This is a genomic window from Sphingobium scionense (assembly GCF_014197035.1).
GTDB lineage: Bacteria > Pseudomonadota > Alphaproteobacteria > Sphingomonadales > Sphingomonadaceae > Sphingobium > Sphingobium scionense.
This window is the reverse complement of sequence record NZ_JACIEU010000009.1, coordinates 168,243-223,430: the sequence shown is the minus strand read 5'-3', so window position 1 is coordinate 223,430 and position 55,188 is coordinate 168,243. Positions and strand designations below refer to the sequence as shown.

The 55,188-nt window shown below is 64.8% G+C and carries 57 protein-coding genes (2 of these 57 running past the window's edge); 20 read left to right on the top strand and 37 right to left on the bottom strand.

Going from position 1 to position 55,188, the window contains the following annotated elements; genetic code table 11:
• The 12 genes from GGQ90_RS12850 to GGQ90_RS12795 form a co-directional block, all read right to left on the bottom strand.
• Positions 1-420: the 5' portion of a GNAT family N-acetyltransferase gene (locus GGQ90_RS12850; RefSeq protein WP_188082486.1), read on the bottom strand. 96 nt of this gene lie to the left of the window's left edge; only the first 420 of its 516 coding nucleotides appear in the window; the start codon lies at positions 418-420; its stop codon lies beyond the left edge, outside the window.
• Between the two features lie 68 nt (positions 421-488).
• On the bottom strand, positions 489-3,185 hold the full coding sequence (locus GGQ90_RS12845; RefSeq protein ID WP_188082485.1) for a TonB-dependent receptor domain-containing protein: 2,697 nt from the start codon (positions 3,183-3,185) through the stop codon (positions 489-491).
• 327 nt (positions 3,186-3,512) lie between these two features.
• Entirely contained in the window at positions 3,513-3,881 is a 369-nt protein-coding gene (gene rplS, locus GGQ90_RS12840) for a 50S ribosomal protein L19 (protein ID WP_188082484.1), read from the bottom strand.
• Positions 3,882-3,886: 5 nt separating this feature from the next.
• Positions 3,887-4,624: a tRNA (guanosine(37)-N1)-methyltransferase TrmD gene (trmD, locus tag GGQ90_RS12835; protein ID WP_188082483.1), complete on the bottom strand. Its 738-nt coding sequence runs from the start codon at positions 4,622-4,624 to the stop codon at positions 3,887-3,889.
• On the bottom strand, positions 4,621-4,893 hold the full coding sequence (locus GGQ90_RS12830) for a hypothetical protein (RefSeq protein ID WP_188082482.1): 273 nt from the start codon (positions 4,891-4,893) through the stop codon (positions 4,621-4,623). The genes trmD and GGQ90_RS12830 overlap by 4 nt, the downstream gene beginning before the upstream one ends.
• A 54-nt stretch (positions 4,894-4,947) precedes the next feature.
• Entirely contained in the window at positions 4,948-6,459 is a 1,512-nt protein-coding gene (locus GGQ90_RS12825; RefSeq protein ID WP_188082481.1) for a serine hydrolase domain-containing protein, read from the bottom strand.
• Positions 6,456-6,854 (bottom strand): type II toxin-antitoxin system VapC family toxin, encoded by a 399-nt coding sequence (locus GGQ90_RS12820; protein ID WP_188082480.1) that lies wholly within the window; start codon positions 6,852-6,854, stop codon positions 6,456-6,458. Before GGQ90_RS12820 ends, GGQ90_RS12825 begins: the two co-directional genes overlap by 4 nt.
• Complete coding sequence (locus tag GGQ90_RS12815; protein WP_188082479.1) at positions 6,851-7,117, bottom strand: antitoxin; 267 nt, start codon at positions 7,115-7,117, stop codon at positions 6,851-6,853. Before GGQ90_RS12815 ends, GGQ90_RS12820 begins: the two co-directional genes overlap by 4 nt.
• Before the next feature lie 31 nt (positions 7,118-7,148).
• Complete coding sequence (rimM, locus tag GGQ90_RS12810; RefSeq protein WP_188082478.1) at positions 7,149-7,643, bottom strand: ribosome maturation factor RimM; 495 nt, start codon at positions 7,641-7,643, stop codon at positions 7,149-7,151.
• 5 nt (positions 7,644-7,648) lie between these two features.
• Entirely contained in the window at positions 7,649-8,098 is a 450-nt protein-coding gene (gene rpsP, locus GGQ90_RS12805) for a 30S ribosomal protein S16 (RefSeq protein ID WP_188082477.1), read from the bottom strand.
• A gap of 41 nt (positions 8,099-8,139) precedes the next feature.
• Complete coding sequence (ffh, locus tag GGQ90_RS12800; protein ID WP_188082512.1) at positions 8,140-9,630, bottom strand: signal recognition particle protein; 1,491 nt, start codon at positions 9,628-9,630, stop codon at positions 8,140-8,142.
• A 193-nt stretch (positions 9,631-9,823) separates the two neighbouring features.
• Positions 9,824-10,546 (bottom strand): hypothetical protein, encoded by a 723-nt coding sequence (locus tag GGQ90_RS12795; RefSeq protein ID WP_188082476.1) that lies wholly within the window; start codon positions 10,544-10,546, stop codon positions 9,824-9,826.
• Between the two features lie 149 nt (positions 10,547-10,695).
• Between GGQ90_RS12795 and GGQ90_RS12790 the strand changes: the two genes are divergently transcribed.
• A complete protein-coding gene (locus GGQ90_RS12790; protein WP_188082475.1) occupies positions 10,696-12,093 on the top strand; it encodes an amino acid permease in 1,398 nt (465 codons plus the stop codon).
• Positions 12,094-12,174: 81 nt separating this feature from the next.
• On the opposite strand, the gene GGQ90_RS12785 is transcribed toward GGQ90_RS12790, so the two are convergent.
• Genes GGQ90_RS12785 through GGQ90_RS12775 form a run of 3 tightly spaced genes read right to left on the bottom strand, consistent with a single transcriptional unit; the run spans position 12,175 to position 16,370 of the window.
• A complete protein-coding gene (locus tag GGQ90_RS12785; protein ID WP_188082474.1) occupies positions 12,175-13,701 on the bottom strand; it encodes a DHA2 family efflux MFS transporter permease subunit in 1,527 nt (508 codons plus the stop codon).
• 25 nt (positions 13,702-13,726) lie between these two features.
• Entirely contained in the window at positions 13,727-14,863 is a 1,137-nt protein-coding gene (locus GGQ90_RS12780) for an EmrA/EmrK family multidrug efflux transporter periplasmic adaptor subunit (protein ID WP_188082473.1), read from the bottom strand.
• Positions 14,856-16,370, bottom strand: a complete 1,515-nt coding sequence (locus tag GGQ90_RS12775; RefSeq protein WP_188082472.1) for an efflux transporter outer membrane subunit — start codon at positions 16,368-16,370, stop codon at positions 14,856-14,858. Before GGQ90_RS12775 ends, GGQ90_RS12780 begins: the two co-directional genes overlap by 8 nt.
• A gap of 90 nt (positions 16,371-16,460) precedes the next feature.
• On the opposite strand from GGQ90_RS12775, the gene GGQ90_RS12770 reads away from it, so the two are divergent.
• Complete coding sequence (locus GGQ90_RS12770) at positions 16,461-17,114, top strand: TetR/AcrR family transcriptional regulator (RefSeq protein ID WP_188082471.1); 654 nt, start codon at positions 16,461-16,463, stop codon at positions 17,112-17,114.
• 52 nt (positions 17,115-17,166) lie between these two features.
• Complete coding sequence (locus GGQ90_RS12765) at positions 17,167-17,790, top strand: response regulator transcription factor (protein ID WP_188082470.1); 624 nt, start codon at positions 17,167-17,169, stop codon at positions 17,788-17,790.
• Here GGQ90_RS12765 and GGQ90_RS12760 read toward each other — a convergent pair.
• From GGQ90_RS12760 to argH, 4 genes are read right to left on the bottom strand one after another with little or no spacing between them, the layout of a single operon-like run.
• Positions 17,771-18,529, bottom strand: coding sequence for a siroheme synthase (locus GGQ90_RS12760; protein ID WP_188082469.1), 759 nt, complete (start codon positions 18,527-18,529; stop codon positions 17,771-17,773). The genes GGQ90_RS12765 and GGQ90_RS12760 overlap by 20 nt on opposite strands.
• Positions 18,529-19,794 (bottom strand): diaminopimelate decarboxylase, encoded by a 1,266-nt coding sequence (gene lysA, locus GGQ90_RS12755; RefSeq protein ID WP_188082468.1) that lies wholly within the window; start codon positions 19,792-19,794, stop codon positions 18,529-18,531. Before lysA ends, GGQ90_RS12760 begins: the two co-directional genes overlap by 1 nt.
• Before the next feature lie 28 nt (positions 19,795-19,822).
• Positions 19,823-20,086: a hypothetical protein gene (locus GGQ90_RS12750; protein ID WP_188082467.1), complete on the bottom strand. Its 264-nt coding sequence runs from the start codon at positions 20,084-20,086 to the stop codon at positions 19,823-19,825.
• A 5-nt stretch (positions 20,087-20,091) separates the two neighbouring features.
• Positions 20,092-21,459: an argininosuccinate lyase gene (gene argH / locus GGQ90_RS12745; protein WP_037517474.1), complete on the bottom strand. Its 1,368-nt coding sequence runs from the start codon at positions 21,457-21,459 to the stop codon at positions 20,092-20,094.
• Positions 21,460-21,502: 43 nt separating this feature from the next.
• On the opposite strand from argH, the gene GGQ90_RS12740 reads away from it, so the two are divergent.
• From GGQ90_RS12740 to GGQ90_RS12720, 5 genes are all read left to right on the top strand, one after another.
• Complete coding sequence (locus GGQ90_RS12740; protein WP_188082511.1) at positions 21,503-22,105, top strand: TlpA family protein disulfide reductase; 603 nt, start codon at positions 21,503-21,505, stop codon at positions 22,103-22,105.
• Positions 22,106-22,354: 249 nt separating this feature from the next.
• On the top strand, positions 22,355-24,970 hold the full coding sequence (locus tag GGQ90_RS12735; RefSeq protein ID WP_188082466.1) for a TonB-dependent receptor plug domain-containing protein: 2,616 nt from the start codon (positions 22,355-22,357) through the stop codon (positions 24,968-24,970).
• 73 nt (positions 24,971-25,043) lie between these two features.
• Positions 25,044-26,180 carry an aminotransferase class I/II-fold pyridoxal phosphate-dependent enzyme gene (locus GGQ90_RS12730; RefSeq protein ID WP_188082465.1) on the top strand — a complete coding sequence of 379 codons (1,137 nt, stop codon included), beginning with the start codon at positions 25,044-25,046 and terminating at the stop codon, positions 26,178-26,180.
• A complete protein-coding gene (locus GGQ90_RS12725) occupies positions 26,177-27,436 on the top strand; it encodes an aminotransferase class V-fold PLP-dependent enzyme (protein WP_188082464.1) in 1,260 nt (419 codons plus the stop codon). The genes GGQ90_RS12730 and GGQ90_RS12725 overlap by 4 nt, the downstream gene beginning before the upstream one ends.
• A 19-nt stretch (positions 27,437-27,455) precedes the next feature.
• On the top strand, positions 27,456-27,893 hold the full coding sequence (locus tag GGQ90_RS12720; RefSeq protein ID WP_223178241.1) for a RidA family protein: 438 nt from the start codon (positions 27,456-27,458) through the stop codon (positions 27,891-27,893).
• Between the two features lie 29 nt (positions 27,894-27,922).
• Here the strand turns inward: GGQ90_RS12720 and queA are convergent, their stop codons facing one another.
• From queA to GGQ90_RS12695, 5 genes are all read right to left on the bottom strand, one after another.
• The gene (gene queA / locus GGQ90_RS12715; protein WP_188082462.1) at positions 27,923-28,957 is read right to left on the bottom strand and encodes a tRNA preQ1(34) S-adenosylmethionine ribosyltransferase-isomerase QueA; all 1,035 of its coding nucleotides are present in this window, start codon (positions 28,955-28,957) and stop codon (positions 27,923-27,925) included.
• Positions 28,958-28,982: 25 nt separating this feature from the next.
• Positions 28,983-29,756 carry a peptidylprolyl isomerase gene (locus tag GGQ90_RS12710; RefSeq protein WP_188082461.1) on the bottom strand — a complete coding sequence of 258 codons (774 nt, stop codon included), beginning with the start codon at positions 29,754-29,756 and terminating at the stop codon, positions 28,983-28,985.
• A gap of 120 nt (positions 29,757-29,876) precedes the next feature.
• On the bottom strand, positions 29,877-30,389 hold the full coding sequence (coaD, locus tag GGQ90_RS12705) for a pantetheine-phosphate adenylyltransferase (protein WP_188082460.1): 513 nt from the start codon (positions 30,387-30,389) through the stop codon (positions 29,877-29,879).
• Between the two features lie 3 nt (positions 30,390-30,392).
• A complete protein-coding gene (locus GGQ90_RS12700; RefSeq protein ID WP_188082459.1) occupies positions 30,393-31,298 on the bottom strand; it encodes a polyprenyl synthetase family protein in 906 nt (301 codons plus the stop codon).
• Positions 31,299-31,306: 8 nt separating this feature from the next.
• Positions 31,307-31,564 carry an exodeoxyribonuclease VII small subunit gene (locus GGQ90_RS12695; protein ID WP_188082458.1) on the bottom strand — a complete coding sequence of 86 codons (258 nt, stop codon included), beginning with the start codon at positions 31,562-31,564 and terminating at the stop codon, positions 31,307-31,309.
• A gap of 168 nt (positions 31,565-31,732) precedes the next feature.
• On the opposite strand from GGQ90_RS12695, the gene GGQ90_RS12690 reads away from it, so the two are divergent.
• The 5 genes from GGQ90_RS12690 (at position 31,733) to GGQ90_RS12670 (ending at position 37,235) form a co-directional block, all read left to right on the top strand.
• Positions 31,733-32,116 carry a hypothetical protein gene (locus tag GGQ90_RS12690; RefSeq protein ID WP_188082457.1) on the top strand — a complete coding sequence of 128 codons (384 nt, stop codon included), beginning with the start codon at positions 31,733-31,735 and terminating at the stop codon, positions 32,114-32,116.
• A gap of 178 nt (positions 32,117-32,294) precedes the next feature.
• Positions 32,295-32,630 (top strand): glycine zipper 2TM domain-containing protein, encoded by a 336-nt coding sequence (locus tag GGQ90_RS12685; RefSeq protein ID WP_188082456.1) that lies wholly within the window; start codon positions 32,295-32,297, stop codon positions 32,628-32,630.
• A gap of 79 nt (positions 32,631-32,709) precedes the next feature.
• Positions 32,710-34,887: a phosphoribosylformylglycinamidine synthase subunit PurL gene (purL, locus tag GGQ90_RS12680; RefSeq protein ID WP_188082455.1), complete on the top strand. Its 2,178-nt coding sequence runs from the start codon at positions 32,710-32,712 to the stop codon at positions 34,885-34,887.
• 90 nt (positions 34,888-34,977) lie between these two features.
• Positions 34,978-35,451: a hypothetical protein gene (locus GGQ90_RS12675; protein ID WP_188082454.1), complete on the top strand. Its 474-nt coding sequence runs from the start codon at positions 34,978-34,980 to the stop codon at positions 35,449-35,451.
• Positions 35,452-35,564: 113 nt separating this feature from the next.
• The gene (locus tag GGQ90_RS12670) at positions 35,565-37,235 is read left to right on the top strand and encodes a glycoside hydrolase family 43 protein (protein WP_188082453.1); all 1,671 of its coding nucleotides are present in this window, start codon (positions 35,565-35,567) and stop codon (positions 37,233-37,235) included.
• On the opposite strand, the gene GGQ90_RS12665 is transcribed toward GGQ90_RS12670, so the two are convergent.
• Positions 37,193-37,966 carry a methyltransferase domain-containing protein gene (locus GGQ90_RS12665; protein ID WP_188082452.1) on the bottom strand — a complete coding sequence of 258 codons (774 nt, stop codon included), beginning with the start codon at positions 37,964-37,966 and terminating at the stop codon, positions 37,193-37,195. The genes GGQ90_RS12670 and GGQ90_RS12665 overlap by 43 nt on opposite strands.
• Positions 37,967-38,024: 58 nt before the next feature.
• On the opposite strand from GGQ90_RS12665, the gene GGQ90_RS12660 reads away from it, so the two are divergent.
• From GGQ90_RS12660 to bfr, 3 genes are all read left to right on the top strand, one after another.
• Positions 38,025-39,269: a DUF418 domain-containing protein gene (locus tag GGQ90_RS12660; protein WP_188082510.1), complete on the top strand. Its 1,245-nt coding sequence runs from the start codon at positions 38,025-38,027 to the stop codon at positions 39,267-39,269.
• A 54-nt stretch (positions 39,270-39,323) separates the two neighbouring features.
• Positions 39,324-39,494: a (2Fe-2S)-binding protein gene (locus GGQ90_RS12655; RefSeq protein WP_188082451.1), complete on the top strand. Its 171-nt coding sequence runs from the start codon at positions 39,324-39,326 to the stop codon at positions 39,492-39,494.
• 160 nt (positions 39,495-39,654) lie between these two features.
• Positions 39,655-40,134: a bacterioferritin gene (gene bfr, locus GGQ90_RS12650; RefSeq protein ID WP_004211204.1), complete on the top strand. Its 480-nt coding sequence runs from the start codon at positions 39,655-39,657 to the stop codon at positions 40,132-40,134.
• Positions 40,135-40,264: 130 nt separating this feature from the next.
• Here the strand turns inward: bfr and GGQ90_RS12645 are convergent, their stop codons facing one another.
• Complete coding sequence (locus GGQ90_RS12645) at positions 40,265-40,672, bottom strand: (deoxy)nucleoside triphosphate pyrophosphohydrolase (RefSeq protein WP_188082450.1); 408 nt, start codon at positions 40,670-40,672, stop codon at positions 40,265-40,267.
• 82 nt (positions 40,673-40,754) lie between these two features.
• On the opposite strand from GGQ90_RS12645, the gene GGQ90_RS12640 reads away from it, so the two are divergent.
• Positions 40,755-40,940: a Flp family type IVb pilin gene (locus GGQ90_RS12640; protein ID WP_188082449.1), complete on the top strand. Its 186-nt coding sequence runs from the start codon at positions 40,755-40,757 to the stop codon at positions 40,938-40,940.
• 135 nt (positions 40,941-41,075) lie between these two features.
• Positions 41,076-41,237, top strand: a complete 162-nt coding sequence (locus GGQ90_RS12635) for a Flp family type IVb pilin (RefSeq protein ID WP_004211201.1) — start codon at positions 41,076-41,078, stop codon at positions 41,235-41,237.
• 76 nt (positions 41,238-41,313) lie between these two features.
• Here GGQ90_RS12635 and GGQ90_RS12630 read toward each other — a convergent pair whose 3' ends face one another.
• The 5 genes from GGQ90_RS12630 to GGQ90_RS12610 all read right to left on the bottom strand — a co-directional run bounded on the left by GGQ90_RS12630 (position 41,314) and on the right by GGQ90_RS12610 (position 46,796).
• On the bottom strand, positions 41,314-42,792 hold the full coding sequence (locus tag GGQ90_RS12630) for a M48 family metalloprotease (protein ID WP_188082448.1): 1,479 nt from the start codon (positions 42,790-42,792) through the stop codon (positions 41,314-41,316).
• Positions 42,793-42,875: 83 nt separating this feature from the next.
• On the bottom strand, positions 42,876-43,820 hold the full coding sequence (locus GGQ90_RS12625; protein WP_188082447.1) for an acetyl-CoA carboxylase carboxyltransferase subunit alpha: 945 nt from the start codon (positions 43,818-43,820) through the stop codon (positions 42,876-42,878).
• Between the two features lie 11 nt (positions 43,821-43,831).
• Entirely contained in the window at positions 43,832-44,761 is a 930-nt protein-coding gene (locus GGQ90_RS12620) for a tyrosine recombinase (RefSeq protein ID WP_188082446.1), read from the bottom strand.
• A 14-nt stretch (positions 44,762-44,775) separates the two neighbouring features.
• Positions 44,776-46,605, bottom strand: coding sequence for a hypothetical protein (locus GGQ90_RS12615; protein ID WP_188082445.1), 1,830 nt, complete (start codon positions 46,603-46,605; stop codon positions 44,776-44,778).
• Between the two features lie 5 nt (positions 46,606-46,610).
• A complete protein-coding gene (locus GGQ90_RS12610; protein WP_188082444.1) occupies positions 46,611-46,796 on the bottom strand; it encodes a hypothetical protein in 186 nt (61 codons plus the stop codon).
• A gap of 93 nt (positions 46,797-46,889) precedes the next feature.
• Between GGQ90_RS12610 and GGQ90_RS12605 the strand changes: the two genes are divergently transcribed.
• Positions 46,890-47,438, top strand: coding sequence for a shikimate kinase (locus tag GGQ90_RS12605; RefSeq protein ID WP_188082443.1), 549 nt, complete (start codon positions 46,890-46,892; stop codon positions 47,436-47,438).
• Positions 47,429-48,538, top strand: coding sequence for a 3-dehydroquinate synthase (gene aroB / locus GGQ90_RS12600; protein WP_188082442.1), 1,110 nt, complete (start codon positions 47,429-47,431; stop codon positions 48,536-48,538). Before GGQ90_RS12605 ends, aroB begins: the two co-directional genes overlap by 10 nt.
• A gap of 374 nt (positions 48,539-48,912) precedes the next feature.
• Here aroB and rpmE read toward each other — a convergent pair whose 3' ends face one another.
• The 6 genes from rpmE to GGQ90_RS12570 all read right to left on the bottom strand — a co-directional run.
• The gene (gene rpmE, locus GGQ90_RS12595) at positions 48,913-49,137 is read right to left on the bottom strand and encodes a 50S ribosomal protein L31 (RefSeq protein WP_188082441.1); all 225 of its coding nucleotides are present in this window, start codon (positions 49,135-49,137) and stop codon (positions 48,913-48,915) included.
• 112 nt (positions 49,138-49,249) lie between these two features.
• Complete coding sequence (fabZ, locus tag GGQ90_RS12590) at positions 49,250-49,729, bottom strand: 3-hydroxyacyl-ACP dehydratase FabZ (RefSeq protein ID WP_004211185.1); 480 nt, start codon at positions 49,727-49,729, stop codon at positions 49,250-49,252.
• A 4-nt stretch (positions 49,730-49,733) separates the two neighbouring features.
• Entirely contained in the window at positions 49,734-50,390 is a 657-nt protein-coding gene (locus tag GGQ90_RS12585) for an OmpH family outer membrane protein (protein ID WP_188082440.1), read from the bottom strand.
• Complete coding sequence (bamA, locus tag GGQ90_RS12580) at positions 50,390-53,026, bottom strand: outer membrane protein assembly factor BamA (protein ID WP_188082439.1); 2,637 nt, start codon at positions 53,024-53,026, stop codon at positions 50,390-50,392. The genes GGQ90_RS12585 and bamA overlap by 1 nt, the downstream gene beginning before the upstream one ends.
• A gap of 88 nt (positions 53,027-53,114) precedes the next feature.
• Positions 53,115-54,248, bottom strand: coding sequence for an RIP metalloprotease RseP (gene rseP, locus GGQ90_RS12575; protein WP_188082438.1), 1,134 nt, complete (start codon positions 54,246-54,248; stop codon positions 53,115-53,117).
• On the bottom strand, positions 54,245-55,188 hold the 3' portion of the coding sequence (locus tag GGQ90_RS12570) for a 1-deoxy-D-xylulose-5-phosphate reductoisomerase (protein ID WP_188082437.1). Its footprint extends 214 nt past the window's final position; 944 of the gene's 1,158 nt are visible here — the last part of the coding sequence; its start codon lies beyond the right edge, outside the window; it ends in the stop codon at positions 54,245-54,247. Before GGQ90_RS12570 ends, rseP begins: the two co-directional genes overlap by 4 nt.

The window sequence follows — 55,188 nt, the reverse complement described above, 5'->3', positions numbered from 1 at the left end:
CATCGTCGCCGACAATTCCAGCGCGGCAAAGCCCTCCTGCCGGGCAGCGGCCTCGCACAGCGCCAGGATGGTCGTGCCGACCCCTTTGCGGACATGATCGGGATGGGTGTACATCGCCCGCACCTTCGCCGCCTCGTTCGCGGGATCAAGCATGCGGTCATCGCGGCCCGCCGTGTGATCACCACCATAGGCGGTCGCCCGGCGGCTCCATCCGCCGCATCCGGCGATCGCGCCGTCCGCCTCCACCACGAAATAGGTCCGGTCACCGATCAGCCGCCGGTCCAGCCCCATGAAGCCATGGCTGGCCCGTACCTGCGCCGCGGTCAGATAGGCCGATTGCAGTTGTTCGATGGCCAGCGTCATCAGGGCGGACAAAGCGGGTTCGTCGGCGGCGGTCGCCAGGCGGTTGGTCAAGGACATGATCCCTCCTGCAACGAAATCGGCCGGCCCCGCAAGGGACCGGCCGATCGGATCATGATGATGCGGGATCAGAACTTGAATCCGACCTTCGCATACCAGAAGCCACCGTTGAAGCCGAAGGGCGATACGTCGGGATAGATGTCACCGGTGAAGCGACCACCCGTCGACGCATAGACCGGCCCCAGCCCGCCGGCGCGATTGTCATATTTGTCGGGATAGTTGCTGAACAGGTTCTGCGCGCCGGCACTCAGCGTGAAATTGTCGTTGAGCTGATAGCTGACTTCCAGATCGAACACGAACTCGCTGCCAAAGCTCTGATTGACATAGCTTTCGCCGTTCGCACCGGTGCCGTCGTCATAAACCTTGTACTTGCCATACCAGTTTGCCCGGCCGAGCACCGACAGCGCACCGCTGGTCCAGTTCTCGGTCAGGATCACGCGCGTCTTGGGCAGCGTATTCTGCAACTGCATGATGCGCGTATCGCTGATGATCGGCGATCCGGTATCGGGGTCCAGCCCGACGCGGATGACCTTCGTCTTGTTGTAGTTGAAGGCCAGCGTGGTGTTGAACGTCCCCATGCTGTCGGTCGAGAAACGATAGCTGCCGACCACGTCGACACCCTGGGTCCGGGTATCGAAGGCATTGGTCAGGAACTGCACCTCGTTGACGGTGGCATAGTTGGCCAGACCCAGCGCCTGCAATTCGGGACGCTGCGCATCGGTGATGACCCGCGAGCCGGTAGTACCGATACGGTCCTTCACCTTGATGTTGTAATAGTCGATCGTCAGCGACGCACCGGGGGCCGGCGTGAACACGGCGCCACCCGAAAAGCTGACGGATTCTTCCGGGCTGAGCGGCACCGCCCCCAGATATTGCGCGACCGGGCTTGCGACCGGCAACGTCATGAACTCGATCGCGTTGGGATTGCCCGGATTGAAGGTGGTCGCGATGCTGCTGGTGTTGGTCTGGCCCGGCGTCGGCGCACGGAAGCCGGTCGACAACGTGCCGCGAACCGCGAACACATCCGGCACGATGGCGTAGCGGGCAGACACCTTGCCGGTGGTCGAATTGCCGAAATCGGACAGATGCTCGTAGCGGCCGGCAAAACCCAGCGAGAAGGCTTCGGTGATGTCGCCTTCCACGTCGATATAGAGGCCCTTGGAATTGCGGCTGCTCTCGCCCGCGATCGCCGGACCATAGCCGGGAAAGCCATTGGCGCCGACCGGCAGTGCGACCGAAAGCTGGCTGCCGTCCGCATTCAGCACCGGCGTGCCATCCTGATGGAAGACCAGGTTCCCGGTATAGGGCCCGATCGCATAGGACGCGGCGTCGCCCAGACCCAGTTCATAGGATTCCCGGAAATACTGCCCGCCAAAGGCGATCGTGATCGGGCTCGCCAGCCCGACTTCCCAGGGATAGCTGAAGTCCGCATTGAACAGCGTTTCGCGCTGCTCCAGCTTGCCGAGGTAGAATTCGGTCGGCGAGGTGATGCCCAGCGACGGGTTCATCGTACCGTTCATCGTATATTTCAGCGTAGACTGGCCATAGCTGCCCGACAGGTCGTAGTTCAGGCCAAAGCCGAGCGTGCCCTTGTAGCCGACGGTGCCCGAAATATCGTCGATCTTGCCAAAGAAGATCGGCGTGAATCCGCCCGAATAGACGCAGCTCCAGTTCTGAACCAGCGGATCGGAACAGTTCGACACCTGCGTATAGTCGCGCGTCGTTGGATCATAGCCATTGGGGGCATAGACATTGCCGCCTGCCGCACCGGTCTGGATGCCAGGCGTCGTATTGTCGAAGTCGGTGAAATAGTCGTTGAAGATGCCGTTCAGGCCGAAATTGGCCGAATTGACCGACTGGCGATAGTTGAAGCTTTCTTCCTGGAAACTGTGGCCGTAATTGCCAAAATAATAGATGCTGCTGCTATCGCCCAGGTCGAACCCGCCATTCACGAAGAAGCGATAGGATTCCATCTTCGGATTGCCATAGCGCTGTGCAAGCTCAGGCACGCCGATATCCGGTTGCTCCTGCGACAGTTCCAGTGCGCCGGGCCGGGTGACGCCACGGCTGGTCTTGCCGGCGTTCACATATTCGCCGCTGATGTTGATGAAGCCATTGTCGCCCAGCTTGAAACCGCCGTTCAGCGCGACCTGATAATCCTCGCCATCGCCCCGATAATATTGGCCATAGCGGGCATAGCCCGAAATGCCGTCGGTATCGTCACGCAGCGCCATGTTGATGACGCCCGCGATCGCGTCGGAACCATATTGGGCCGAAGCGCCGTCGCGCAACACTTCGACGCTGCGCACCGCAATCGCCGGAATCTGCGCAAGGTCGGCCGAATGGGCGCCAGCGGACTGGGCGTTCGCGCCGATCTGGACCAGCGCGGAACGGTGCATGCGCTTGCCGTTCACCATCACCAGCGTCTGGTCGGGTGCCAGCCCGCGCAGGTTCGGCGGCCGGACGAAGGAGGAGCCATCACCGATGGCATAGCGCGCTACCGAGAAGGACGGGACCAGATTCTGGATCACCTGATTCATGTCCGCGACGCCCTGCTTCTGCAGTTCCTCGCCGGAATAGACATCGATCGGCGTCGGCGATTCAGCGACGGTACGGTCGGTACGACGCGTGCCGGTGACGATGATGGTCTGGCCGGGCGTTTCCGCTGCGGCCGCCTGGGGCGCAACATCCTGCGCAAGAACAGGCATGGAATAGGACAGTGCAATGGCAATCGCACTGCATGAAAACAGACCCTGATACTTCATCAAAAAGCCCCCTATTTCTTTTTTTAGAGACCTTTCGACACCCCCCTCTTCTTGTTGCCGGATGAGATCAGAATGGGCGCGACTATCCGTTCCTGAAATCATCGATTTCAGTGCGTTTCACTCAGTAACATCTGGAAATATAAGGCTGGCATAATTGCATCGACTGCGAAATGGCCCTTTGGACGACCGCAAAGATTTGTTCGCAAGCGCAATAACTCGTGCCGTAAAACAATATGTCAAATCATTGTAACACAAAGAAAAAGGCGGCAACCCCGGGGGGCACCGCCTGTTTCATTTTTACAACTGTCAACAACAGTTTTTGAAGGATTAACCTTCGGTACGCGGATCGCGACGTTCGGCGATGCGCGCGCGCTTGCCGGTGCGGCCGCGCAGATAATAGAGCTTCGCACGACGCACGACGCCACGACGGACGACGGTGATCGAATCGAGGTTGGGCGAATAGAGCGGGAATACGCGCTCCACGCCTTCGCCGAACGAAATCTTGCGAACGGTGAAGTTGCTGCCCATGCCCTTGTTGGAACGGGCAATGCAAACGCCTTCATAGTTCTGAACGCGGCTGCGCTCGCCTTCGATGACCTTCACGCCGACGCGCAGGGTGTCACCGGGACGGAAATCGGGGATTTCCTTGGCCAGGGCGGCAATGTTCTCGGCCTCGATCTGCTGGATCAAGTTCATGTAACTTAGTCCTTATTTTCGCGTTGCGCACCAGAGGGCGACTGGTCCCGAACGCCGATATGACGTTCCCAAAGGTCCGGCCGCCTTAGCCGTGTATCTGTCTCCGCCTGTTGTTTCCGCCAGGCAGCGATCTTCGCATGATCCCCCGATCGCAACACTTCGGGAATCCTGCGCCCCTCCCATTCAACCGGTCGGGTATAATGCGGATATTCAAGAAGCCCCGTTTCAAAGGATTCCTCGATACCGCTGGAAGCGGCGCCCATTACACCGGGAAGCAGGCGGATGCAAGCATCCAGCAGCATCAGCGCGCCCATCTCCCCGCCGGACAGGATGATGTCCCCCATCGAAATCTGCTCGATCGGCCGGGCCTCGAAAATCCGCTCGTCAAAGCCTTCGAACCGCCCGCACAACAGCGTCACGCCGGGACCATTCGCCAGTGCCCTGATCCGCGCCTGGGTGATCGGCTTGCCCCGCGGCGTCATCGCCAGGATCGGCAGGTCGGGTCGCTGCTCCAGCGCATGGTCGACGCCGCGCGCCAAGATGTCGGGCTTCAGCACCATGCCCGCGCCGCCGCCGGCCGGCGTATCGTCGACGGTGCGATGCTTGTCGGTCGCAAAGCTGCGCATCTGGATCGGATCGCACGACCATTTCCCCTCGGCCAGCGCGCGCCCGGCGAGCGATACGCCCAGCGGCCCCGGAAACATCTCGGGATAGAGGGTCAGGATCTGGGCCGCAAAGCTCATCGCCGACGCGCCCGCAACCGGGCGGCGGACAGGCCGCCAATCAGGCAGAGCGCGCCGCAGCCCATCATCACGAAGCCGATCATCCGCAGCATGTCCGCTAAGGGACGTTCCGGATGCAGCATGCCCGGCAGCAGTACCAGCAGCGGCAGAGGGCAAACCAGCCCGATCGCCACCAGCGCCTTCACCCAGAGCGGCCAGCCAAGGCCGAACAGCCGCCAGCCTCCGGCCAGCATCATCAGCAGATAGATTGCGGTCAAAATTTGCGCCATGGCTGCGCGCCTAGAGCATTTTCGCCGCAGGGGGAACTGTCGATCGCGCGCGCCTCAGGGCGCCTTGACTTCCAGTTTCAGTTCCTGGATTTCCGCGTCTGCGGTCGGTGCTAGCAACAGGCTGCCCGCCACCCGCCCCTTCTCGCAGGCCCAGGTGAACTTGCCCGACAGATTGCCGGTCGCGCTCACCGGCGCATCGACCGCGCAGCTACCGACCTCTCCCTTCAACGCCGCCAGGCGCTTGCCCCAATGTGCAGCATCAACATCCATCAGGAAATTCATAGCCAGATTGTCGCGGGCGGCCAGCACATCGCCCGACGCATAGATGCGCCCTGCCGCGGCATAGCCCTGCGCCAGCAACGGACCGACCGGCACCTCCCGCGCGATCAGCGCGCCCGCCTTCTGCAACAGCATCGCCGCATCCCAGGCGGCACCCGCCCCGCCATTATAGGTGCGATTGGTGAAGACGAAAATGCCGACACCATAATCCGGCATCAGCATCACATGACTGCCATAGCCGGGATAGCCTCCGCCATGGGACAGTGTCAGCCCCAGGTCGCAATCCTGCGCGATCCGCATCGCAAAGCCATAGGCCGCCGCCTGCCGACAGGCGGTCGCCCCGCTCTTGCCGTTGCGCTGGGCGACGCTCATGAAATTGCTGCCTTCCGCCAGCATCCGCACAGACGCCCGACCGACCGGGCCGCTCTCCGCCGCGTCGCGCGGCGGCCAGGCCGACAGCAGGAAGGATAGCCAGCGGGCATAGTCATTGGCGCTGGTCTGCAATCCACCCATCGCGCCAAAGGCGCCATCGGCCATGTCGGGCTCGCGCTTCCAGCGCCCGTCCTCCCAGCGATAGCCGAGCGCCCGTCGCGCAGTCGGCCATTCGCTCACCTGATAGCCGCTCGATGCCATGCCCAGCGGCGTCAACAGGCTCTGCTCGACATAGCGGCGATAGGGCATGCCCGAGACATTGGCGATGATCCGCCCCAGCAGCGCATAGCCGAAGTTGGAATATTCATAATGGGTCGCCGGCGCGCTGCTCATCGGCACGCCCTGCTCCAGCATCCGGGTGAAGTCCGCGTCGAGCAGCGGCGTCTGCCGGTCGCCCCAGGGGTTATCATCGACAAAACCAGCACTGTGGGTCAGCAAATCGCGGATGCGGATGCGTGGACTATCCTTGGTCGCATAGCTCCAGCCGCGCATTTCCGGCACATAAGTCTCGGCCAGATCATCAAGCGACAGCTTGCCCTCTTCCCGCAGCTTCAGGATCGACAGCGCCGTGAACGCCTTCGTCATGGACGCGATGCGGAACAGGGTGTCCGCTGTCACCGACCGCTTCTGCACCAGATCCTGCGCGCCAAAGCCCTTCACATGGACCAGCCTGCCATCGGCGACGATACCATAGACCAGGCCCGGCGCATGGCTGTCGACCTGGAAATCGGCGAAGAGACGGTCAATCTCGGGGATGGCCGCGTCGATCTTCCTGGCATCGGCAGCCACAGCCGGCTCAGACAGGATGGACAGAAATCCCAACAGGGCCACCATGCGCACGGCCATGGTTATCATGCGGTCCAATCCTCCACTGCCAGGCCAGGAATATCGGCGAAATCCTTTTCGTTGCACGTCACCAGCACCATGGCCGACGCCATCGCTTGCGCCCCGATCAATCGATCGAAACCGCGACGGCGCACCCCCACCATGCGCACCATCTCGGCATAGGTGCGCGCGGCCGCATCATCGAACGGCAAGACATTCAGCAGGGCAAGAAATGTATCGACGCGCCGCAGGTCGCCGACCGGATCGCGCGAGCCGCGATTGCCGACCCACAATTCGGCAGCGGTGACGGCGGAAACCGACAGGCGATCGAACTCGGCCGCCATCCGTTCCGCCAGCCGGGCACTCCGTCCGAGCAGGAAATCAATGCAAACATTGGTGTCGAGCAGATAGGCAACCTGCGTCATGTTGCAGCCGGTGCTGACCCGATCCAATCGCGATCACCCTGGTCGATGTCCCCACGTCCCTCCGCCATGAAGCCGGCCGACATGCTGCCGAACAGGGACAAAAGGATGTCGCGCTGCTGATCCTGCTTCCAGAAGGAAAAACTGCCATTGGCATGCGGTATCATGACGACCTCTTCGCCGTCGTTCAGACCCAGGCTTTTAGGCAGCCGCAAGGCCAGGCTGTTTCCCGACTTGAAGACCTTGGCCCGATATTCTTCGCCCATGAAGAAGCTCCGTATATACGGGGCGTATATACTATTCGGCGAAAGCCGCGTCAATCACGGCGCCGTCCTCGCTCAGCACCACCACATGCATCGGCGCCATGAAGCGCTTGCCGGGCTTGCCCTCGATCGACGGGCGCTGCACCTCGATGATGTCGCCGGCGCCGAAATTCTCGACCGCGACGATCTCGCCCAGCGTCTCGCCGGTGCTGCTGGTGCAGGGAAGGCCGACCAGGTCGGCATGATAATATTCGCCCTCCGGCAAAAGCGGCAGGGCGGAACGCGGAACGGTCAGTGCCGTGCCCCGCATAGCTTCGGCCGCGCCGCGATCGCCGATCTCGGCAAAGCGGGCCACTGCGCCATTGGGTCCGGGGCGTACCGACTTCAACGTCAGTACGCGCCCGGCCGCATCGAAGCTCTTGTAGCTTTTCAGGGCCTCGGCCCCTTCGCCAAACAGCTTCAGACGGACTTCGCCCGCCACGCCATGGGCACCGATGATCGCGGCCAGGGTGACGGGCTTGTCGGTCAAGAGGATCAGCCCTCAGCCTGTTCGGCAGCAGCTTCCTCGGCGGGAGCGGCTTCTTCAGCAGGCGCTTCGACAGGAGCCTTGGCAGCTTCTTCGGCAGCGATGCGGGCTTCTTCAGCTTCGGCAGCCTTGGCGGCGCGATCTTCAGCGCGATCCTTGGCCTTCTGGCCCGGCTCTGCCTTCTTCGGGTTGTTGCGCACAGCGCGTTCCTTCACGCCAGCGGCGTCCAGGAAGCGGGCAACGCGGTCGGTCGCCTGGGCGCCGGCGGCAACCCAGTGCTTCGCACGCTCGACGTCGATGATGACGCGCTTTTCGTCGCCCTTGGGCAGGACGGGGTTGTAGCTGCCGATGCGCTCGATGAACTTGCCGTCACGCGGGGCGCGGCTGTCGGCCACGACGATGCGGTAATAGGGGCGCTTCTTGGAGCCGCCGCGCGACAGACGGATGGAGGTTGCCATGGAACTAGACCTTTCTATTCAAACCAAATTACGGAAATTGCTTATTTCTTCATGAAATTCTGAAAGCCGGGCGGAAGCTTGGGCATGTTGCCGCCCAGGCCACCAAGGCCACCCAGACCCGACAGGTCGGGCGGACCGCCCTGCCCATCCGCGCCGCCCGGACCACCCAGGCCGCCCAATCCACCCATGCCACCGCCGGTGAACATCTTGGCCAGCCCCTTGAGGCCTCCCATCTTGCGGATCTTCTTCATCGCCGATTCCATTTCCTGATGCATTTTCAGGAGACGGTTGACGTCCTGCACGGTGCGGCCGGCGCCCTTGGCGATACGGATCTTGCGCTTGGCGTTGATCAGCGCGGGCTTCTCGCGCTCCTTGGGGGTCATCGACCCGATCATCGCGTCCAGATGCAGCAGCGTCTTGTCGTTGGCGCCGCTATTGGCCATCGCCGCCTGCGCCTTCTTGAGGCCCGGCAGCATGCCCGCCAGCGCACCCAGACCGCCCATGCGGCGCATCTGGTTGAGCTGGCTGCGCAGGTCGTTCATGTCGAACTGACCCTTGGCCATCTTCTTGGCCAGCTTGTCGGCTTCCTCGGCGTCGATCGACTCGGCGGCCTTCTCGACCAGGCTGACGACGTCGCCCATGCCCAGGATGCGCTGGGCAACACGGGCCGGATGGAAAGGCTCAAGGGCATCCAGCTTTTCACCGGTGCCGGCAAACTTGATCGGACGGCCGGTGACGGCGCGCATCGACAGCGCGGCGCCGCCACGAGCATCGCCGTCCATGCGGGTCAGCACAACGCCGGTCAGCGGCACCTGTGCGGTAAAGCTGGTCGCAACGTTCACGGCGTCCTGGCCGGTCAGCGAGTCGACCACCAGCAGGATTTCCGCCGGATTGGCAACGTCGGCGACCGCCTTCATCTCGTCCATCAGCGCCTGATCGACATGCAGTCGACCGGCGGTGTCGAGCATGACCACGTCGAAGCCCTGCAGCTTGGCCGATTGCAGCGCGCGCTTGGCGATGTCGACCGGCTGCTGGCCGGCGACGATCGGCAGGGTCGCGACATCGATCTGAGTGCCGAGGACGGCAAGCTGCTCCTGCGCGGCCGGGCGCTGGACGTCGAGCGACGCCATCAGCACCTTCTTGCGCTCCTTGTCCTTCAGGCGCTTGGCGATCTTAGCGGTCGAGGTCGTCTTGCCCGAACCCTGCAGGCCGACCATCATGATGACGGCGGGCGGCGTGACGTCGATCATCAGGTCGCTTGTTTCTGCGCCCAGCGTCTCGGTCAGCGTGTCGGAAACGATCTTGACGACCATCTGGCCGGGCGTGATCGACCGCAGCACATCGCTGCCGACAGCCTTTTCGGTGGCCTGATCGACGAACTGGCGGACCACGGGCAGCGCCACGTCGGCTTCCAGCAGCGCGACTCGCACTTCGCGCATCGCGGCACGGACATCGTCCTCCGTAAGCGCACCGCGCCCACGCAGCTTGTCGAATACCCCACCGAGACGATCGCTTAGCGAATCGAACATCATCACCTCAATTCGGGCCAAGGCCCGGAAAATCCATGCGCCACCCCAAAACGACAAAATCGCCGGCGGGCGAAAACTCGCCGGCCAGCGTCCATTCGATATCCCTCTTGGATATCCTGGAGTCGTCAGGGTTCCAGGACCAGAGTCCCGGATGCAGGGCGCCTCTTAAGCCAAAGCGGCCGCAAGCGCAAGTCCGCTATCCCGCAGCCAGCGCGGCAGCCGCCCCAACGACGATCGTCGTGCGCCCCAGCAACTCGACCAGCAGCAATCGCCCGGCGATCACAGCCAGTCCCCAGCGATAGGCGGGATGAACCGCGCCGCGCAGACCGACGTCAACGCGCATCGCGATCCCGACATAGAGCAATTGCATCAGTGTCGCGCAGGCGCCCGCCCATGGCCCCAGCAACGGCATCGGCAATATCCGGCCGAATGCCGGCTCCATCATCGCGATGGTCCCGCACAGCATCAGCCGCTTGTGCCAGTCGCTCCGCCGCCGCAGCAGGATCGCCGCCAGCGTCAGCGAACCAAAGGCCAGCATGTCGAGCGGCCCCAGCACCAGGAATATGCCCGACGGAAAGAAGGGTGGCACCCGGCCCACCTGCACCGCCAGGATCGACGTCGCAATGCCCCAGGGGATCAGGAAGCAGGCAAGCCCGGCCGCAACCCAGCCCAACTGGCGATGGAGATCGGTCCGCCGCTGCGCCACCAGCAGCGCCTGCGCCAGGAACAGCAGCGTCCATGCCAGCAGCGACAGCGCATGGACATGCACCCACCAGGGCACGGTCGCCACGTCGACATAGCCACGCAGAGCAAAGCTGCCGAAGCCGCCAACCACGGTGACGGCGACCAGCGCCGCCATGCCGGTGAAGATGCGCCGTTCACGCGCCTGCCATTCAACGATATCGATTGCCGTCGCCATTGCTTCGACCTCCCGCTGTCTCGCAATATTAGCGCAGCGGCGGCACCCGATATTGTAAGAAGTCGCCACGTTCCGGCTCGGCGCTTGCGCCCGCCCGTCGTTTGCGCCAGCAAACCCGCCACAGACCGCATAACAGGGGGAGCTTTTCTATGAGTTGGACACGTCGCAAGCCGATGGAGGCGATGACGCCCCAGGGAGGCGGCCACAGCATGGCGCGCACCCTGTCCTGGCCGCATCTGCTGGCGCTGGGCGTCGGCGCGATCGTCGGCACCGGTATCCTCACCCTGATCGGCGTCGGCGCCGATCGCGCCGGCCCCGCCGTCCTCGTCTCCTTCGCCATTGCCGGCGCGATCTGCGCCTGCGCCGCGCTCGCCTATGCCGAATTGTCGACCATGATGCCGGCGGCGGGCAGCGCCTACAGCTACTCCTATGTCGTGCTGGGCGAAGGCATTGCCTGGATCGTGGGGTGGAGCCTGATCCTCGAATATTCGCTGGTCGTCTCGACCGTGGCGGTGGGCTGGTCGGGCTATGCCGCCCCGCTTCTCACCCCGCTCGGCTTTCCCGAAGCGCTGACCAAGGGACCGGAGCTTGGCGGCTTCATCAACATCCCCGCCATTTTCATCATCGCCGTCGTCGCCGCCCTGCTGATGTTCGGCACGCGCGAAAGCGCCCGGCTCAACACGCTGCTGGTGCTGATCAAGATCGCCACCCTCAGCCTGTTCGTCTGGGTCGCCCTGCCCGCCTTCGACGCCCAGCATCTCGAACCCTTCATGCCCTTCGGCTTTGCCAAGCATATGGGGCCTGACGGCATCGAGCGCGGCGTGATGGCCGCCGCCGCGATCATCTTCTTCGCCTTCTACGGCTTCGACGCGATCTCGACCGCAGCGGAGGAGGCCAAGAACCCGGACCGTGACCTGGCCATCGGCATCGTCGGCTCGCTGATCATCTGCACCCTCATCTATGTGTTGGTCGCTGCCGCAGCGGTTGGCGCCATGCCCTTCACCCGCTTTGCCGACAGCCCGGAGCCGCTCGCGCTCATCCTGCGCGAAATGGGCCAGGGGTCGATCGCCCGGATCGTCGCGATCGCCGCCGTCATTGCCCTGCCGACCGTGCTGCTGGGCTTCCTCTATGGCCAGAGCCGCATCTTCCTGGTGATGGCGCGCGACGGCTTCCTGCCGCAATCTCTCGCCCGCATCTCGAAGCGTGGCACGCCTGCGCGTATCACCGCCGTCACCGCCATACTGGTCGCGGTGATCGCCGGCGTGCTGCCAATCGATCAGATCGCCGCGCTCGCCAATGCCGGCACGCTGATCGCCTTCACCGCCGTCGGCGCCTGCCTGCTGATCCTGCGTCGCCGTGCGCCGGACCTCAAGCGCCCGTTCCGTACCCCGGCGGCAACTCTGGTCGGCCTGGGCGCGGTGCTGGGCTGCGCCTATCTCTTCCTTAGCCTGCCGATGAAGACCATCTATGCCTGCCTGATCTGGAACGCGATCGGCCTCGCCGTCTATTTCCTCTACGGCCAGAAGCGCGCTGCCGCCGCCCGTTGAGGCATCAACTCGCCAAAACGAAAAAGCCTCCCGCTGCACCGGCAACGGGAGGCTTTTTCTTTACCTTGAACCGGGCGTCGATCAGTGAGCCGCGGACGTGTCCACCGGCCCGCTCGGCTTGGGCGCCAGCCAGACGATCACCGCCGCCGCGAACAGCACCAGCGCGGAGATGAAGAAGACATAGTCGACCGAAATGGCAATCGCCTCCTGCTCCACCAGGTTGGAGATGGTCTGGCGGATCTGCTCGGTCGACATCCCCATACCCGACAGCGCGCGCTGCGCATCGTCGGGCTGCAAGGCGCCGGCCAGTTCGTTGCGCGACACGCGCTGGCTGTCGCTCCATCCGGTCAGCACCAGCGACGTCGCGATCGCGATCGCCATGGTCCGCAGGAAATTCTGCAGGCCGGCGGCCGACGCCGTCTCGCTCGGCGGCACCGACCCCAGGGTCAGCGTCGTCAGCGGAATCATGAAGAAGGGCATGGCAAAGCCCTGCACGAACTGCGGCAGCGCCAGCCCGAAAAAGTCGATACCGCTGGTCCAGTGCGCCCGCCACAGCGTCATGCAGCCCAGCCAGAAGACCGCGCCCGAGATCATGATGCGCGGATCGACCTTGCCGGTGAAACGCGCGGCAAAGGGCGCGCTCATCACTGCCGCCATCGCCGTGAAGGCAGTGACGATGCCGGACCAGGTCGCGGTATAGCCCATCGACATCTGCAGCCATTGCGGGATGACCACGATACTGGAGAAATAGGCACCAAAGGCCAGTGCCAGGGTAAAGACGCCCGATGAAAAGCCGATATGCCGGAACACCCGCAGATCGACGATCGGATGCTCCTCGGTCAGTTCCCAGATGATGAAGACGATGAAACCGATGCCGGCCAGGATGGCGAGCGTCAGGATCAGCGGATCGGAGAACCAGTCATGGTCACGGCCGATATCCAGCATGACCTGCAGGCAGCCGATCCAGAAAATCAGCAGGAACAGGCCCATCTTGTCGATCGGCTGGTGCGCGGTCTCAGTCTCCACCGGCCGCAACATCGCCATCGCCGCGAACACGCACAGCGCCGCGATCGGCAGGTTGATGAAGAAGATCCAGTGCCAGCTCCAATTGTCGCTGATATAGCCGCCGACGATCGGCCCCATGGCAGGGCCAAGCAGCGTCGTCATCGCCCACAGGCCCATGGCGCGCGGCCGCAATTCCGGGGGGAAGATGCGCAGCAACAGGGTCTGCGACATCGGCATGATCGGCCCGCCGCAAATGCCCTGTCCCAGGCGCGCGGCAACCAGCATGCCCAACGTGCTCGACAGGCCGCACATCATCGAGAAGAAGCCGAAGCCGATCATCGCCCAGATGAAGGTCCGCACCACGCCGAAACGCAGCGCCAGCCAGCCGGTCAGCGGCACGCAGATCGCCTCTGCCACCGCATAGGATGTAATGATCCAAGTGCCCTGGTCGCCCGATATGCCTAGGTTGCCGGCAATATGCGGCACCGAGACGTTGGCGATGGTCAGGTCGAGCACGACCATGAAGTTGCTCAGCGCCAGCACCAGCCCGGCAAGCGTGCGGGTGCGTGGCGAGAGCAGATTATAGGTTTCGGGGCCGCTCACGCCTCTGCTCCCTTGCTAGGCCGGCTCACTCGCCGGCCAGGTCTATCTCTACTTCGGTGGACAGGCCGACGCGCAGCGGATGCGCAGCCAGTTCCCTGGGGTCGAGTGCGATGCGGACCGGCAGGCGCTGGACCACCTTGATCCAGTTGCCGGTCGCGTTCTGCGCCGGGATCAGCGACAGCGACGAACCGGTGCCGCCGGAAAAGCCCACGACCTTGCCATGATAGACGACGTCGCCACCATAGATGTCGGCCACGACCGTGGCGGGCATGCCCACCTTCACATGGCGCAGCTGGCGCTCCTTGAAATTGGCGTCGACATAGACCTGCGAGAGCGGGACGATGCTCATGATCGGGCTGCCCTGCGCCACGCGCTGGCCGATCTGGACCGCACGCTTGGTCACCACGCCGTCAACGGGCGCGCGAATGATCGTGCGTTCCAGGTCCAGCTTGGCGTCTTCCAGCTTCGCCTTGGCGACCATCACCGCAGGATCACTTTCCTCGGTCGAACCGCGGATCAGCGCATCATTGGCGGCCAGCTGGCCGGTGGCGGCATTGCGGGTCGCCTGCGCAGTCTCGACACCGGCACGGGCCAGGTCCAGCGCTGCTTTGGCTCCGGCATAGGATTTGCGCGCAGAAGTCACTTCATCGCCCGAAACCGCACCACCCGAAACCAGTGCCTCGCGGCGCTGCAGGTCGATGCGGGCCTTGTCGAAATCGGCCTGCGCGGTCGCCAACTGGGCACGGGCCTGGACGATGTCGGCGCCACGCGCCTCGACCTGCGCCGACAGCGAACCGCTGGTCGCGCTCGTCTGGCGGAAGCGGCGACGGGCATCGGCCAGATCGGCCTCGGCCTGCTGCAGCGCGATCTGCGCATCGGTCGGGTCCAGCTTCACCAGAATGTCGCCGCGCTTCACCGTCTGGGTGTCGGTGACGTTGACCTCGATCGCCTGCGCCGACAGCAAAGGTGTCACCTGGGCGACCTCCGCATTCACATAGGCATTATCGGTGCTGACATGATTGCGCCCGATCAGGAAATACCAGGCCGCCCACAGGGCACCGACCACCAGCACGGCGATCGCCAGACGGGTCAGCCAGGTCTTGCGGGCATTGCCGCGCTGCTCGGCCAGTTCGGGGGAAGTTTCGGTGGCGGCATCAGCCATTGGGTCGATCCTTGGACTGAGCGTCGCTCGCGGCAAAGCCGCCGCCAAGCGCGCGAATGAGGGCAATATCGAGAGAGAAGGCGCTCGCTTCCAGCTGCGCGACGGACTGACGCGCCGCGAGCAGCTGGTCCTCGACGTTCAGCACGTCGAGATAGGTGGAAAGCCCGCCCTTGTAGCGCTGCTGGGCGACGCCATAGGCATCCTGCGACGCGGTCAGCGCCGCCTTGGCGTCGGTCAGCCGCTGGTCCAGCGTCCGGCGGCTGGTCACCGCGTCGGCGACGTCCTGATAGGCGCCCAGCACGGTCTTGTCATAGCTGGCGACCGCCTCGTCATAGGTCGCGCGCGCGCCGCGATACTGGCCGCGCAACTGCCCGCCATGGAAGATCGGCAGGCTGATCGCCGGGCCGGCGCTGCCGAACAGCGAATCCTTCTTGAACAGATTGTCCGCGAAGGACGTCGAACCGCCCGAAGCACCGGTGCCGGTGAACAGCGTCTCATAACCCAGCGACTGGACGCCGATCAGGGCGCTCAGACTCACGGCCGGATAGAAGGATGCCCGCGCCACCTTGATCCGGCTGGCGGCGGCCTGCGTCCGGGCCAGCGCGGCCGCGACGTCGGGGCGACGCGCCACCAGATTGGTGGTGACGTCCGCCGGCAGGCCCAGCGGCGCCAGCTGCCCGATCTGCGGCCGGGTCATCGCCAGGCCACGGTCCGGCCCGGCGCCGATCAGCGCGGCGATCTGATGCTGGCGCAGCTCGATTGCCACGCGGGCGGCCGCCAGTTGCGCCTTGGCCGAGGACACGGTGGCATCGGCCTGGCGCACGCTGCCGCGCGTTTCCAGGCCATTTTGCCGCCGGTCGGCGACCAGCTTCTGGCTGGCCGTGCGGATTGCCAGCGTGCGCTCCTGGATTTCCGCCTCGTCATAGAGGCGGGCCAGGTCGGCATAGGCATCGGCGATCGCGGTGGTCAGCGCCAGGCGCGCCTGCTGCGCGTCGATCTCGGCCGCGCGGGCCTCCGACGTGGCCGCCGCCAGCGACGCCCGGTTCTTGCCCCACAGGTCGATGTCCAGACCAAAGTCCAGCCCGACCTTGCCGGTGCCCAGCCAACCCTGCGGCACGAAATCCTTGGGCATGCCCATATTATAGCTTTGCTTGGTCACGCCGGCATTGGCCGTGGCGTCGACCGTGGGCAGCAGCGCCGCGCCCGATTGCTGGGCCATCGCCGTCGCTTGGCGGAAACGCGCCAGCGCCACCGCCATGTCGGGCGAATTGCGCAGCCCTTCCTCGATCAACGATGTCAGTTGCGGATCGCCATAGGCGCTCCACCAATTTTCGCTGGGCCAGGCAACCGTGTCGGCGCTCAGGCTGCGCCCGGCCTCCACGCTCTGCGGCGCGCGAATCTCGGGCTTGTCGCCCAGATCGGGTATTGAAGCACAGCCGGCCAGAAGCAGCGCTGTCGCTGCAATACCGCCGATGCGAATGGAAAAACTGATGCGACTCACGGACATATCCAAACCGTACCATCCAGTATGAAAATCGCCTTTGCCCCGCCGTACCACCCTTGTCAATATAAATAGCGTACTCTATGGTACGCTTATATGACATGCCCGGAAAAAGCTTTGGCCCCCAGTCGCCGGGAGGCCCGCCGCCTCGACCGGCGCCAGACGATATTGGAGGTGGCTGCCCGGCATTTTCTGGAAAATGGCTATGCCGCGACCAGCATGTCGGCCATCGCCGCCATATTGGGCGGGTCGAAGGGCACGCTGTGGAATCATTTCCCGTCAAAGGAGGAATTGTTTCGCGCGGTTCTCGAAAATGCGACCGGCACCTATCGCGCGCGCCTTTCGGAAATATTGGACCCTGGCGGCGACCTCGCCTCGACGCTGCACCGCACCGCGCTCAGCCTGCTCGAAAAGGTGACATCGCCCGAAGCGATCGCCCTGCACCGCCTGATCGCGTCGGAAGGCAGTCGTTTCCCGGAAATGAGCCGCATCTTCTATGAAATGGCGCCCAGCCATACCCGAATGCTGCTCGCCCGCTTCCTCGAAGGCGCGATGGATCGCGGCCGGTTGCGCCGCGACGATCCTGACAAGGCCGCCCGCGTGCTGATGCGCCTGACGACATCGGGTTGCCATGAATTGCTGCTGCTCAGCCAGATCGAACGGGTCACGCCGCAGCAGATGGAAAGCGACGCCGCCTTCGCCGTCGACATCTTCCTGCGCGCCTATGGCGCCGAGGGCATGGCGCGTTAACCATTTCTTTGCCGCCAGCGTCTATCCTGCCGATCGCAGGAGTTGCTATCCAATGCCGTTTTTCAAGCGCATGCCCCTTCATCAGATCGTCGCGCAGCAGCCGGAAAACGGGGCCACCGCCTCGCGTCGGCTGCGCGTGCTGCTGATCGACGAGAATGCGACCGCCCGCGCCGTCATCGCCCGCCGCCTGTCACGACTTAACTACGACGTGGTGCTGGCCGAAAATGGCTTTATCGCGCTCAACCTGCTGGTCACGCGTCCGGTCGACCTGATCCTGATCGACATGGACCTGCTGATGCTGCCCGCCGTGACGACCATGAAGCGCATACGCTCTGCCGCGCTCGCCCCCCATGCCTGCATCGTCATGCTGACCGGCCGCATCGACAGCCAGTCCGCCGTCGAAGTGCTGGAGGCGGGCGCCGACGACCATATCGTCAAACCGTTCGATTTCGACCTGCTCGATGCGCGGCTGCGCCATCTGTGCGCCCGCGCCGAACGGCTCGGCATGCTCAGCCAGCACAATGCCGAACTCGATGCCCGCATCGCCCGCCGCGCCGTGGAACTGGGCGAGACCCGCGACGCCCTGCATGAAATGCAGCAGGATCGCGCCCGCCTCGTCTCCTCGATCCAGGCCTTGCAGGACGAAGTCGCCCGCCTCAGCGCGCGACAGAACTGACCCACAGACTGAGGCCGGTTTCAAGCCGTTCGGGCGGACCATCCGCCGCGATCCGTTCGGCATCCGCCCGCGCCCGGTCCAATATCGCCGACGCCACCGACGCATCATGATAGACCCGGTCCGCCAGCGCCAGCATCCGCGCATCGCGCACGGTCAGGTCGTCGGGATCGGCGGAGGACAGCCGGACGAGATATAGCTCGGCCTTGTCCGCCTCCGGATTTTTCGCCAGCCAGACATCGACATCGGGGCCAAGGCCCAGCGGATCGATCGCCCCGCCGGGCGCCAGCGCCTTGCCGATCGCCTGCCGCCGCGCGCCGGCATCGGGCCATAGGTCGCGCAAGCGCCCCCGCGCCGCGAACAGCGCCTGCGCCAGATCGCCCAGCCCGCTCGGCAACAGTCCCTCGATCCGCTGCCGCAGCGCCGCCGCCAGTCCCGCCGACGCCCCGCCCGTGCCGATCGCGATCAGCACCGGGTCGCGATCAACGATCGCCGGCAGGGTGAAATCGCACAGGTCGGGCTTGTCGGTCGCATTCACCAGCACACCGCGCGCGTGCAGTCGTGCCACGACCGCCGCGTTGCCATCCGACACGATCGCGATCCGCGCTTCCGCATCATCCTCGCCGACGACGCGCGCGCCGGCGCGCTCCAGCAGCCGGCGCTTGGCATCGGCCGCCTCGCCGTTTCCGGTCAGGATGACCGCCCGCCCCTCCAGCCGCAGGAAGACGGGTAGGCTATGCATCAGCCCGCGACCCAGTCGGGAATGATATCGCCGTCGATCAGCGACTGCACCGGCGGCCGCTCGCGCACGACCGCCCATTTGTCGCCCGATACCAGCACTTCCGGCGTCAGCGGCCGGCTATTATAGGTGCCCGCCATCGTCGCACCATAGGCGCCGGCCGTCATGAAAGCGACCAGATCGCCGGCGGCCACCACATCCATGTCGCGATGCATGGCGAAGGTATCGCCCGTTTCGCACACCGGGCCGACGACGTTGGCCATCTCCCGACTTCCGGCGGGCGCCACCGCACGAATATCATGCCAGGCATCATAGAGGCTGGGGCGCATCAGGTCGTTCATCGCCGCATCGACGATCACGAACGGCGCCTGCGCGCCTTGCTTGACGCGGATCACCTTCGACAGCAGCACGCCGGCATTGCCCACGATCACCCGGCCCGGCTCGAACATCAGCCGCGCATCCCAGCCCTGCGTCACCCGCGTCACCATCGCGCCATAATCGGCCGGGCTCGGCGGCAGCGGCTGCGAGGGATCATAGGGCACGCCCAGGCCACCGCCCAGATCGGCGGTGCGGATGTCATGGCCGGCCGCGCGCAACTGCGCGATCAGCGCGCCGACCTTGACGAAGGCCGCCTCCAGCGGCGCCAGGTCGGTCAACTGGCTGCCGATATGCACGGCCACGCCCTGGACATCGAGGCCCGGCAGGTCGCGCGCGGCGGCATAGCTTTCCAGCGCGCGGGCATAGGGGATGCCGAACTTGTTTTCCGACTTGCCGGTCGAAATCTTGGCATGGGTGCCGGCATCGACATCGGGGTTGATGCGATAGGCGACCGGTGCCTTCTTCCCCATCGACAGCGCAACCGCGGACAGCATTTCGGCTTCCGGTTCGCTTTCCAGGTTGAACTGGTAGATGCCGTGCTCCAGCGCGATCCGCATTTCATCGGCGGTCTTGCCGACGCCGGAAAAGACGATGCGGTCGGCCGGTATGCCCGCTGCTACCGCACGCAGCAGTTCGCCACCCGATACCACGTCCGCGCCCAGCCCCAGCTTCGCCAGCGTCGCCAGCACGGCGGCATTGGGATTGGCCTTCACGGCAAAGGCGATCAGCGGATTGTCGAGCTGGGACAGCCCTTCGCGAAACACGCCGACATGGCGTTCCAGCGTTGCGGTCGAATAGACATAGACGGGGGTGCCGACCTGCTGCGCAATCTCCGCCATCGGCACCTGCTCCACATGCATGGTGCCGTCTACATAATCGAAATGATCCAAGGTCTGATCCTTGCGGGAATAGGGACTATTATTGCGGCCGGCTTTCCGGCGGCAGATCGAATTCGTCATTGCCGCGCTGGCGCGACTGGGTCAGCAACTCCACGTTGCGCTCCGGGCGGGCCTGGGTGCCGGCGTCGGTCAGGTCGGCAGCCGTCGGCGCGGTCGCCGCCCCTACCGGCACGGCGGGCAGTTTCTGGCCCGCCACGGGTTTGAGCGATTCACGACCACCGCAGGAGGCCAGCGCCAGCGCCATTGCCCCGATCATCAGCCCGTTGCGGACATGCCGTGCCATCTGCCTTACTCCTGTGTCGCACGCGCCGCGGCGATCCGCGCGCGCACCTGATCGGGCGCCGTGCCGCCATGGCTCTTGCGGCTGGCGACCGACGCATCGACCGTCAATACCGCATAGATACGATCGTCGATACGCGCATCAATGGCCTTGAGCGTGTCGAGCGGCAGGTCGGCCAGTTGCACGCCGGCTTCCTCTGCTGCAGCCACGGCACGACCGGTGATATGATGCGCCTCGCGGAAGGGAATGTCGCCCTCGCGCACCAGCCAGTCGGCCAGGTCTGTCGCTGTCGCGAAACCGCTCTCCGCCAAACCGCGCATCCGGTCGGTGCGGAACGTCACCGTCTCGATCATGCCGGTCATCGCCGCGATCGACAGGCCCAGCAGGTCGTGCGCCTCGAACACCGGCGGCTTGTCGTCCTGCATATCCTTGGAATAGGCGAGCGGCAGACCCTTCATCGTCACGCACAGCGCATTCATGCAACCCATGATCCGCCCGGCATGGCCGCGCACCAGTTCCGCCGCGTCGGGATTGCGCTTCTGCGGCATGATCGAGCTGCCGGTCGAATAGGCGTCGGGCAGCTTGACGAAGCCGAAGGGCTGGCTCGCCCAGATGATGAACTCCTCGGCCAGGCGGGACAGATGCAGCGACGCCTGGGTCGCGGCCATCAGATAGTCGAGCGCGAAGTCGCGGTCGGACACGCTGTCCAGGCTGTTGTCGGTCGGCTTGGCAAAGCCCAGCGCCGCCGCCGTGGCATGGCGATCGATCGGGAAGCCGGTGCCGGCCAGCGCGGCGGCGCCCAGCGGGCATTCGTCCAGCCGCACGCGCGCATCGGCAAAACGGCTGCGGTCGCGGCGCACCATTTCATAATAGGCCATCAGATGATGGCCCAGCGTCACCGGCTGCGCCGACTGGAGATGGGTGAAGCCCGGCATCACCGCATCGACATGTTCCTCGGCACGGGCGAGCAGTGCCTGCTGCAACCCGGCCAGGCCCGCCATCACCTCATCCATGGCGTCGCGGACCCACAGGCGGAAATCGGTCGCCACCTGGTCGTTGCGGCTGCGCGCGGTGTGCAGGCGCCCGGCGGCCGGGCCGATCAGTTCGGCCAGCCGCGACTCCGTGACCATGTGGATATCTTCCAGGTCCAGATTGACCGGCACGCCATTGGCTTCATATTCGGCAGCGATCCGATTCAGCCCCTCGGTGATCGCCTGCGCATCCTCGCCATCGACGATGCCCTGCTTGGCCAGCATCGCGACATGCGCCTTGGACCCGGCGATATCCTGTTTCCACAAGCGCTTGTCGAAGGGGATGGAGGCATTTATCTCACGCATGATCGATGCCGGGCCGGCCGCGAACCGGCCACCCCACATGCTGTTGGAGCCTGCTTCCATGATATCGTCCTTGCGCTCGGTAATGACACTGCTCCTGCTGGCTGGGCTGGCGGCATGCGATAGGCAATCCCCGCCTGCGGGGCAAGCCAATGCGAGCGCCAGCGGCGAGGTGACGAGCGACGAAGCCCAGCCCCCTGTAGGGGCGAGCGCCAAGGGCGCGTTCAACTACACGATCGACCGCAGCAAGGCGGGCACGTCTGCGCCGACCTTCGCGTTCGAAAATCCGCAGGGCGGCACGGCGACCCTGCAGGACTTTGCCGGCCGCCCGCTGCTGGTCAATCTCTGGGCGACCTGGTGCGCGCCCTGCGTCGCGGAGATGCCGACGCTCGATGCCCTCGCCGCGCAAAGTGACAGCGAAGGTGACAGGAGCTTGGCGGTATTGACGATCTCGCAGGACGTGCAGGGCCAGGCCGCGATCAAGCCCTTCTTCGCCAAACACAAGCTGCCCCACCTCAAGGGCTGGACCGATCCGGAGAACAAGCTCGGCCTGGGCTATGCCACCGGCGTCCTGCCGACCACCGTCCTTTATGATGCCAAGGGCAAGGAAGTCGCCCGCGTCGTCGGCGCGATGGACTGGACCGGCGCGGAAGCCCGCAAGCTCATCGCCACTGCAAAAGGCGGATGAGGCACAAGTAAATCAATAACGAACCAGGATCAAAAACCCGCCATTCCAGTTGATTGCAAAATGCATCACAGCACATCCCGCCTTGTCATTTGAAGACCATTGCAAATCTAGAATAAGCTGACGAATCCGACACTAGATACGAAGCAGAAATATTTCATATCGAGTCATAATTTTTGCACTGCAATAGCGGTTATTTCACCAAGCCTCGTTCTCCCCTGTGTCAAGATAATGCATAACAGGGGGCATAAAATGACAAGATTATCCGCTCTTAAACTATCACTGATTGCCGCTTCGTCCTGGTCTGCTGCTGCAATTGCACAGGAAGCACCGCAGGAACCGCAGGCTGACGACGGCACAGCCATCATCGTTACCGGCACCCGCGCCATCGGCATGTCGGCCGCGGAATCCGCAGCGCCGATCCAGGTGCTGAGCGAGGACGCGATCAGCCGCGTCGGCCAGCCCAACATGAATCAGGTGCTGACCCAGATCGTGCCAAGCTTCACGGCGCAGACGCAGGGCACCGACATGTCCAGCTTCTCGCTGTCGGCCCGTCTGCGCGGCCTGTCGCCGAACCACACGCTGGTTCTGGTCAATGGCAAGCGCCGCCACGGTAACGGTATCCTTCAGGTGCTCGGCGCCTTCTCCGGCTCGGCCGCGCCCAGCATCGACCTCATTCCGCCAGACGCGATCAAGCAGGTCGAAGTGTTCCAGGAAGGCGCCGCTGCCGTCTATGGCACCGACGCGATCGCCGGCGTCATCAACTTCATCCTCAAGGACCAGACCGAAGGCGGCACCTTCAAGGTGACCGGTGGTCAATATTATAACAGCCAGGGCGAACTCTTCTCCGCCTCGGGCAATGTCGGCTTCAAGCTGGGCGAGGACGGCTATTTCGACCTGACCCTGTTCCATCGCCGCCAGGACTATACCACGCTCGGCAAGGGCCAGGTTCAGGTCACCCAGCTCGACGGCACGCTCCAGCCCAACGCCCCGGCCCAATGGTCGAACCTCGCCGGCGACGCATTGGCCAACATCAATGGTGGCCAGCCCAAGTCGGAACTGAACGTCGCCTTCTTCAACGCCGGCTATGATTTCGGCGGCGTCGAACTCTACGCTTTTGGTGACGTGTCGCGTCGCGAAGGCTGGGCGAAGCAGGGCTATCGCCATCCCAAGCGCATCTGCTACGAAACCGGCAATCTGGGCGGCAATGTCACCTCAGCCGCTTATGATCCCAACATCTGCTATGGCGATACCGGCACCTACGGCATGGTCCCGCTGCAGCATGTGATCGAAGACGAATATAGCTTCACCGTCGGCGCCAAGGGCGATTTCGGCAGCGACTGGACCTATGACGTCAGCGGCACCTATGGCTATCAGAAGAACGAGATCTGGACCGAGAAGTCGGCCCATCGCGAACGCTGGCAGGAAAGCTATGCCGCAGCGCTCGCAGGCATCGGCACGGCCAATACGCCTGACAAGGCCTATGACGGCGGCTTCCGCCTGAGCCAGACCACGGTCAACGCCGACATTCGCAAGGAATTCGACGTCGGCATGGCTGGTCCGCTGACCTTTGCGTTCGGTGGCGAATATCGCAAGGACATGTATGAAATCGTCCAGGGCGACGAGAATTCGACCTACAAGACCGGCGTTCAATCCTTCCCGGGCTACAAGGCGACCGACGCGGGCCGCTTCACCCGCAATTCCAAGGCCGGCTATGTCAACTTCATCGCCGAACCGGTCGATGGCTGGAGCGTCGACCTTGCCGGCCGCTATGAAGATTATAGCGATTTCGGTGACACGCTGATCGGCAAGATCACCACCCGCTACGACTTCAGCGATGCCTTCGCGATCCGCGGCACGGCCAGCACCGGCTTCCGCGCGCCGACCCTGGCCGAACAGAAATATTCGACCATCAACGTCGGCCCGACCAGCGCCGTCGCCCAGCTGCCTGCCGGCACCCCGGCGGCCCAGTTGCTCGGTTTCGGTCCGCTCGGCGCGGAAAAGTCGAAGAATTTCTCGGCCGGTTTCGTCGTGCGTCCGGTGCCCAAGCTGGCAGTCACGGTCGATGCCTATATGATCAAGATCAAGGACCGCATCACCGCCACCGCATCGCGTAACGCGGTCCAGGGCGGCGTCGTCCAGCCGGGCGCGGCCGCGATCTTCGACGCGCTGGCGGCGGCGGGCATCGTCCTCGACACCGCGCTCCAGACCGTCGGCGTCCAGAGCTTCACCAACGGCATCGACACCCGGACGATGGGTATCGACTTCTCGGCCTCCTATCCGGTGGCCCTGGACTTCGGCTCGCTCAACCTGTCGCTGAACGCCAACTACAACAAGACCAAGATCACCAACAACAAGGTCGGCTATCCGCTGTTCAACGCGGCATCGGAAAGCAACATCGAAGACTCGACGCCCGACTATAAGGTCGTGTTCGGCGCCCTGTTCAAGAGCGGCCCGTTCAGCCTGAACCTGCGTGAAACCTATTATGGCAAGACCAGCATGCTGATCCGGCCGGGCTTCACCGCACGCGACAGCAGCGGTGCGATCATCGTCCCCGAAGGCGGCTTCCTGATCCAGGACGGTGCCGGCGGCGCAGACCAGCTCTACTTCAAGGGCGTGGTCAAGGCCGCTCCGATCACCGATCTGGAAGTGAGCTACGACTTCACCGATGCCGTCACCTTCTCGCTGGGTGCGAACAATCTGTTCAACCAGAAGCCCGAAGTGCCCAAGCTGCTCAAGGGCGTGACTGTACCGGTCGGCCAGTCGCCCTACATCAACGGCGCGGGCGCCTATGACACGCCCTATGGCCATGGCCCCTACAGCACGGCCGGCGGCTATTATTACGCGCGTATCGACTTCAAGTTCTAAGCGCGTAAAAATGAAGGGCCGGTCCGCCAAGGACCGGCCCTTTTTTTGTGATCTTCGGGGGGAGAAATACAGCATGACCGACCGTCCGGACACTCTCAGCCGCCGCATGCTGATGCGCGGTGCCATGGGCGCGGCGGCAATAGCCGGCGCAGCACCCGCCCTGGCCCAGCGCGACCGCAAGGTGGCGATGAGCGATGATCCCAAGGCGATGGTCGCCACGCTGACCGACGGCATCTTCATCAACAGCAACGAAAACCCGCTCGGCCCCGCCCCCGCCGCGCTGCAGGCGCTGTCCGGGCTCGATCCGCTCGCCGGCCGCTATGGCATGGCCTTCGCGTCGAAGCTGGAAAGCCTGTTCGCCCGCCAGAACGGCCTGTCGCCCGACCAGGTTCAGGTCCATCCCGGCTCCTTCATGCCGTTGCGTTCGGTCGCACTGACCTACTCGTCCAAGTCCCGCCCGATCGCCTATTTCGAGCCGACCTTCGACCAGGGGTTCCTGGGCAAGGGCAACCAGCCGGTCACCCGAGCCGTCGCCCTGCCGCTGGCCGGCGACTTCACCGCCGATGTCCGCAAGCTGCTCGCCGCCGCGCCGGACGCCGGCGTCTATTATCTCTGCAATCCCAACAATCCGACCGGCCTGCCGATCCCGCGCGCCGACATCGAATGGCTGCTCGCCAACAAGCCGGCCGGCTCCGTGCTGCTCGTAGACGAGGCCTATATCCACTATAGCGACGCGCAGAGCTGCCTCGACCTGGTGGCGAAGGGCGCGGACATCCTTGTGACCCGCACCTTCTCGAAGATCTACGGCCTTGCCGGCCTGCGCTGCGGCCTGATCGCCGGGCGCAAGGATCTGCTCGACGGCATGGCCGATTATGGCGTCAACATCACGCCGATGCCCGCCGTAGTCGCGGCCGAGGCCAGCCTGCTCGATCCGACCCTGCTGCCCCAGCGCAAGGCCTATAACAAGGCGGTGCGCGACGATCTCTTCGCCTGGCTCGATGCGCGCGGGCTTAAATATCTTCCCTCGCAGACCAGCTTCGCGATGATCCATGTCGGCCGCCCCGGCGCCGATGTCACCGCCGCGCTGGCGAAGGAGAAGATCTTCATTGGCGGCCCGCGCAAGCATATGGACGACTGGGTCCGCGTCTCCTTCGGCACGCCGGCGGAAATGCAGGCGTTCAAGACCGCGCTCGCCCGGATCATGGCATGAGCCTTAGCCGGCGCCAGGCGTTGGGCGCGGCGCTCGCGATACCAGTCGCGGCGCAGACCGCGCGCGCCGTCGCCGCGCCGCCATCGCTGCCCGACAAGGCCAGCTTCGCCGCCACCCCGCTCGCCTATTTCGACAGCGCCTCCACCCATCCGGTGAGCCTGGGCGCCAAAGCCGCCGCCGACGCCTATCTCGCAGGCCGCACGCTCGATCCCGTCGCTGCCGCGCGCAAGCCGGTCGATCGCGCCGCGCTGATCGCGAAATTCGCTGCATTGATGGGCGCCGACGTGGACGAGATCACCTGGGTCCAGTCCACCACCATGGGCGAACAGGCGGTGCTGCGCGCACTCGGCTTGCCAAAGGATGGCGGCCGCGTCGTCACCGACACGCTCCATTTCTACGCCGCCTTCCCCATGTATCAGGAAATGGCCAAACAGGGCGTCGATGTCGCCTGGGTGCAGGCGCGCGAGGGCCGCATCGCGCCCGAGGACATGGCCCGCGCCATCACGCCGGGAACGAAGCTGGTCAGCCTCTCGGCCATCTCCACCTATAACGGCTTCCAGCATGACCTGAAGGCGATCAGCGCGATGGCCCACAAGGTCGGCGCGCTCGTCTATGCCGACATTATCCATGCCGCCGGCGCGGTGCCGATCGACCTGCACGACAGCGGCGTCGATTTCGCCGCCTGCGCCACCTATAAATGGCTGATGGGCGATTTTGGCCTGGGCTTCCTCTATGTCCGGCGCGGCGTCGCGGACCGGCTGCCCCGCACCGAATATGGCTATTATGGCTTTGCCGCGCCCGGTGCGCCGCCCGGCATCGGCCTGTCCCCGCCGCAGACCCATGTCTTCCCGCTCGATCCGCCCGGCGACGCGCCGACCAGCTATATCGCCCGCCCCGGCGCGCTCGGCCATTTCGGCACCGGCACCTATGCCCAGGCGATCAGCGCCATGCTCGATCATTCGATCAGTTACATCTCGGCCCTCACCGTCCCCGCGATCCAGGCCCATGCCCAGCAATTGATCGGCCAGCTGCGCGACGAGCTGCCGCGCAAGGGCTATCGCCTCATCACCCCGCCGGGCGCGACCAGCCCGCTGCTGAGCTGCGTCCTGCCCAATGCGAAGGGCCTGCTCACCGATCCGCTGGCGCGGGCGCAGGTGCGCCTATCCGTCCACGACAATTATTTCCGCATCTCGCCATCGGTGTTCAACGATGACAGGGATGTCGAACGGCTGATCGCCGCCCTGCCCCGCGTCTGATCCTTTTCGGAGCCCCATGATGAAAAAGCTGCTCGCCCCCGCCCTGCCAATCGCCCTTCTGGCCGGCCTCATGATCGCCGCGCCCGCCGCCGCGCAGAAGCCGCTACCGGCCAAGCTGCCCTTCTCGCCCGCGATCCGGGTCGGCGACATGCTCTACATGTCGGGTCAGATCGGCCAGGTGCCCGACGGCATGGACCCGCACAAGGAAGGGTTCGATGCGGCGGTCAAGAATGCGATGGATTCGATCGGCAAGATATTGAAGGATAATGGCCTCGACTTCGGCAACGTCGTCAAATGCACGGTGATGCTGGACGACATGGCCGACTGGCCGCGCTTCAACACCACCTATGTCAGCTATTTCGAGGGCAAGCGCCTGCCCACCCGCAGCGCCTTCGGCGCCGACGGCCTGGCACTCGGCGCCCCGCTCGAAGTGGAATGCCTGGCCTCGTTCAAATAGGCAACCAACCGAAGGGGTAGACGCCTGCCCTATCGCTCCGGCAGCAACAGGCTGGAGTCGCCATAGCTGTAGAAGCGATAGCCGGTGGCGATCGCATGGGCGTAGACCTGCTGCATCCGATCGCGGCCCATCAAGGCACTGACCAGCATGAACAGGGTCGATTTGGGCAGGTGGAAATTGGTCATCAGCCCGTCGATCGCGCGGAAGCGGTAGCCGGGCGTAATGAAGATGCGGGTTTCGTCGGCGAAGGGGCGGATCACGCCATCCTGCCCGGTCGCGCTTTCGAGCAGGCGCAGCGAGGTGGTGCCGACCGCGATGATCCGGCCGCCGGCCGCCCGCGCGGCGTTCAGGCGATCGGCCGTGTCCTGATCGATCCGCCCCCATTCGGCATGCATGCGATGGTCGTCGGTATCGTCCGCCTTGACCGGCAGGAAGGTGCCGGCGCCGACATGCAGGGTCAGCGTTTCGGTCAGCACACCGGCCTGCGCCAGTGCGGCGGTGAGGTCGGGCGTGAAATGCAGCGCGGCGGTGGGCGCGGCGACCGCACCATCCTCGCGCGCGAACATGGTCTGGTAATCGCTGCGGTCGCGCTCGTCGGTGGCGCGCTTGCTGGCGATATAGGGCGGCAGCGGCATGCGCCCGGCCCGTTCCAGCAGGATCTCGACCGGTTCCTCGCCCTCGAAATCCAGGGTGACGCCGCCATCGTCGTCGCGCGGGCCGGCGATCGCGGTGACACCGGCGCCGAAATCGATCCGGTCGCCATCACGCACCCGCTTGGCATTGCGCAGGAAGGCCTGCCACTGGCGCAGGCCCAGCCGCTTGTGCAGGGTCGCGCCGATCCGCGCCTCGCCCCGCATCCCTTCCAGCTGGGCGGGAATTACGCGGGTGTCATTGAAGACCAGCACATCGCCTGCGCGCAACAAGGACGGCAGGTCGCGCACGATGCGATCCTCCATCGCGCCGTCGCCGGGCACGAGCAGAAGGCGCGCCGAATCGCGCGGGCTGGCCGGACGGAGGGCGATATTCTCCGCCGGCAGATCGAAATCGAACAGGTCTACACGCATGACGATGGCCCTTCCGGGCGCAAGCTCACTTCTTCTTGGGGGCCGGCTTCTTGGCCGGGGCAGCCGACTTCTTCGACGGCAAGGCCGCAGGTTCGGGCGCCGGCGGCGGGGGCGGGGGTGCCAGCACCGGCGGCTTGCCGTCGCTCTCGATCGAGGCCTGCAGGATCACGGTCGGGTCGGCCGGCGGCTCGCCCTCATGGACCGCATCGACATATTGCATGCCTTCGATCACGCGGCCGAACACGGTATATTTCTTGTCGAGCTGCATGCGCGGCAGCAGCACGATGAAGAACTGGCTGTTGGCGCTGTCCTCGCTCTGGGCGCGGGCCATCGACAGGGTGCCGCGCAGATGCGGCATCGGGTTGAACTCGGCCTTGAGGTCGGGCAGCGTCGAACCGCCGGTGCCGTCGCCCTTGGGATCGCCGCCCTGGGCCATGAAGCCGGGGATGACGCGGTGGAACTTCAGACCATTGTAGAAGCCCTGGCGGGTCAGTTCCTTGATTCGCTCGACATGGTTGGGGGCGATGTCCGGACGCAGCTGAATGCGCACGCGGCCACCGCTCGACAGATCAAGATCCCAGATGTTCTGCGGGTCGGCCGGAATGGTCGCCGGCGGCAGTTGCGGCGTCAGTTGCGCGCCGAGCGACTTGGCATTCTGCTCCGCCTTCGCAGCGGTTTCCGCCTTCTTCATTTCCTCGGCACCGCCGCCGCCACCGCCGCCACCCTGGGCGAAGGCCACGCTGGACGCGGTGAGGGCGAAACCGATCGCCACGGTCTTGAGCGCGGAAGTGAAACGCATGCGAATAAGCTTTCCTTAGATCTTGCCCGGGAAGGTCAAGCCGTCCTGATAGCGCCCTGATCGGGATTGGCAACTGAACGCGGGCTGAAACGAGACGGCAACATTGGCGACAACCCGTTCCTAGCCCTGCCCCTTGCGGCCAAGTGCGGCCACCCGCGCCTCCACCTCCTCGCGCACGGCGGGGCTGACGAACTTGTGGATCGGCCCGCCATAGAGGGCGATTTCCTTGACCAGACGCGACGCGATCGGCTGCAGCGACACGTCGGCCATCAGGAAGACGGTTTCGACCCGGCTGTTGATCTGCTGGTTCATGCCCGCCATCTGATATTCATATTCGAAGTCGGCGACAGCGCGCAGCCCCCGGATGATGACGTTGGCGCCCTGCGATTCGGCAAAGTCCATCAGCAGCGAGTTGAAGCCGGTGACGACGATTTCGGTGTCGATGTCCGCGCATTCGCGGCGGACCATGTCGAGCCGCTCCTCATCGGCAAACATAGGCGACTTGCTGATGTTCGTGGTGACGCCAATCACCAGCTTGTCGACCAGCTTCGCGCCGCGGCGGATGATGTCCATATGGCCAAGGGTGATGGGATCGAAGGTGCCGGGATAGACACCGATACGCGGCTTGCTCATGATCTAGCGGTCCCTCTCCACAATATAGTCGGCAATGGCGCGCAGCAGATCCGCCTCCGCGCCATGGCCGTGCAGGTGCGCCTTGGCCTGTTCAACGAGCAAGCGCCCCTGTTCCCGCGCCCGGTCTACCCCCAGGAGCGAGACGAAGGTTTCCTTGCCAGCGGCAGCATCCTTGCCCAGCGCCTTGCCGGCCAGGGCCGCGTCGCCCTCTACATCCAGCAGGTCGTCGGCAATCTGGAAGGCAAGGCCGATATCGCGGGCATAGCCGTGCAGGCCGGTGCGCGCCTCCACCGGGATGCGCGCCATGATGGCGGCGGCATCGACGCAGAAGCCGATCAGCGCGCCGGTCTTGAGATTTTGCAGCCGGGTAACGGTGGCGAGATCGAAACGCGCCTTTTCCGCCTCCAGGTCCATCATCTGCCCGCCCGCCATGCCGACCGGGCCGCTGGCGACGGCGAGCGCCTTTACGAGGTCGATCCGCACGAAGGCATCGGGATGGGTCTGTTCGTCGGCCAATATCTCGAAGGCGAGATCATGCAGGCAATCGCCGGCCAGGATTGCGCTCGCTTCGTCGAACGCCTTGTGAACCGTCGGCTTACCGCGCCGCATATCGTCATCGTCCATCGCCGGCAGATCGTCATGCACCAGCGAATAGACATGGATGCATTCGATCGCGAGGCCGACGCGCAGCGCGGATTCGCGGGAAATGTTGAACAGATCGCAGGTCGCCTGCACCAGCAGCGGCCGCAGCCGCTTGCCACCGCCGATCGCGGCATGGCGCATCGCTTCATAAAGGCGATGACGCGGATCGTCGGGGACAGCCAGCAGCGCGTCGAACGCCCGGTCGATATCGGCCGCGACCGTTGCCGCTCGGGCGGCGACCAGCGCTCCTGCCGCGCTCCGTTCCATGCAGTGGGTCAATCCGCGCCGAAGGGCTGGGCGCCGGTCACGGTGCCGCCGGCATCGACCGTCAACTTGCTGATCCGCGCTTCGGCCGCCTGCAGCCGTTCGGTGCAACGCTTGCGCAATTCCTCGCCCTGGGCATAGAGCGAGATCGACTCATCGAGCGGGACATCGCCGCTTTCCAGCCGGCGGACGATCGATTCGAGCGCGCGCAGCGCATCCTCGAACGACAGTTGGGACAGATCCGTTTGCGGGGTATTTTCCTCAGCCATGCGCCTGCATTGACCGCGCCTGTCCGCGCGGTCAAGCGCGGATGACGCACACCTGGCCCAATCGGGCAATTGTCACGCAAACGTCATGACGCCATTGCACAGGCGTGGCGGAATTCGGGCAGTTTTGCGTTGACGCATGATGTTGCAAGTGCACATAGAAGGACCGCTATGAAATATTATCTCCCCCTCATCGCCGTTGCCGGCCTGACCATGCTGTCTGCCTGCAACAAGAATGACGAACCCGAAGTCGTCGGCGGCCCCGCCGATCCGATGGCTGCCCAGTTGGCCAATGCCGCCCCGGTCGAGCTGCCGCCGTCGGTCAAGGCCAACAAGCAGTTCCGCTGCAAGGACAACAGCCTGATCTTCGTCGACTATATGAGCGACGACAAGAGCGCGATCCTGCGCACCGAGAAGACGGGTTCGCCCACCATGCTGAAGGCCGCTGAAGCCGGCCAGCCCTTCACCGCCGAGGGCGGCTATGAAGTCAAGGGTTCGGGCAACGATGTGACCATCACCATCCCCGGCAAGTCGGCGCAGGCCTGCCACGTCTGATCGCAGGATCGCTTCAGTCTTTTTTTCTACAGGGGCCGGTTCTTCCCTAGGAACCGGCCCTTTTTTCATGCCGCGCGCCTTTCCTGAACGACAGATAACGTGATGGTTCAGGATGTTGCCAGCCAACCGGTGGCAGAACAGCCTCGTACCAGAGATAAACAGGTCGAGGAGATGACCCATGAACTTCAAGAAGAGCCTGATCGCCATGGCCCTGGCGACCGCAACCGTCGCCACCGCCGTTCCGGCGACCTCCTTCGCTCGCGGCCATGACCGTGGCTGGCACCGTGGCGACCGCCATCATGACCATGGTCGCTATTCCGACCGTCGCGGCTATCGCGGTGATTATCGCTGCCGCAAGTCGGGCGGCACCACCGGCCTGCTGCTGGGCGGCGTCGCCGGTGCCCTGCTGGGCCGCGCGGTCGACACGCGGGGCGATCGCGCCACCGGCACCGTGGTCGGCGCTGGCGCCGGTGCCTTGGCTGGCCGCGCCATCGACCGCAACAGCAGCTGCTAAATGGATAATGGGCGGCGGTCATCATATGGCCGCCGCCTCCCCATTGTGAATCCTGCGCCACGCGGCTAAAGGCGCGCTCATGTCCAGCAGCGCCCCCCAGATCACCCCGCAGATCGTTGCCGAGCACGGTCTGTCCCCCGAAGAATATGATCGCGTCCTCAAGGCGATCGGCCGCGAACCGAACCTGACGGAACTCGGCATCTTCTCGGTCATGTGGTCGGAGCATTGCTCCTATAAATCCTCCAAGATCCACCTGATGAAGCTGCCCACCAAGGGCCCGCAGGTCATCTGTGGCCCCGGCGAAAATGCCGGTGTGGTCGACATCGGCGATGGCCAGGCCGCCATCTTCAAGATGGAAAGCCACAATCACCCCAGCTACATCGAACCCTATCAGGGCGCCGCGACCGGCGTCGGCGGTATCCTGCGCGACGTGTTCACCATGGGCGCCCGCCCGGTCGCCAATATGAACGCGCTGCGCTTCGGCCGTCCCGACCATCCCAAGATGAAGCATCTCATCAGCGGCGTGGTCCATGGCATCGGCGGCTATGGCAATTGCGTCGGCGTGCCGACCGTGGGCGGTGAGGTGAATTTCCATCCCGCCTATGACGGCAATATCCTGGTCAATGCGATGACCGTGGGTGTCGCCGATACCGACAAGATCTTCTATTCGGCCGCCAGCGGCGTCGGCAATCCGATCGTCTATGTCGGGTCCAAGACCGGCCGCGACGGCATCCATGGCGCGACCATGGCGTCGGCCGATTTCGGCGAGGATTCGGAAGAAAAGCGCCCCACCGTCCAGGTCGGCGATCCCTTCACCGAAAAGCTGCTGATCGAGGCGTGCCTGGAATTGATGGCATCGGACGCGATCGTCGCCATCCAGGACATGGGCGCCGCCGGCCTCACCTCCTCCAGCGTCGAAATGGCGTCGAAGGGCGGCGTCGGCCTGCACCTCAAGATGGATGACGTGCCGCAGCGCGAAACCGGCATGACCACCTATGAGATGATGCTGTCGGAAAGCCAGGAGCGCATGCTCATGGTCTTGAAGCCCGGCCGCGAAGCCTTTGCCGAGGCGATCTTCCGGAAGTGGGAACTGGACTTCGCCGTCATCGGCCATGTCACCGACACCGGCCGCATGGTGCTGGAGCATAAGGGCGAGATCGTCTGCAATATTCCGCTTGCCCCCCTGGCCGACGATGCGCCGCTCTATGACCGTCCCTCGATGCCGAAGGACGAGTATAAGATCTGGTCGAAGGTCGAGCCGCTGGGCGAGATCGCCGAGAGCGCAGACATTGGCGCCGACCTAGTCACGCTGATGGGCAGCCCCGACATCGCCAGCCGTCGCTGGATCTGGGAGCAGTACGACCACATGGTTGGCGGCGACACGGTACAGCGCCCCGGCGGCGACGCTGCTGTGGTGCGCGTCCATGGCAGCAGCAAGGGCATTGCCATCAGCACCGACTGCACCCCGCGCTATTGCTATGCCGACCCCTATGAAGGCGGCAAGCAGGCAATCGCGGAATGCTATCGCAACCTGAGCGCGGTCGGATCGACCCCGCTGGCGGTCACCAACTGCCTCAACTTCGCCAATCCGCAGCGCCCCGAGATCATGGCGCAGCTGACCGGCTGCCTGGAGGGCATGGGCGACGCCTGCCGCGCGTTCGATTTCCCGATCGTATCGGGCAATGTCAGCCTCTACAATGAATCCAAGGCGACCGGCGGTGGCTCGGCGATCCTGCCGACCCCGGCGATCGGCGGCATCGGCCTGCTGGCCGACATCGACGTGATGGCGACCGTGGCGTTCAAGAATGAGGGCGACGCGATCTGGCTGGTCGGCGGAGAAGGCACGCATCTGGGCCAGTCGATCTGGCTGCGCGAGATTGCCGGCCGTGAAGCGGGTGATGCGCCCAAGGTCGACCTGGCGGTCGAGCGCGCCAATGGCGACGCCGTCCGCGCGCTGGTGGTGGCGGGCACGGTCAATGCCGTGCATGACATTTCCGATGGCGGCCTGATCGTCACGATCGCGGAAATGGCGCTGGCGGGCAAGATCGGCGCGACGCTGGACGCGGCGCTCACCACCGCCTCGGCCTTCGGCGAAGACCAGAGCCGCTATGTCGTCACGGCGCCGGCCGGCGTCGAGATCGCAGGCGCGGTCAAGATCGGCACCGTCGGCGGCGACAGCGTGGCGGGCGTATCGATCGACGCGCTGCGCACCGCGCATGAGGGCTTCTTCCCGGCGCTGATGGACAGCGAACTCTAAATCTTTCCGTCCCGCCGGGTGCAGCGCATCCGGCGGGACAAATTCATGACAATCTGTCATGATCCGCCCCGAGAAAATGGGGAGCGCACCATGCGCGAGAGGATCATCCGGGCGACTTTGGTCGCCGGCACACTCGACATATTTTCCACCTTCGTCTTTGCCGGCATGGCAGGCACGGCGCCGCATGCGGTGCTGCAATTTGTCGCCAGCGGCCCGTTGGGCGATCGCGCGCGGGGCGATCCCGCCTGGCTATGGGCGATTGCCGGCCTGGCCGTCCATTTCGCGATCATGGCCTGCATGGCGGGCGCCTATATGCTGGTCGCGCGGCGGCGCCCTGCCCTGCGCCGCCATCCGGTCGTCGCCGGCCTGCTCTATGGCCTGCCGCTCTGGGCGATCATGTACTGGATCGTGCGGCCGTGGCGCTGGCCCGCCATGTGGTTGCCCGCCGCCTATGCCGCGCTGCCGATCGGCCGGATCGCCTGGAATATCGGCAACCAGCTCTTCTCCCACTGCATCCTGGTCGGCCTGCCAATCGCCTTCATCGCTGCCGGACGCCGACGATAGATAGTGACAGCGAAGTTGACATATCCAGGCCCATTTGCGCGCGCAGGGCCGGATTTTTGATAGCGCTATCAAAAACTCCCTTCTATGCTCGGCGAAAAATGGGAGGAGAGGATATGCGCAAGACCCGTCGTGCCGCCTTGCTGTTGCTGGCCGCCATAGCCGGCCCGGCCCTGGCAGGCCCCGCCCGCTTCAGCGATTTCCGCTATGATGGGCGCGCCCAGGAGCAGGTGACGCCCGGCCCGGACGACTATCGCAACCCGATCCTGTCGGGCTATTATCCCGATCCGTCGATCACGCGGGTCGGCGAGACTTATTATCTCGTCAACTCCTCCTTCGCCCATTATCCCGGCTTGCCGGTCTTCCGGTCGACCGACATGGTCCATTGGCGCCAGATCGGCAACGCGATCGACCGGCCCGACCAGTTCGATTTCAACGGCCTGCGCAGTTCGCGCGGCATGTTCGCGCCAGATATCTCCTTCCATGACGGGCTCTTCTACCTGGTCGGCACCTGTGTCGATTGCGGCGGCAATTTCGTATTGACGGCAAAGGATGCGGCCGGGCCGTGGTCGAAACCGCACTGGCTGCCGTTCGAGGGGATTGATCCGTCGATCTACTGGGAAGGCGACCGCGCCTTCATCGTCAATAACCGCGCGCCGGCCGAACCGCCCCGCTATGAGGGGCATCGGGCGATCTGGGTGCAGGAATTTGACTGGCACACGCTCAAGATGAGCGGCGAGTCGAGGCAGATCGTCAATGGCGGCGTCGACATCAGCCAGAAGCCGTCCTGGATCGAGGGACCGCATCTGCTGAAGCGCGAAGGGTTTTATTATCTGATCGCGGCCGAGGGTGGCACCGGCGACCAGCATAGCGAAGTGGTGTTCCGCGCCCGCGACCTGCGCGGCCCGTTCACCCCCTATGCCGGCAATCCGATCCTGAGCCAGCGCAACCTGGACCCGGCCCGCCCCCATCCGGTGACATCGGCCGGCCATGCCAAGCTGGTACAGACGCAGGCGGGCGACTGGTGGGCGACCTTCCTGGCCACCCGCCCCTATGGCCCGGACCTCTACAATATCGGGCGCGAAACCTTCCTGCTGCCGGTCGCATGGCGCGATGGCTGGCCGCACATATTGGATGCCGGCAAGGCCATTCCCTATGCGGCGAAGCGCCCGGCCCTGTCCATGCGCGATGCCGACGCGCCGCCGACCAGCGGTGATTTCGCCTATCGCGACCGGTTCGACGGACCGAGCCTTAGCATGGACTGGATCGGACTAAGGACGCCCAAGGCGCCGCTTTATCGACTGGAGCCGGGCGGACTGGTGCTGGACGGCGCAGCGGCGCTGGGCGATCTCAGCGGCGCCCCGGCCTTTATCGGGCGGCGTCAGCAGCATCATGTCGCCACCATCAGCACCGACCTCAGCTACCGGCCGGCGGCGGAGGACGATCGAGCGGGACTGGCGGCGGTGCAGTCCGACCGATCCTTCCTGTTCTTCGGCGTGACGCAGAAGGACGGCAAACCGCAGATCGCCATGATGGTGCGCGAGGACAGCGATCGTGACAGGCTGGTCGCTGCCGCGCCGATCGACCCGACAAAGCCCATCCGCCTGACCATCGCCCTGGATGGCGGCACGGCGCGCTTCGCCTATGGCGTCGATGGGCGGGAGGCGGTGCTGGCGAGTGACGTCGATATCCGCTTCCTCAGCACCCATCAGGCCGGCGGCTTCGTCGGTACGGTGATCGGCCCCTATGCCTGGGCGGCGCGTGTCACCCGGCCGATCAGCAACTGATAGACGTCGCGGCCACCCGCTTCGTCATAGGCGACCATGACCCGGCGCAGCGCAGCGGGGGAGAGCGGCCGGCGCCCCTCCTCCGGCACCACAGCGCCGATGCCCTTGAGATGGCCGATCAGCGCGCGGGCGCTCTGCCCGTCCAGCAGGACCGTCTCGTCAAAGGCGAAGGCATCGCCATAGGTCGCCAGCATGGCGCGCAGCGCGTCGAGCGAGGGATAGGCGGGGACGCCCGGCGTCAGATCACAGGCCGCATGGGCCGCCCGCCAATGGGCGAAGCTGCCCTGCCCCATGGTCGAGAAGATGAGGCTGCCGCCGGGCCGCAGCAGCGCCACCAGCCGCGCGATCGCGGCAGGCAGGTCGTCAAACCATTGGAAGGCGAGGCTGGAGAGGATGAGGTCGAACCATTCGCCCTCGAACGACGGCGCCTCCCCGTCCATCGCGAGGAAGGTGCCGGCGACCAGCCCGGCCGATGCCGCGCGGTCCAGCATCTGCGGAGAGATGTCGGTCGCGACCAGCTCCGCGCCGGGCCAGCGGGTCTGAATGTCGCGCGTGAGCAGGCCGGTGCCGCACCCGATTTCCAGGATGCGCGCGACGCCATCAGGACTTTGTCGCTGGGCGATGTCGGCCACCAGAGCAGCGGCCGTCCGCTGCGGCCCGGCATGTTCGTCATACCGGTCGGCCGCCGCACCGAAGGACTCGCTTATCCGTTGCTTGCGGACATCATTCATGGCTAGGCGCATGGCAGAGCCATGGCCGCTTGGCCAGCATCTTCAAGGATCGTCCAGCATGACCGCCGCATCGCCCCGTATCCCAGCCATGGACGTGCTGCGCGGCTGCGCGGTGATGGGCATATTGTGGATGAACATCACCGCCTTCGCCCTGCCGCAGAACGCCTATTTCAACCCGGTCGCGGCCGGGCCGATGTCGGCCGGCGACATCGCCTTCTGGGCGAGCAGCCTGATCCTGGTCGACGGCAAGATGCGCGGGCTGTTCTCGCTGCTGTTCGGCGCGTCGATGCTGCTGCTGATCGACCGGGAGGAAATGGCCGGGCGCGACGGCACGCGAGCGCAACTGGTGCGCGGCGGCTGGTTGCTGGCGATCGGCCTGCTGCATCACATATTGCTGTGGTGGGGCGACATATTGGTGACCTATGCGGTGGTCGGCACGATCGCCCTGGCCTTCACGCAGAAGGAACCGCTGGCGCTGGTCAAATGGGCGTTCCTCGCCTTCCTGATCCACTTCCTGATCTGCGGCGCCTTCATCGCCAGCCTCTATGGCTGGGCCGATGCCGCAGCTGCGCCCGGTGCGGCGGCCGCGACGCGCGAGGGTCTGGACAGCTTCCTCGCCGGCCTGTCCGACCCCAACAGCCCAATCATCCGGCAGGATATCGCTATCTATACCGGCAGCTTCGGCGGGATCGTGCGCCATCACCTGACCGGCTTCCTCGGCGACTGGCTGTGGACCTTCCTCTTCACCGGGCTCGACACGCTGGGCTTCATGCTGCTGGGCATGGCGATGCTGAAAGGTGGCTTCCTGATCGGCCGCTGGCCCGCCGATCAATATCGGCAGACCGCCCGCCACTGTTTCCTGATCGGGCTGGTGCCGATGATCGGCCTGACCATCTGGGTGGTCGCGAGCGGCTTTGCGCCGCTGACCGCCTTTTCGACCGCGCTGCTCTGGTCCTTCCCCTTCCGCATCCCGCTGGCGGTCGGCTGGGCGGCGCTGATCCTGTGGCTGCTGGCGCGGCATCGCGATCATTGGCTTGTCGCCCGCATCGCCGCGACCGGGCGCATGGCGCTCAGCAATTATCTGGGCACCAGCCTCATCATGACGGCGATCTTCTATGGCTGGGGCCTGGGACTGTTCGGACAGGTGCGCCCGGCGTTGTTCCCGCTGTTCATCCTGGTCGCCTGGGCGGTGATGCTGCTCTGGTCGCAAGCCTGGCTCAGCCGATTCGTGATGGGGCCGGCCGAATGGGTGTGGCGCAGCCTGCAACGGGGAAAAGTGCAAAAGATTCGCAGGAGCGCATGATCTTCTATTGCGATCCATTAGCATCTGGCCTATTTCACGGGTCAGGAGAATCCAATGGTCGTCTGTGTTTGCAATGCCATTCGCGAAAAGGATCTGCGCGAAGCCGCGCGTGATGGTGCCGATACCCCCTGTAGCGCCTATGCTCGTTTCGGCCGCCGCCCCAAGTGCGGCCAGTGCGTCGGCTATGCCCGCACGATCATCGCAGCGGAGCGCGAGACGGCCTGATATCATTGCGAAGCAGGCGCAGTAAAAGGCCCCTGACAATCGCGAACCCGACGCAATAGCCGCCTGAAAAATGGCGGTTTTCTGCGGCTTTCCGGCTTAACAACCGGATGCGAAACCTTTATATGTCCGGCATTCCCAATAACAGCCGGAGCATAACGCCATGAAGGGCGACCAGAAGGTTATCGATTATCTGAACGAGGTCCTCAAGAATGAGCTGACCGCGATCAACCAATATTTCCTCCACTATCGCATCCTCAATCACTGGGGCATCGAGAAGCTCGCCAAGTTCGAATATGAGGAATCGATCGACGAGATGAAGCACGCCGACAAGGTGGCGGAGCGCATCCTGTTCCTTGACGGCCTGCCCAATTTCCAGCTGCTCGGCCGGCTGAAGATCGGCGAGACCGTCGAGGAAATCCTGAAGGCGGATCTGGAGCTGGAATATGAAGCGCTGCCGGTGCTGCGCGACGCCATCGCCTATTGCGAGTCGATCAAGGACTTCGTCAGCCGCGACCTGTTCCAGTACATCCTCGAAAGCGAGGAAGAGCATGTCGACACGCTGGAAACCCAGTTCGAGATGATCGAGCGCATGGGCATCCAGAATTATGTCCAGCTGCAGAGCAAGGCCAAGGAAGACTGACATGAACGCGCGGGGGCGGCTGTCCGGCGGTCGCCCCCGCCTTTACAGGCTGCGGGGGAAGGTGTGCATCGCCCTTCCCCTGCCCTTTATGGCCTAACCTTGCGCTATCGGTGCGGAGCCGGATTTCCCGTCAGATCAGCGCGTCGAGAATGCCGATCAGCGGCAGGTCGGCCGGCGGCATGTCGAGCGCATACATTTGCGCAGGGCGCGCCCATTGCAGCGCGGTGGCATGGCGCGCTTCGGGCACCCCTTCCCATTTACGGCAGACATAGAGCAACAGCAGCAGATGCTTGTTCTCCAGCGGTGCGCTGGCGAAGGTTGCAGGGGCCAGGCAACTTTCGTGGGTGCGGATGCCCAACTCCTCCTCCAATTCGCGCACCAGCGCCGCCTCGGGCGTTTCGCCCGGCTCCACCTTGCCGCCGGGGAATTCCCACAGGTCCGCCATCGGCTTTCCAGGCGGCCGCTGCTGCAGCAACACGCGCCCATCGGCGTCGATCAGGGCGACGGCGACGACCAGAAACGGGGTAAAACTTTGCATAAGGCTCCATTGCGAGGGCTTTGTTAACCGTGGCCGTTTTACACAGGCATTGAGGAGTGTCTTCAGCCGACTGAGGGGTCTTATGCGCGCGATCATCGAATTCGTCACGAAATCCGCACTAGCGCGATGCGACCGGGGCGCGACGGCTGTCGAATATGGCCTTATCATCGCGATGATCGTGCTGGCCATGATTGCGGCGCTGAACAATGTCGCCACCCGCACTACCGGCATGTGGAACAATGTGGCCGAAGAAGTTACCAAGCATTAACCAACAAATTCTGACAGTCACCATTCCGCATTAAACTTTTCTCAACCGAGCCAATCTAGACAGGTCTTCGCTGACCTAGAATTCAAAGCGGGGCGGCCGGGTAGTTTAACGTAACGTTTGTCAAGGAGACATCACATGCAGTTCATTCGCAAGATGCTGAAGAACGAAAAGGGCGCGACCGCCATCGAATACGGCCTGATCGCCGCTCTGATCGCCGTGGCCGCCATCGGCGCCATGACCAGCCTGGGTTCGAAGCTGGGCAGCACCTTCAACAACGTTTCGGGCAACCTGAAGTAAGCTCGAAACCGATGTTAGAAAAGGGCGGCGGAAGCAATTCCGCCGCCCTTTTTCTTTGCCTGGAATGTGCCGAATCTTACCAGGTGACGATCTTCACCCGATCGCCCGGCTTCAGCACGGAGCGTTCGTTGAGGGCGTTCAGCACCAGGAAGCGTTCCAGCGGATAATCGCTATAGGCCATGCGGCGGCCAAGCGACTGGACGGTGTCGCCCGCCTTGACGGTGACCAGATTGACCCGGCGCGGCTTGATCGCCGCCGCCTCCTGCGCCGACAGGCGCTGCACCGAGCGGACCATCGAGTCGAACGGGCCGATGCCCTTGCCCGCCGGGGTCAGCAGCAGGAAATGATAGGCTTTGCCGCCGCCGAAATCATAGGCGACGACGGTTGCGTCGACCTGACCCGACTTGGTGTTGGCGCGCACCGTGCGCCAGGCCGCCGGCAGGCCGTTGATCGTCGTGCGCTGCGCCTCACCCGCCGGCGGCGCGCCGGCATTGCCCGCGAGTCGCTTGAGCACCGAATCGATATAGGTCGGCAGATTGCCATTATAGGCCATGCCGCCGAACTGGGCCTGACCGCCCGAACCGGTGATACTCACCACGTCCGCCCCATTTTCCATGCCGAAGCCCGACGGCGCGGTGAAGGACAGGCGCAGGTCGGGATGGCGGAAACGGCTGCCGTCGATGACTCCCTGCTTGGGATCATCGCCATAGAGCGTGCCGTTGAGCGCCGCCAGAAAGGCATCGCGGTTGCGCAGCGTGCTGGTCGCGCCGGTGCGCGAGGCCATCTGCGCGGCCCGATCGACCCGCTCGCCCGGATCAGGGTGGGTGCTGGCCCATTCGGGCATGGAACGCGCATCGCCCGATACCCGCCCGTCCAGACTGGTCTGCGCCGCCAGCGAGGCCAACATGTCCGACAGCGCGCGCGGATCATAACCGGCCGACGCCAGATAACGGATGCCGAGATCATCGGCTTCATATTCCTGGTTGCGCGAGAATTTGAGCGTAAGTAACTGGCTGCCGGTGCCGATGCCCTGTTGCAGCACGCCTCCCAGCGCCGAATCACCCAACAGCGCGCCGGTCAGCACCTGAAGCAATGCCCCGCCGATCGCATTGCGCTGCGCTGCCTGCTGGCGCCGCTGGCCATGCTGGGCGGCGACATGGCCGACTTCATGTCCCAGCACGCCGGCCAACTGCGCCTCGTCATTCATCAGCGCCATCAACTGGCGCGTGACATAGACATAGCCGCCGGGGATCGCGAAGGCGTTGTTGACCGGGGAATTGAGCAGGGTGACGGTGAAATCGCCCTGCGCGTTGGAGAGGCCCGACTGGACCGCGATGCGGCGTCCGACCGTTTCCACATAGCGCGCCTGCGGCCCGATATAGGCGCCGCCAAATTCCTTGAGCAGTTCAGGATGCTGCTTGGCACCCGACGCCTTGTCCTGCGCGCTGATCGACGACACCGTGCGAATCGCCCGCTGCTGTCCCAATACCACCGGCGCCACGCCAGCGACGATCAGGCCGACGCCAAGGCCAGCCGACAACCATGTCCGATTCATTCCATTCCCATCCTTGACACCCTGCCCCCCCTGTTACCGTGCCGTAACGAGCGAGGACAGGATGCTGTTCCGGGAATTTGACGTCAGATGCCGATGGCCAGGAACTTGTCGGCGCGATCGGTGCGCAGTGCCTGCGGTTCGAGGCCAGACAGCGCGTCCAGTTCCTCACCGATGGCCGCGCCCAGATTGGCGATCGCCTGCACCGGATCGCGATGGGCGCCGCCCACCGGCTCGGCGACGATGCGGTCGATCACGCCCAGGCCCTTGAGATGCTGCGCCGTGACCTGCATCGCGGTCGCCGCGTCGCTCGCCTTGTCGGCGGTGCGCCACAGGATCGAGGCGCAACCTTCGGGCGAGATCACCGAATAGACGGCATGTTCGAACATCAGCACGCGATTGGCAGCCGCCAGCGCAACCGCGCCGCCCGAGCCGCCCTCACCCACCACGGCCGCGACCATGGGGACGCCCAGCGCCAGACAGGCTTCGGTCGAACGGGCAATGGCTTCGGCCTGGCCGCGTTCTTCGGCCTGAACGCCAGGGAAGGCGCCCGAGGTGTCGACCAGCGTGACGACCGGCAGACCGAAGCGGTCGGCCAGTTCCATCAGGCGGATCGCCTTGCGATAGCCCTCGGGCTTGGCCATGCCGAAATTGTGACGGACGCGGCTGGCGGTGTCGTCGCCCTTTTCATGGCCGATGACCATGACCTTGCGCTCGCCCAGCGTCGCGAAGCCGCCGATGATCGCCTGATCGTCGGCAAAGGCGCGGTCGCCGGCCAACGGCATGAAATTGTCAAACATGCCCGCGACATAATCCTTGAAGTGCGGGCGTTCCGGGTGGCGGGCCACCTGAGTCTTCTGCCAGGGCGTCAGCTTGGCGTAGATGTCCGACAGCATCTTGCCGGCACGCTGTTCGAGCGTGTCGATCTCGCCGCTGATGTCGATGTCGCCGACGGAGGCCGTCTGGCGCAGTTCGATGATACGGGCTTCCAGCTCTGCGACCGGCTTTTCAAATTCGAGAAAGCTTACCATGGCGGATGGCGTTAAGGCGCGGACGCGTCGCCGTCAACGCGAGGATGCGCGATCCTGGCTTGCATGCCGGCCAGCGGATGGCGGCTGTTGACCAGTTCGACCAGCCGGCGGCTGTCGACATGGGTATAGATTTGGGTCGTGCCGATATCGGCATGGCCCAGCATCGATTGCAGCGCGCGTAGGTCTGCCCCGCCTTCCAGCAAATGGGTGGCGAAGGCGTGGCGCAGCACATGGGGGCTGACCCGTTCGGGCGCGATACCCGCTGCCGCGGCCAGTTGCTTGACCAGTTGATAGAGGCGGATGCGGCTGACATGGCTTTTCCCCGAGGGAAAGAGCCAGGCGCTGTCGGCCGGCACATGGGCGAGCCAGGTGGCGACGGCGGCACGGGCGCGGTCAGAGATCGGCACCAGCCGCTCGCGCGCGCCCTTGCCCTTGATGATGAGGAAAGGCCGATCGACCGCCAGCGCCTTGCGCGGCAGCGACATGAGTTCTGTCGCACGCAGGCCCGAACCGTAGAGCAGTTCGATCAGGGCCGAGAGGCGCAGGTCGAGCGGCGCAGGATGCTCCACCTCCACCCGTTGCGCGATCAGGGCGAACAGCGAATCGACTTCCTGCGACGACAATATCTTGGGCAGCGGCCGCCGCGTGACCGGCCGGGGCAGCGCCGCGCCGGGATTGTCGGCGCGCAGCCCCTCCTCCTCCAGAAAGGCGTAGAAGGCGCGTAGCGCCGACGCCTTGCGCGCTACGGTAGAGGCCGCGAGCGGCGCCCATTCGCCGGCAAGGCGGCCGAGCGCATCCTGGCTGGCGGCGGCAAGACTGCCGACAATCTCTCCCGCCCCCTGAAGGTCGGTGCGATAGGCAAGCAGCGTGTTGCGCGACGCGCCCCGTTCCGCCGCCATCATTTCGAGAAAGCGGTCGATCAGGACGGCATCGTCATCCATGGGTCAGCGCCGGGTCAGGACAGGCGGGTCAGAGCCTCGGCCGCGATCATCCGCGCCTCGGGATCCAGTCCGACACGGTGCAGCGCCGCCACCACATGATAGAGATGGCCGGGCGGCAGGCGATGCCAGTCGCGCCCCTGCATGCCAACGGCCGCGAGCAGCGCCACGGTCGCCTTCTCGCCGCGCTGCGACGCGGCGTCGATCGCACGCGCCCAGCGGCTGTTGGCGGCCAGGGTGAAGCCATTATCCTGCGCCAACGACGCGGCATCATTGGCCGACAGGCGCGACAAGCCGGCCAGCGCGGCGATCAGCATCCGCCCCTTTTCAGCCCCGGCATCGTCGACATAGCTGGAGATGCGGCTGCTGCCGGTATCAACGACGGTGCTGGGGGCGCCGACCGCGAGCAAGGCCCAGAAATCCTGGGCGCCATCGCCATCGATCTGGCCGATCGCCTGCGCCCAGCGGGCCGCATTGCGATCATAGCCGGCGGTCAGCATCGCCGCGACCAGATTGACCGCATCGCGCCCATCGGCCTGCGACACCGGCAGGGCGGCGGCCGCGCGGGCGGTGGCGATCAGGCCGACATAATCGGGCGCGCCCTTGTCCCGCCACAGCGCCTGCATCGCCTGGATGCGGGCACCCGCAGTCGGGCCGGAATAGGCGTTGCGCAGCGCATCGACGCGATCGGCCAGATCGGACGCGAGATCGCCTTCGCCGCCCAGTTCGCCATAGAAATTGACCAGCGCCTCGCTGGAAAAGACACCCAGCCGTGCCGCGACTTCGCTGCCCGGCAGGCGACGCACCGCCGTCAGTGCAGGCGCGCGCGCTTCCCAGGCACGGACATGGGGACCGACGCTACCGAACATGTCGTCGGGGATCGGCACGTTGAGCGCCGTCGCCAGGCCGTAGCGCCAGGCGGTGAGACCATCGACGCCGTCCCATTCGATCTTGACCGAGCGGCGCGCGTTGAAGCCGGCGCCGACCATCTTTTCGGCCAGGCGATAATCGATACCGCGCACCACGCCCTTGCGCTGGGCCTGGTTGAGCGCAGCGCTGGCGGACCCCTGGTCGCCCGACAGCGCCGGGCAGATCGCCCGCGTCATGTCCCAGCCCGGTTCCTTGCTGGTGCGCAGCGCGCCCGCCGACAATGGGCACAGGCCCGCCGGGTCGGCGGTCGCCAGATAGGTCTGCATCGCGATCGCATAGAGGCGCGGCGAATATTTGTCGGGATCGACGCTCTGCACCAGCAGGCGGGCGCTGTCCGCCTCCCCCATGCGCAGCAGCAGCCAGGCGCGCTCGGCCGCCCAGTCGGCGCCGTTGATGCCGCGCGGCGTATCGGTGGCACTCAGCAGTGCGCGCCGCAGCAGGATGGAGGCCCAGCGCGACATGATCGGCGCATGGGTCTGCTTCATCAGGATCGCGAGATAGGGGCCATATTCGGCGCCGAAGGCGTCGGGCTCCATGCCACGCGTGGCCGGTGTCAGCGGACCGATGCGGTCGAGCGAGCGGCGGGCGCTCTGCGGCAGGTCATATTTGGCCTTTTCGGCGGCCAGTTCTTCCGCGCTCATCGCCTCGGCGGCATTGTCCACCGCATTGGCGATCGACAGGTCGAGCGGCTGGACGATCTCGCCCGAGGGCGAGGGCACGGCGGGCGTGGTCGAAACGACCGGCGCGGGCGATGCCGGGCGGGCGGGCTGCGCGGGCGTGGGGGTCGGCGCCGGGGTCGGATCACCAAAGCCGGGCGGCAGCAGCGATTCGGGCGCCTGCTGCGCGACGACCGGCAGCGCCAGCGCCAGCGCGAAGCTGCCCAACGCCCATTTCGCATTCCCCCGCAGGCGGCGCATGCGGCTTACTGGCCCAGTTTTTCGGCCGGAATGACCTTTTCGACGGGCTGCTGTGGCCGTTCGCCGCCACGTGACCAGAGGACGCCGATCAGCAGGATGACGACCAGCGCCGCCGCGATCGGCAGGATCGGCAGACGGGTGCGACGGCGCGAACCGCCTTCGAAACTGCTCAGGGAACGATTATTCTTCATGGTCTCTTCTGCGGCTGGCCCGGCATGTCTGCCGGACGACAGGGGAAAGTTGCGTTTGCCTCAGCGACGGCTGGCTGTATAGCCCCCCTCGCCATGCAGCGAAACAGCAAATTCCCGGAGAGCAAAACCAAGCGCGGCCCGATCGTCCTGATCGGCATGATGGGCGTGGGCAAATCCACCGTCGGCCGGCGCCTTGCGGCGCGCCTGGGACTTGTCTTCGTCGACGCTGACGAAGAGATTGAGCGCGCTGCCGGCATGAGCGTCAGCGAGATTTTCGCCCGCTATGGCGAGGCGCATTTCCGCGATGGCGAACGGCGGGTGATCGCCCGGCTGATGGACGGCGTGCCTAAGGTGATCGCTACCGGTGGCGGCGCCTTCATGCAGGACGACACGCGTGCGCTGATCCTGGATCATGCCACGGCGATCTGGCTGGACGCCGATATCGACATATTGGTCGACCGCGTATCGCGCCGCGAGGGCCGCCCGCTGCTCAAGGATCGCGATCCCCGCATCGTGCTGACCGAACTGGCCGCTGTCCGCAATCCCGTCTACGCGCTGGCGCCGATCCATGTGAAGAGCATCGCCGCGCCCCACGAAGTCGCCGTCGACCGCATTCTGGAGCAGCTATCCGCATGGCACTAGTCCCCGTCGCGCTGGGCGCGCGCAGCTATGACATCGTCATCGAACAGGGCGCACTCGACCGTGCGGCCGACCATCTGGCGCGCTATGCCCGTGGCGGGCGGCTGGTGGTCGTAACCGACACCCATGTCGCGGCGGCCCAACTGCCCCGACTGGACGCCGCCCTGCGTCGCGCCAGCATCGTCATCGAACCGATCATCCTGCCGGCGGGCGAACAGACCAAGAGCTGGCGCCATCTGGAGGAACTGCTCGACGCGCTGCTGGCGTTGGAGATCGAGCGCGGCGACCATGTGATCGCGCTGGGCGGCGGCGTGATCGGCGATCTGGTCGGCTTTGCCTCCTCGATCCTGAAGCGCGGCTGCCATTTCGTGCAGGTGCCCACCACTCTGCTGGCACAGGTCGACAGCTCGGTCGGCGGCAAGACCGCGATCAACGCGCGCGCGGGCAAGAATCTGATCGGCAGCTTCTACCAGCCCAGCCTGGTGCTGATCGATCCGTCGGTGCTCGACAGCCTGCCGCTGCGCGAAACCCGCGCGGGCTATGCCGAGGTGGTCAAATATGGCCTGATCGACGATCCGGACTTCTTCGCCTGGTGCGAGGCCAATGCCGACCGGCTGCTGGCCGGCGATGCCGAGGCGCGCACCTATGCGATCGAGCGCAGCGTCCGCGCCAAGGCGGCGATCGTCGCCGATGACGAGCGAGAGACCACGGGGCGCCGCGCGCTGCTGAACCTGGGCCACACCTTCGGCCATGCGCTGGAGGCCGATACCGGCTTTTCCGACACGCTGCTCCACGGCGAAGGCGTGGCCGCCGGCATGGCGCTTGCCTTCCGCTATTCGGCGCGCCTTGGCCTGTGCAGTGCGCAGGATGCGGAACGGGTGACCGCGCATCTGAAGGCGATCGGCCTGCCCCATGACCTGGCCAGCGCCCATGTGAAGGCCGACGGCGCAGCACTGGTGGCGCATATGCTGCACGACAAGAAGATGGCGGCAGGCAGCCTGCCCTTCCTGCTGGCGCGCGGCATTGGCCAGACCTTCCTGTCGAAGGATGTGGTGCTAGACGATGTGGCGGCGTTCCTCGACGCGGACCGCGTTGCCGCCTGACTGGGCGGCGCGCGGGCACCAATCGGCCTTTCATTTCGTCATCCCAGCGAAGGCTGGGATCTGTGGCCCTGTCACGCTTCATTGCCTGAGACCCCAGCTTTCGCTGGGGTGACGGCCTTGGCTTGTCCCGACATTTCAGCGCCGATCGGCCTCGGTAATAATCGGGACATTCGCCCGCAGCATTTGCGGGCTAGATCACTCCTTGTCAGCGGCATCCCCTTGCAGATCCCCCTCTGTCGCCGCTGGCACTCCCCTGAACCTCGGCCTCCAGCTTTTAGCTGGAGGCCCTTTTTTTGCCCTGCGCTTGTCTCGCGCGGGCACAAAAAAAGGGCGCCCGATGGGGCGCCCTTTCGATCTCGTGCCGGTAAGGCCGATTACTTCTTCAGCGTCAGGCCGCCAAAGCGCTTGTTGAAGCGCGCAACCTGGCCACCGGTGTCCAACTGGCGGTTGCCACCGGTCCAGGCCGGGTGCGACTTGGGATCGATGTCGAGCGCCATCGTGTCGCCTTCCTTGCCCCAGGTCGAGCGGGTCTGGAAGGTGCTGCCGTCGGTCATCTGGACAGTGATGAAGTGGTAATCGGGGTGGGTATCGGCCTTCATGGCGTCTTGCTCCGTGTATGTGCCGGTTCCGACCGGCTATGGATGCGATAAAATGCGAAGGCGCGCCGTTAGCGTTTTCGGCGCGCCAAAGCAAGGAAAAGGATGGGTCGCGTCAATCCTTGGGCGGATCGGCGATCATCGCGACGAAATTGGCCTCTGCCGCCAGCTTGCCGTCGATCAGCGCACGGCCGGCGAACTTGCAGACCGCGCCGCGCATCTGCGTCACTTCGACATGCAGGTCGAGCAGACAGCCGGGCTCCACCGGGGTGCGGAACTTCGCACCGTCGATGCTCATGAAATAGACGAGCTTGCCCGAATCCGCGAGCCCCAGCGAATCGACCACCAGCACGCCGGCCGCCTGGGCCATGGCCTCGACGATCAGCACGCCCGGCATGATCGGCCGGCCAGGGAAATGCCCCTGGAAGAACGGCTCGTTCATCGACACGGCCTTGATCGCGTGGATCGACTGGCTCGGCACCAGCGACGCCACGCGGTCAACCAGCAGCATCGGGTAGCGATGCGGCAGGGCAGCCATGACCCGACGGATATCCATCGGGCCACGGGCTTCCTTGTTATCAACCTCTCCGGTCATCGTCTCAGCGCGACTTGGGCGCCTGCGCCGGGTTGGCCGGGGCAGCAGCGGCCGGTGCGCCCTGACCCTGACGGCCCGGCTGCCAGCCGGCCGGCGGGGTGATGCCGACGCTGGGCACCAGCGTGTTGAGTTCGGTCACGACAGCAGCGGTGATGTCGACGGTCGGCTGATAGGAGACGGTCGCGTCAGGCGACAGGACCAGGTCGACCTTGGCCTTGGTCATGGCGGCCTTCAGCGCGTCCGACAGCTTGGCGGTGATCTGTTCCTCGACAAAGGCGTTGGCGAGCGCGATCGGCTGGCCCAGCGTCTGCAGTTCGGTCTGGGCCGACTGCTGCGACTGCTGGAACTGCTGATACTGGGTCTCGATCGCCGGGGTCGGCTTGCCGCCGGCCGCCTTCAGCGCGGCCTGCAGGGCGTCGCCCTTGGTCTTGAGATCGGTATCGATCGCGGTCTTGCGCGCAGTGAAGCCGTCGATCTGCGCCTTGTAGGTCGTCTGGATCTGGGTGCGGGCGGTGGAATAGGCGGTGCTGGTGGCAACCGCGCGCTGCAGATCGACGACGGCGATGCCCTGCTTGGACTGGGCAGCGGCCGGTGCGGCGGTCAGAGCGATGGCGGTAACAGGCGCAATACCGAGCGCCAGAGCCTTGATAAACGTCTTCATCAGAATTGAGTCCCTACGTTGAAGGTGATGAGTTTGTTGTCGTCCCCTGGTTCCTTGAGCAGGGCCTTGGCGATATCGATACGGAACGGACCGAAGGGCGAGTTCCAATTGACGCCGAAGCCCACGGACAGACGCGGTTTCAGCGTGTCGCCCAGATAATCTTCTTCGAACATACCGCTCTTGGTGTCATAGCCAACAGGGCAGACCGGGCTGCTCGCCGAGCCGGTCGCACGGACAGTGCTCAGCGACCCCGTGGAGTCGGAGCAATAGCCCGCAAAATTGATGGTGCCGGGATTCTTGAGACCTGCAACAGCGCCCGCATCGACAAAGATCGAAGGACGCAGGCCCATCTCACGGGCACCCGAACCCAGCGGGATCTCCATTTCAGCCCGCGCCATATAGTAAACACGTCCACCCAGCGCGTCGTCCGACACATTATTATTGCCGGTCTGGCGAACATAGCTGGTCGAACCATCATCATTGGTCTGCGAAACCAGATAATAGCGCTTCACACGCGGGCCAACGCCGCGAATGTCAAAGCCGCGCATCTGCGGCTCGCCCAGGAAGAAACGGTCGGTCAGGCGGATCGGATCGACTTCGGCGCCACTGGAATCGTAGCGCGTGCCCTGAAGGCTGTGAATATAACCGCCCTCTCCCGTCAGCGAGAAGATGAAGCCACCGCCAAGCCCCCAATATTTGGCCGCATTGGCACGGGTACGGATATATTTGACGCTACCGCCCAAGCCAGCAAAATCCTGGCTCAACGTCACCGTCTGGCCACGGGTCGGGCGGATGCGATTGTCGCGGGTATCATAGATCAGCGAGTAGCCGATCGACGAGGTGGTGCGCTTGCCGATCGCGTCGCAGAGATAGCGGCCAGCCAGCAGCGGGTCGCAGACGCCGTCGGTATAATAGGTGTCCCTGTCCAGCGTCACGTCGTCGAAGTTCAGCGTGTAGCGCAGCGCCAGCGACACATATTCGGTGATCGGCACGCCGGCACGCAGCTGGAAGCCGGTCGTGGTCTGCTCATAGGTCGTATCGCGGTCGTTATTGCTGAGATAACGGAAGCTGTTGAGGTCGCGGCGATAGATGTCGCCGCCCAGCGCGATGTTCTTGTCCATGAAATAAGGCTCGGTAAAGCCCACTTCAACCGACTTGGAATAGGCCGAATAATTGACCGAGGTGCGAAGTTCCTGGCCCTTGCCGCGGAAGTTGCGCTGGGTGATCGACGCCGAGATGATGAAGCGTTCGAGCGAGGAGTAGCCGGCCGAGAGCGACAGTTCGCCGGTCGACTTTTCCTGAACGTTGGTTTCCAGCACGATGCGGTCGGGCGCGGAGCCGGGCTTCTGCTCGATGTCCAGCTTCTCCTGGAAGAAGCCGAGCGAGTTGATGCGATCCTTCGAGCGCTTGACCAGGAAGCTGTTGAAGGCGTCGCCTTCGGCCAGGCGGAATTCGCGGCGGACGACCTTGTCCTGGGTCAGGGTGTTGCCGTTGATGTCGACGCGCTCGACATAGACGCGCGGGGCGTTGGCGATGCGGAAGTTGATCCCCATCGTCAGGTCGTCCTTCGACCGGTTGAAGTCGGGTTCGACCTGGGCGAAGGCATAGCCGAACAGGCCGGCGGTCTCGCTCAGCGTATCGACCGTGTCCTCGACCTGCTTGGCGTTGTACCAGTCGCCCTTCTTCATCGGCAGGCGGCGGGTCAGCGCGTCGCCTGACAGGTCGCGAATGTCGGATTCGACCTTCACATCGCCAAACTTGTAGCGATCGCCTTCCTCGACGACATAGGTGATGATGAAGTCCTGCTTGTCGGGCGTCAGTTCCGCGACGGCCGAGATCACGCGGAAATCGGCATAGCCTTCGGTCAGGTAGAATTGGCGCAGCTTCTGCTGGTCATAGGCCAGGCGATCCGGGTCATAGCTGGTGCCCGACGAGAAGATACGGAACCAACGCGACTGCTTGGTCACCATCTGGGTGCGCAGTTCGCCGTCCTTGAACTTCTCGTTGCCGATGATGTTGATCTGGCGGACCTTGGACTTGGGGCCTTCCGAGATTTCGAACACGATGTCGACGCGATTCTGGTCGAGCTGGACCATCTTGGGCTCGATCGTCGCGGCGAAGCGGCCTTGGCGACGATATAGTTCGACGATGCGGGCGACGTCGGCGCGGACCTTGGAGCGGGTATAGATCTGGCGCGGAGCCAGTTTTATTTCAGGACGAATCTTGTCTTCCTTGAGGCGCTTATTACCTTCAAGGACGATACGGTTGATGACGGGGTTTTCCTTCACCTCGACGGTCAGCGCGCCGCCATCGTTGCGGATCTGGACGTCGGCGAAGAGTTCGGTCTCATACAGGTCGCGCAGCGCCTGATCGAGCGATTCCTGGCTGAAGGCCTGGCCCACGCGCAGCTTGGTGTAGGACATGACCGTGTCCTGCTCCAGACGCTGGGTGCCGGTCACGGTGATGCTGCGGATCGTGCCTTCGGGCGTGTTGGCCGTGGACGCGACGACAGGCGCAGGCGCCGGGGCTGCCGGGGCCGCGCTCTGGGCCATCGCAGGCACGGCCGACAGGCCGGCAATCATCGTCGTGGCCAACAGGGCCGCGATGATCGGACGCTGGCCCTTGCTGCTGTTCATCGCTGTCACCCGCTCACCTCAAAAAAGTAAAAAACTGTTTCGCCAGAAATAGACGGCGCCGAACCGCGCCTTCCCTGCCCGATGCGGCTCAGCCGATCAAGCCGGACAGCCGCTCCCACAATCCGAAAGACGACAAATCGTTGAAGGTCACCAGCAACATGACCGTCATCAGCAGCGCCAGACCCGACCGATAGGCCCAATCCTGCACCTGCGGGCTCACCGGCCGCCGCTGCACTGCCTCTACCCCATAGAAAAGCAGATGACCGCCATCCAGCATGGGAATTGGCAAGAGGTTGATGAACCCCAAGTTAATCGAGATGAGGGCGATGAAGAAGATGAAGCTCTCCAGCCCCAGCGTCGCCGCCTGTCCCGAAACCTGCGCGATCTTGAGCGGGCCGCCCAGTTCCTTGACGGAACGGTCACCGCCGATCACTTGCCCCAGCGTTTCCACCATGGTGCGGATGATCTGGCCCGTCCGCTCGATCGCCACCACGGGCGCGCGCAGCAGGCTGACCGGCTCGATCACCGGTTCGCCGGGCGCGATGCCCAGCCGCCCGATACGGAATTTGTTGCCGAAGCCGTCATCTTCGCTGACCGCGCCGACATGGCCCTGCTTCTCGATCACCTGCCCCTTGCGGTCGAGCAGGATCGTCACCGGCTCGCCGGGACGGATCTGGGCATAGAGGCGGATATCGTCGAAGGTGGTCATCGCCCGGCCATTGAGCGAGACGATGCGATCGCCCGGTTGGATGCCCGCCGTCGCCGCCGCGCTGCCAGGCTGGACCATGCCTGCGACCGCCGGAGTCCGGCTTTCGCCATGCAGGAAGGCAAAGGCGGCGAGAATCAGGATGGCGAAGAGGAAATTGATCGCCGGGCCTGCGGCGACGATCGCCGCGCGCTGCCACAAAGGCTTGGCGGGGAAGCTCTCGCTGCGGTCCTGGGCCGACATTTCCAGCCATTTGGGATCGGTCTGGCTGGCGGCGTTCATATCGCCCTTGAAGCGGACATAGCCGCCCAGCGGCAACGCCGCGAGCCGCCAGCGCGTGCCGCGTTTGTCCACCCAGGCCGCGATTTCCGGGCCGAAGCCGATCGAGAAGGCCTCCGCCTTCACCCCGCACCAGCGTCCGACCAGATAATGACCCAGTTCATGCACGAAGACGAGCGGCCCGATGACCGCCACGAAAGCCAAGATGGTCAACAGGAAACCGGGATTGTGGATCAAACCGTCAATCTTTCCATCACGTCACCCGCCATAACCCGCGCCGTCGCATCGGCGTGCAGGACATCATCCATGCAGGCAGGCATCGGCGCGCTATAGCGGTTGAGAACATCCTCCACAATCATGGCGATATCAAGGAAGCCGATGCGGCCGGCCAGAAAGGCGGCCACGGCGACCTCGTTGGCGGCGTTGAGGATGGCGGCCGATGCGTCGCCCGCCTGCGCCGCCGCGCGCGCCAGGCGCAGCGCGGGGAAACGCCGGTCGTCGGGCGCTTCGAAGTCGAGCCGGCCGATCCGCGCGAGATCAAGCGGCTGGCACGGCGTGGCGATCCGCGCCGGCCAGGCCAGTGCATGGGCGATCGGGATGCGCATGTCGGGCGAGCCGAGCTGTGCCAGAGTGGACCGGTCGCGATATTCGACCATCGAATGGATGACCGATTGCGGGTGGACCAATATCTCGATCCGGTCGAGCCCGACCGGGAAGAGATGGGCCGCCTCGATCAGTTCCAGCCCCTTGTTCATCATCGTCGCGCTGTCGACGCTGATCTTCGCGCCCATCGACCAGTTGGGATGAGCCACGGCCTGCGCCGGGGTGATGGCGCGCATATCCTCATAGCCTAGGGTCCGGAACGGTCCGCCGCTGGCGGTCAGGATGATGCGGGCGACATCGTCCAGGCTGCTGCCGGCAAGGCATTGAAAGATCGCATTATGCTCGCTGTCCACCGGCAGCAGCGTCGCCCCTGATGCGGTCGCCGCCTGCATCATCAGCGCGCCGGCGGACACCAGCGATTCCTTGTTGGCGAGCGCCACTGTGCCGCCGGTCTGCAGCGCGGCGATGGTGGGCTTGAGGCCCGCACAGCCGACGATCGCGGCCATGGTCCATTCCGCGCCGGCTTGCGCCGCGTCGACCAGAGCGCCCTCGCCCGCCGCCGCCTCGACACCCG

Excerpts from the sequence above, each read along its gene's own strand:
- GGQ90_RS12660 (WP_188082510.1), top strand. The coding sequence starts at position 38,025 with ATGACCGCCGCATCGCCCCGTATCCCAGCCATGGACGTGCTGCGCGGC.
- rplS (WP_188082484.1), bottom strand. The coding sequence starts at position 3,881 with ATGAACTTGATCCAGCAGATCGAGGCCGAGAACATTGCCGCCCTGGCC.
- GGQ90_RS12740 (WP_188082511.1), top strand. The coding sequence starts at position 21,503 with ATGACACTGCTCCTGCTGGCTGGGCTGGCGGCATGCGATAGGCAATCC.
- GGQ90_RS12625 (WP_188082447.1), bottom strand. The coding sequence starts at position 43,820 with ATGGTAAGCTTTCTCGAATTTGAAAAGCCGGTCGCAGAGCTGGAAGCC.
- rpmE (WP_188082441.1), bottom strand. The coding sequence starts at position 49,137 with ATGAAGGCCGATACCCACCCCGATTACCACTTCATCACTGTCCAGATG.
- GGQ90_RS12735 (WP_188082466.1), top strand. The coding sequence starts at position 22,355 with ATGACAAGATTATCCGCTCTTAAACTATCACTGATTGCCGCTTCGTCC.
- aroB (WP_188082442.1), top strand. The coding sequence starts at position 47,429 with ATGGCACTAGTCCCCGTCGCGCTGGGCGCGCGCAGCTATGACATCGTC.
- GGQ90_RS12775 (WP_188082472.1), bottom strand. The coding sequence starts at position 16,370 with ATGTCCGTGAGTCGCATCAGTTTTTCCATTCGCATCGGCGGTATTGCA.
- GGQ90_RS12645 (WP_188082450.1), bottom strand. The coding sequence starts at position 40,672 with ATGCAAAGTTTTACCCCGTTTCTGGTCGTCGCCGTCGCCCTGATCGAC.
- rpsP (WP_188082477.1), bottom strand. The coding sequence starts at position 8,098 with ATGGCAACCTCCATCCGTCTGTCGCGCGGCGGCTCCAAGAAGCGCCCC.
- GGQ90_RS12615 (WP_188082445.1), bottom strand. The coding sequence starts at position 46,605 with ATGCGCCGCCTGCGGGGGAATGCGAAATGGGCGTTGGGCAGCTTCGCG.
- GGQ90_RS12670 (WP_188082453.1), top strand. The coding sequence starts at position 35,565 with ATGCGCAAGACCCGTCGTGCCGCCTTGCTGTTGCTGGCCGCCATAGCC.
- trmD (WP_188082483.1), bottom strand. The coding sequence starts at position 4,624 with ATGAGCTTTGCGGCCCAGATCCTGACCCTCTATCCCGAGATGTTTCCG.
- GGQ90_RS12690 (WP_188082457.1), top strand. The coding sequence starts at position 31,733 with ATGAAATATTATCTCCCCCTCATCGCCGTTGCCGGCCTGACCATGCTG.
- GGQ90_RS12695 (WP_188082458.1), bottom strand. The coding sequence starts at position 31,564 with ATGGCTGAGGAAAATACCCCGCAAACGGATCTGTCCCAACTGTCGTTC.
- bfr (WP_004211204.1), top strand. The coding sequence starts at position 39,655 with ATGAAGGGCGACCAGAAGGTTATCGATTATCTGAACGAGGTCCTCAAG.
- GGQ90_RS12685 (WP_188082456.1), top strand. The coding sequence starts at position 32,295 with ATGAACTTCAAGAAGAGCCTGATCGCCATGGCCCTGGCGACCGCAACC.
- GGQ90_RS12665 (WP_188082452.1), bottom strand. The coding sequence starts at position 37,966 with ATGAATGATGTCCGCAAGCAACGGATAAGCGAGTCCTTCGGTGCGGCG.
- GGQ90_RS12725 (WP_188082464.1), top strand. The coding sequence starts at position 26,177 with ATGAGCCTTAGCCGGCGCCAGGCGTTGGGCGCGGCGCTCGCGATACCA.
- purL (WP_188082455.1), top strand. The coding sequence starts at position 32,710 with ATGTCCAGCAGCGCCCCCCAGATCACCCCGCAGATCGTTGCCGAGCAC.
- GGQ90_RS12830 (WP_188082482.1), bottom strand. The coding sequence starts at position 4,893 with ATGGCGCAAATTTTGACCGCAATCTATCTGCTGATGATGCTGGCCGGA.
- GGQ90_RS12620 (WP_188082446.1), bottom strand. The coding sequence starts at position 44,761 with ATGGATGACGATGCCGTCCTGATCGACCGCTTTCTCGAAATGATGGCG.
- GGQ90_RS12795 (WP_188082476.1), bottom strand. The coding sequence starts at position 10,546 with ATGGCGACGGCAATCGATATCGTTGAATGGCAGGCGCGTGAACGGCGC.
- GGQ90_RS12720 (WP_223178241.1), top strand. The coding sequence starts at position 27,456 with ATGAAAAAGCTGCTCGCCCCCGCCCTGCCAATCGCCCTTCTGGCCGGC.
- ffh (WP_188082512.1), bottom strand. The coding sequence starts at position 9,630 with ATGATGTTCGATTCGCTAAGCGATCGTCTCGGTGGGGTATTCGACAAG.
- bamA (WP_188082439.1), bottom strand. The coding sequence starts at position 53,026 with ATGAACAGCAGCAAGGGCCAGCGTCCGATCATCGCGGCCCTGTTGGCC.
- GGQ90_RS12710 (WP_188082461.1), bottom strand. The coding sequence starts at position 29,756 with ATGCGTTTCACTTCCGCGCTCAAGACCGTGGCGATCGGTTTCGCCCTC.
- GGQ90_RS12815 (WP_188082479.1), bottom strand. The coding sequence starts at position 7,117 with ATGGGCGAAGAATATCGGGCCAAGGTCTTCAAGTCGGGAAACAGCCTG.
- GGQ90_RS12630 (WP_188082448.1), bottom strand. The coding sequence starts at position 42,792 with ATGAATCGGACATGGTTGTCGGCTGGCCTTGGCGTCGGCCTGATCGTC.
- GGQ90_RS12780 (WP_188082473.1), bottom strand. The coding sequence starts at position 14,863 with ATGGCTGATGCCGCCACCGAAACTTCCCCCGAACTGGCCGAGCAGCGC.
- GGQ90_RS12765 (WP_188082470.1), top strand. The coding sequence starts at position 17,167 with ATGCCGTTTTTCAAGCGCATGCCCCTTCATCAGATCGTCGCGCAGCAG.
- GGQ90_RS12845 (WP_188082485.1), bottom strand. The coding sequence starts at position 3,185 with ATGAAGTATCAGGGTCTGTTTTCATGCAGTGCGATTGCCATTGCACTG.
- GGQ90_RS12730 (WP_188082465.1), top strand. The coding sequence starts at position 25,044 with ATGACCGACCGTCCGGACACTCTCAGCCGCCGCATGCTGATGCGCGGT.
- GGQ90_RS12700 (WP_188082459.1), bottom strand. The coding sequence starts at position 31,298 with ATGGAACGGAGCGCGGCAGGAGCGCTGGTCGCCGCCCGAGCGGCAACG.
- GGQ90_RS12655 (WP_188082451.1), top strand. The coding sequence starts at position 39,324 with ATGGTCGTCTGTGTTTGCAATGCCATTCGCGAAAAGGATCTGCGCGAA.
- GGQ90_RS12820 (WP_188082480.1), bottom strand. The coding sequence starts at position 6,854 with ATGACGCAGGTTGCCTATCTGCTCGACACCAATGTTTGCATTGATTTC.
- GGQ90_RS12610 (WP_188082444.1), bottom strand. The coding sequence starts at position 46,796 with ATGAAGAATAATCGTTCCCTGAGCAGTTTCGAAGGCGGTTCGCGCCGT.
- GGQ90_RS12605 (WP_188082443.1), top strand. The coding sequence starts at position 46,890 with ATGCAGCGAAACAGCAAATTCCCGGAGAGCAAAACCAAGCGCGGCCCG.
- GGQ90_RS12750 (WP_188082467.1), bottom strand. The coding sequence starts at position 20,086 with ATGGCACGGCATGTCCGCAACGGGCTGATGATCGGGGCAATGGCGCTG.
- queA (WP_188082462.1), bottom strand. The coding sequence starts at position 28,957 with ATGCGTGTAGACCTGTTCGATTTCGATCTGCCGGCGGAGAATATCGCC.
- GGQ90_RS12675 (WP_188082454.1), top strand. The coding sequence starts at position 34,978 with ATGCGCGAGAGGATCATCCGGGCGACTTTGGTCGCCGGCACACTCGAC.
- GGQ90_RS12790 (WP_188082475.1), top strand. The coding sequence starts at position 10,696 with ATGAGTTGGACACGTCGCAAGCCGATGGAGGCGATGACGCCCCAGGGA.
- GGQ90_RS12760 (WP_188082469.1), bottom strand. The coding sequence starts at position 18,529 with ATGCATAGCCTACCCGTCTTCCTGCGGCTGGAGGGGCGGGCGGTCATC.
- GGQ90_RS12640 (WP_188082449.1), top strand. The coding sequence starts at position 40,755 with ATGCGCGCGATCATCGAATTCGTCACGAAATCCGCACTAGCGCGATGC.
- coaD (WP_188082460.1), bottom strand. The coding sequence starts at position 30,389 with ATGAGCAAGCCGCGTATCGGTGTCTATCCCGGCACCTTCGATCCCATC.
- argH (WP_037517474.1), bottom strand. The coding sequence starts at position 21,459 with ATGTGGGGTGGCCGGTTCGCGGCCGGCCCGGCATCGATCATGCGTGAG.
- GGQ90_RS12635 (WP_004211201.1), top strand. The coding sequence starts at position 41,076 with ATGCAGTTCATTCGCAAGATGCTGAAGAACGAAAAGGGCGCGACCGCC.
- fabZ (WP_004211185.1), bottom strand. The coding sequence starts at position 49,729 with ATGACCGGAGAGGTTGATAACAAGGAAGCCCGTGGCCCGATGGATATC.
- GGQ90_RS12825 (WP_188082481.1), bottom strand. The coding sequence starts at position 6,459 with ATGATAACCATGGCCGTGCGCATGGTGGCCCTGTTGGGATTTCTGTCC.
- GGQ90_RS12770 (WP_188082471.1), top strand. The coding sequence starts at position 16,461 with ATGACATGCCCGGAAAAAGCTTTGGCCCCCAGTCGCCGGGAGGCCCGC.
- GGQ90_RS12585 (WP_188082440.1), bottom strand. The coding sequence starts at position 50,390 with ATGAAGACGTTTATCAAGGCTCTGGCGCTCGGTATTGCGCCTGTTACC.